The following is a 57,671-nucleotide window of genomic DNA, read 5'->3' on the forward strand; positions in this document are numbered from 1 at the left end:
GCTGGCGGACCTGTGGGCGGCGGCGCGCGACGCGGCGCTCGACATGGAGCGCGCGATCGAGGCGTCCCTGGAGGAGAGCTGCCCCGCGCTGCTGGCGATGTACGGGTGCGGGCCCGTGAGCGCGGCCAAGCTCGCGGTCGCGGCCGGGGACAACCCGGGCAGGCTGCGCTCCGAGGCGTCGTTCGCGGCGATATGCGGGGCCTGCCCCATCCCCGCCTCGAGCGGCAAGACCGTGAGGCACAGGCTCAACAGGGGCGACCGGCAGGCGAACAGCGCGCTGCACGAGATCGCGAGGCAGAGGGTCATGCGCGACCCCGAGACCGCCGAGTACGCCGAGAGGGCCAGGGGGCGGGGAAAGAGCGACAGGGAGGTCATGAGGTGCCTCAAGCGCTACGTGGCCAGGGAGGCGTACCGGGCGCTGATGCGCCCGCACGAGATCAGGAGGCCCGAGGACGCCTCGGGGCTCGTGGCGGCCAGGCGCGCGGCGAAGGTCAGCCAGGTGAGGGCGGCGTCCATACTGGGCACCAGCGAGAAGTACATCTCGATGCTGGAGAGGGGCCAAAGGGAGCTCAAGCCCATAAGGAGGGCCTACGAGACATGGGTCGAGGCCGGACTTCCGCTCGATTGGGACAGGCAGGCCTTCGAGGCCGAGCGCAAAACGGATTCTAAAAAACACCTTGCCAAATAGGAGCGTCAGGACGCAAAGGGCTCCGCCGCGCGAAGCGCGCAGCGGAGCCCTTTGCATGTCCGAGGACGTTTTGGAAAGTAACCCAAAGCGGCCCGGCGATCCTGCGGGAGTTAAACCCCTTTAGAACTTGTCGTGGAAGGTACGCGCAATGACCTCGTCCTGCTGCTCCTTGGTGAGCGTGTGGAAGTTCACGGCATAGCCGGAAACGCGGATGGTCAGCTGCGGGTACTTCTCGGGGTGAGCCTGAGCGTCGAGCAGCGTCTCACGGTTGAAGACGTTGATGTTCAGGTGGTGGCCACCCTTCTCGGCGTAAGCGTCGAGCATGTGGACCAGGTTATCGGCCTGGGTCTCGGAAACTTCAGAAACCTTCATAATGTGTCTCCTTCGATTAATAGGCGCCGGCCGAAACCGGCGCGCTAATCAGTAATCGTTATTGTTAGTATAGCACTAACAATAGTTACTCGCCCAGCTGATCAAGGTCGATATCGCCAAAGAACACCTGGTCCTCCTTGCCGAGCGCACTCGGGATGATGGAGAAGGTGTTGGAAATGCCGTCCTGAGCATCGCGGAACGGGAGCTTGGAAACCGAAGACAGCGAAGCGATGGCGCCGTGGCTATCGCGCTTGTGCATGGGGTTAGCACCCGGGGCGAACGGCTGGCCAGCCTTGCGGCCGTCGGGCGTGGAACCGGTCTTCTTACCGTACACGACGTTGGAGGTAATGGTCAGAACCGAGGTCGTGGGCACGGAGTTGCGGTAGGTGTCGTTCATGCGGATGTACTCCATGAACTGGTGCACAACGTCGTGAGCGATCTGGTCGACGCGGTCGTCGTCGTTACCGTACTTGGGGAACTCGCCCTCGGTCTCGAAGTCGACGATGATGCCATTCTCGTCGCGGACGGGGTGAACCTTGGCGTACTTGATGGCGGACAGGGAGTCAGCCACGACGGAAAGACCAGCGATGCCCGTAGCGAACCAGCGGTGCACGTGCTTGTCGTGCAGGGCCATCTGGATGCGCTCGTAGCAATACTTGTCGTGCATGTAGTGAATGATGTTCAGAGAGTTGACGTACACGCCAGCGAGCCACTTCATCATGTCGTTGTACTTGGCCACAACGTCGTCGTAATCGAGCGTATCGCCCTCGACGGCGCGATACTTGGGGCCGACCTGCTTCTTGGAGACCTCGTCAACACCGCCGTTGAGTGCATACAGCAGGCACTTGGCCAGGTTGGCACGGGCGCCGAAGAACTGCATCTCCTTGCCGATGCGCATGGAGGACACGCAGCAGGCGATGCCGTAGTCGTCGCCGTGGTAAACGCGCATGAGGTCGTCGTTCTCGTACTGGATCGAGGAGCTGGCGACAGAAGTCTTGGCGCAGAACTTCTTGAAGTTCTCGGGCAGACGGGTCGACCACAGAACGGTCATGTTGGGCTCGGGGCTGGTGCCCATGTTCTCGAGCGTGTGCAGGTAGCGGTAGCTCATCTTGGTAACGAGCGTACGGCCGTCAACACCCATGCCGCCGATGGACTCGGTGACCCACTGCGGATCGCCGGTAAACAGGGCCTGGTACTCGGGGGTACGGGCAAACTTGACCATGCGGAGCTTCATGATGAAGTGATCCACGAACTCCTGGATCTGCTCCTCAGTGAAGGTACCGTTGGCAAGGTCGCGCTCAGCGTAGATGTCGATGAACGTGGAGGTACGGCCGATGGACATAGCGGCGCCGTTCTGCTCCTTAACGGCAGCGAGGTAGGCGAAGTACATCCACTGGATGGCCTCCTGCGTGTTGGTAGCAGGGTTGGAAATATCGAAACCATAGGTCTCGGCCATCATCTTGAGCTCGCCGAGGGCGCGGATCTGCTCCTGCAGCTCCTCACGGTCGCGGATGTTGTCGGCGGTCATGACCGTCGGGGTGGAAGCCTTCTGGGCCTCCTTGTCCTTGATCAGGTAGTCGACGCCGTACAGGGCAACACGACGGTAGTCGCCGATGATGCGGCCGCGGCCATAGCCATCGGGCAGACCGGTGATGATGTGAGCCGAGCGGCAAGCACGCATCTCGGGGGTGTAAACATCGAAGACGCCGGCGTTGTGAGTCTTGCGCTCGAAGGTGTAGCGCTCGACAACGTTCTCGTCGACCTTGTAGCCGTGCTGGCTGGCAGCCTGGCAAGCGATGCGGATACCGCCGTTGACGTGCAGAGCGCGCTTGAGCGGCTTGTCAGTCTGGAGACCGACGATGGTCTCCTTCTCGCGGTGGGCGTTATCGATGTAGCCAGCGGGGTGGCTCACGATACCCGTAACGGTCTTGGTGTCCATATCGAGGACACCGCCCTGCTCGCGCTCCTTAAGCAGCAGGTCGAGAACCTCGCCCCACAGCTCCTTGGTACGCTCGGTCGGGCCGGCGAGGAACGACTCGTCGCCCTCGTAGGGGGTGTAGTTCTTCTGGATGAAGTCTCGGACGTCAACCTCTCCCGTCCAGATGCCTTCCTTGAAGCCTTCCCATGCCTCCTGCATTGTGTAACCACGCTCCTAGTTACGTGTAATGCGGCGCTCTCTCACACCGCTGCTTATTGAATTCTTGAGTTTTCGGCTTGCACTACCGGCTTCTTCCGTTCTTCACCACACGTTGGTACAGGGAAAAACGTTTGTCCACCTTGGAACTGCAACCCAAAACCCAAGATTTCACCCGTCTGAGAAGGATAACATAGCCACCCTCTCCATCTGGGCTGTTATATGTTTCTCTTTTTATATCATAAGGACGTTTTTAACAAATCCGCAGGAAATGCGAGCGCGAACAACTACCGTTCACCGATTTGTATGTTATTTTTCCTTGCCTTTGTACGACGTTCGCTCTAGCTGTTATGCCAGCTTTAGCAGGGTAAAGTGTCCCAGAGACCCTACAGAAACTGCAGGGCGGCCACGGTATCCCCCGTGGCCGCCCTGTGGCGTAGCTAGTTTTTAGCTTTGATTGCCGCTTGGCATTAGGCGGCTGCGGCGGCCTTGTCGGTCGTTGCCTTGCTGTTGCCCTGGCCCTCAAAATGCTTGTAGCACCAGCTGGTGACCAGCGGGGTCAAAATAGCCGTCACGATTGCGCAGGCAGCAACCTGTGCCGTGGCCGTTGCGAGCACCGCACCGCCGTACATGGCCCCGTTGACGCTTGCCATGGCAGCAGGCGTGGCCACATTGGCTCCGGCGCAGCTCGAAATGGCCGCACCTGCGACACCCGTACCGCCCGTGAGCTTATCGACCGCGATGACGGGAATTGCAAAGACCACCGAGCAGATCACGCCGAGCAGAATACCGGGAAGACCGCCATTAATGAGCTGGCCAAAGGTCATGGTCGAGCCCATGGCAAAGAAGACGAGCACGATGATGGCGGAAAGTGCCGGTGCCATCATCTTCTTAAAGCTGGGGAACAGGTTGCCCAGGATAATGCCGACGACGATCGGCAGGATGGCGCCCACGAGCGACCAACCGATCGGAGCCTGACCGGCAGCGCCGAGCACGATCATCGTGACCGGAGGGCCGACAACCAGCGTAGTGATGGCGACGGCGCCACGCTCGGCCTCGTTACCCATGGTGCCCATCAGACCAGCGTACATAGCATTGTTGGCGCCGGTGCAAGCGGCCAGCATCACCATGGCAGAGATGCCAAACAGGTTGTCGTTGAACACATACAGGATGAGCAGCGACACGGCAACGACCACGATTTGCTTGACGGCAATGATGATGGCACCGCGGGCAGCGGCGGCAGGAGCGCTCTTAAACGAAATCGTCGTGCCGACAATCAGCAAAAAGGCGCCCACGAGCGGGCCTGCACCCTGCTGGGTCATGCCAAGCGTAAAGCTGCCGAGCGTCTTAAACAGGTCGGGGAATAGCGTGTTGAGCAGGCAGCCCAGCAAAAGCGGCACCAAAATATTGGCACCCGGGATGGAGGACATCTTAAAAAACGGCTCCTTTGCCGCCGGCGCCTCCACCGCAGTCGATTCACTCATATATATCTCCTTTGGATGCATGCGAATCGAAGCCGCACGCGCCTATGTCAGAAAGAAGGCGACAACCCCGAGTCGCCAGGGTCGCCGCCAAACGATCACCGCGGGGTATTACCCGTCCAGGACGATGCCGCCGTCGCAGTCACCAATCTCGCCGTTCACGAAGCTGGCGAGGTCGGAAGCGAAGAACAGCACCATCTGCGCAGGCTCGCTGGCCTGGGCGGCGCGGCCCAGAGGGATACCGTTGATGATGCGCTGAGAGTTCTCGTCAGAGAGAATCGAGGTCATATCGGTCAACGTGAGCGACGGGCACACGGCGTTGCAGCGGACGCCGAACTTGCCGCCTTCCTTGGCGACTGCCTTGGTCAGACCGTTAACACCGGCCTTGGAGCTGGCGTAGGCGGCTGTGCCGAGCAGGCCGCCACCGATCTTGCCCGCAACGGAACTCACGTTGACGATAGTGCCGGCATGGGCCGCCTTAAAGTGCGGGTACACGGCGTTCATCATAGTGAAGGTACCGTTGAGGTTGATGTCGATGGTGCGACGCCACTCGGTGTCATCGATCTCGTCGAACTTCTTGGTGCTGATGACGCCAGCGCAGTTGATCAGGATGTTGGTTTGCGGCAGGTCCGTAAAAATCTGCTCGACGGTCTCGCGCGCCTTGGGCGCATCGGCAACATCGAGCTGATAGAACTTGTTGCCCTCGCCAAGCTCGGCCACAGCGGCCTCGCCCTTAGCAGCGTTCCTTGCGATGAGCGCGACGTGTCCGCCGCCCGCAACGATACCCTTGGCGATCTCGAGGCCAATGCCCTGAGTGCCACCGGTAACGATCGCGGTTTTACCCGTGAAGTCAAATGCCATGACTCCATCCCCCTTTATGTAAGGTGTCTCCTTGCGGGAAGTTGGAGCATCGCACGTGGCGATTATATGAGTCCCAGTCGTCATGGTGGTGACAACCCCTCGCCTAACCGCGTGCATAATAGTTCTTTGAAACGCTTCAGCAATTGAATGATTTTAAGTCTTAATGCACTCTTAATATTGCCTAGCGGCCAAGTAGATTTTTGGGACATGCCTAGAAATCCACCGAATAGGATGGTTGAGCGGGGGTATCATCTTTCACCGAAAATAGTTTCTAGTGTTAGGGGTTTTCGGTGGAAGATACCGATTTCCGTGAACTTGGGCGCCAGCTCCTTACCGAGTTCGGCAGCATGCATCAGCGCATTTCGCGCTTTGCGGACAAAGCCCTCGGCGGCGAGATGGCCGTCATGCGCGCCCTCATACTCGCCGGCGGTTCGCTCACGCCGAGCGAACTCGCTGATCGCGCCTGGGTCTCGAGTGCCCGCATCGCCAATATCCTACGCGCTCTCGAAGCCAAGGGCTGGGTCGAGCGCGAGCACTCAAAGACCGACCGTCGTCGCGTGCACGTCACGGTGACCGACAAAGGATTCCAGGATCTCGAAATCAAACGTCGGGAATTCGAGGACCGCACCACGGCTTTCCTCGAGCAGCTCGGCGAAACAGATACCCAAGAGATGGTGCGCCTTTTAAGACGTGCCAACGAAATTATCGACCGCAATCAAGAAAGGAGAGATGCCGAGTGAGGATTCTCAAGCTCTTTAAAAAGCATGTCCTGGCACTGTTCGCAGCTATCGTGCTTATCGTAATCAGCTGCAACGCCGATCTGGCGCTGCCTACCTATATGAGCGACATCGTCGACGTGGGCGTGCAACAAGGCGGCATCGCCTCGCCCGTACCCGACACCATCCGCGCCGAATCGCTCGACGACCTCGAACTCTTTATGAGCACCAAGGACGCCAAGACGGTAGAAGCTGCGTTTGGCAAGGCAGACAAAAACGGGATTCGCACGTACAAGGGAACCGAGGATGAGCGCGCCGACGGCAGCAAGCTCGCCGACATTATGAGCCTGCCCGAGACCGTCGTCCTTTCGCTCAACCAAGGCATCGACGCCGACTCCATGGGCGACATGACCGGCACGTCCAGCGAGAAAGACAACACCGCCGCTCAGGCCATGCCCACGCCCGAGCAAATGGCAGCGATGACGCCCGAGCAGCTCGCCGAGATGCAGCAGAAGGCCGCAGCGGCGCAGAACATGCAAAAGCAGATTGATGCCGACGGCGGCAAAATCACCATGAAGAGCCTGCGCCTGGGTGTCAAGGGCGGTCTGGTAGACCAAAGCAAGCTCGTCGAGGGCGCCAACCAAATGGCAGACAAAATGGGCTCCATGTCGGGCTCCATCGTCACCCAGCGCGCCGTGAGCTATGTGCAGGACGAGTACAAGGCACAGGGCATCGACCCCGCCGACGTGCAGAACGCCTACCTGGGCCGCATGGCGACCACGATGTTTGGTCTGTGTCTGGTGTCGCTCGTCGCCACCATCCTGACCGGCGCCGTGGCGTCGCGCACCGCCTGCTCCATCGCCCGCGACCTGCGCCGCGAGACCTTCAACAAGGTTATGCACTTCTCGCCGGCCGAGGTGGGCAAGTTTAGCCAGGCCTCGCTCATCACCCGCTGCACCAACGACATTCAGCAGATCCAGATGGCCGCAACCCTGTTTATCCGCATGTGCCTGATGGCTCCCGTCATGGGCATCGTCGCTGTCATGCGTGTCCTGGCCAACCACACCGGCCTGGAGTGGACCATCGCCGTGGCCATCATCGCGGTCTCGGCCGTCGTCGGCGTGCTCATGGGCCTCACCATGCCCAAGTTCAAAAAGATGCAGAGCTTCGTGGACCGCGTGAACCTTACCGCCCGCGAGCTGCTCGACGGCCTTATGCCCATCCGCTCGTTCAACCGCGAGGAACATGAGCTCGAGCGCTTTGACAAGGCATCGCTCGACCTGATGACCACGCAGCTCTACACCAACCGCGCCATGAGCTTTATGATGCCGCTCATGATGCTCGTCATGAACTGCATCACCGTGCTTATCGTCTGGTTTGGCGCCCAGGGCGTGTCCGACGGCGTGATGCAGGTCGGCAACATGATGGCGTTCATCTCCTACACCATGCAGATCGTCATGGCGTTTATGATCCTCACCATGGTTTCGGTCATCCTGCCCCGTGCCGAGGTCGCAGCCGAGCGCGTGGAAGAGGTCATCACCTGCCCCACGAGCATCAACGACCCCGTCTCACCCAAACTGCCCGCGGCCAGCGCGCCGCGCGGTGAGCTCACCTTCCGCGACGTGAGCTTCCAGTATCCCGATGCCCGCGCCGATGTCATCAGCGGCGTGAACTTCACCACACATGCCGGTCAGATGCTCGGCATCATTGGCTCCACGGGCTCGGGCAAGTCCACGCTCGTGCAGCTGATTCCGCGCCTGTACGACGTCACGGGCGGCAGCATTTCGCTCGACGGCATCGATGTGCGCGACATGACCCTCTCTGAGCTGCGCCGCCGCATCGGTTATATTCCGCAGCAGGGTCGTCTATTCTCGGGTACCGTCGAGAGCAACCTCAAGTTTGCCGGCGACATGGTGAGTGACGAGGATATGCGCCAGGCAGCACGCGTCGCCCAGGCGGAGGACTTTATCGCCGAGCGCGAGGACGGGTACGACTCCCCTATCAGCCAGGGCGGCTCCAATGTCTCGGGCGGTCAGCGCCAGCGCCTGGCCATCGCCCGCGCCCTGGCCAAGAAGCCCGAAGTCGTGGTGTTCGACGACTCGTTTAGCGCCCTCGACTACAAGACCGACGCGCGCCTGCGCGAGGAGCTCGCCAAAAACGTTACCGACGCCGCACTCGTGGTCGTGGCCCAGCGCATCGCGACCATCATGCACGCCGACCAGATCATCGTGCTCGACGACGGCCACGTAGTGGGCGCCGGCACGCACGAGGAGCTGCTGCGCAGCTGCCCGGCGTACCTGGAGATCGCACAGTCGCAGCTTTCCGCCGAGGAGCTGGGGCTTACCCAAGAAGAAATTGCAGCCGTCATGGAAGGAGGCGAGCGCTAATGGCAGACGAGACCAAGACTCAGATTCCCAAGCCCACCCGCCAGCGTGGTCCCATGGGCCGCATGGGTGGCATGCGCCGTGGCGAAAAGGCCAAGGACTTTAAGGGCACCATGAGGCAGCTGCTCGGCTATATCGGCCAGCACAAGATTGCCGTGTTTACCGCCGTCGCCTTTGCCGTGTGCTCGGTCATCTTTAACATTGTGGGGCCCAAGGTGCTCGGCCAGGTTACCACCAAACTGTTCGAGGGCTTGGTTGCCAAGGTCAACGGCACCGGCGATGTCGACTTTAACTGGATCGCCAAGACGCTCGGCTTTTTGCTCTGCCTGTATCTGGCGAGCTCTGCCTGCAGCCTGATCCAGGGCTGGCTCATGACCGGCGTCACGCAAAAGATCTGCTACCGCATGCGCAAGGAGATTGCCGCCAAGATCGCCGTCGTACCGATGAGCTACTTCAACGGCCACAGCAAGGGCGATGTGCTCAGCCGCATCACCAACGACGTCGATACGCTCGGCCAGTCGCTCAACCAGAGCGTGACACAGCTTATTACGTCCGTCACGCAGATTATCGGCGTCCTCGTCATGATGCTTTCGATCAGCCTGCCGCTCACCGGCGTCACCGTGCTCACGCTGCCGGCCGCCGCGATTATCTTGATGGTGATGATTCACTTCTCGCAGCCGTACTTCCGCGAGCAGCAGCAGGTCCTGGGCACCGTCAACGGCATTATCGAGGAGGACTTTGCCGGCCAGAACGTCATTCAGGTGTTCGACCGCGCCGAGGCCTCGATCGAGGAATTCGACCGCCAAAACGATCGCCTCTTTATTAGTGGCTGGCGCTCGCAGTTCCTGTCGGGCCTGATGATGCCGCTCATGAGTTTGGTGGGCAACATGGGCTACGTGGGCGTCGTCGTGGTGGGCGCGCAACTCGCGCTGACCGGCAATGCCACGCCCGGCGACATCCAGAGCTTTATCCAGTACGTTCGCAACTTTACGCAACCCGTGCAGCAGCTGGGCAATGTGAGCAACACGATGCAGTCGATGGCTGCCGCCACCGAGCGCGTCTTTGAGTTCCTGGCCGCGCCCGAGGAGGAGCAGAAGGCCGACGCGCAGATTCCCGAGAAGCGCCCCGGCCACGTGGAGTTTGACCATGTCAAGTTTGGCTACACGCCCGACAAGACCATCATCCACGACTTTAGCTGCGAGGCGCAGCCCGGCCAGACCATCGCCATCGTCGGTCCTACCGGCGCCGGCAAGACCACGCTCATTAAGCTGCTGCAGCGCTTCTACGATGTGGACGGCGGTTCGCTGCGCGTCGAGGGTGTCGACGTGCGCGACTGGGACCGCGCGGCGCTGCGCGGCGAGTTTGCCATGGTGCTGCAGGATACCTGGCTGTTTAACGGCACGATCCGCGAGAACATCCGCTACGGACGCCCCGATGCGAGCGATGCCGAGGTCGAAGCCGCCGCACGCGCCGCACGTTGCGACCACTTTATCCATACGCTTGCCGGTGGCTACGACTTTATGATCAACGAGGAGGGCACTAACCTGTCGCAGGGTCAGCGCCAGCTCGTGACCATCGCCCGTGCCATTTTGGCCGACCGCCCGGCACTGATTCTGGACGAGGCGACCTCCAACGTCGATACCCGCACCGAGGAACTCATTCAGCGCGCCATGGATGCGCTGATGCAGGGCCGTACAAGCTTTGTCATCGCGCACCGCCTGTCCACGATCCGCAACGCCGACGTGATCTTGGTAATTCGCGACGGCGACATCGTCGAGAAGGGCACGCACGACGAGTTACTCGCCCAAGGCGGCTTCTACGCCGACCTGTACAACTCGCAGTTCGACGAGGCGGCGTAACAACCGGCGGCAAACAACCGCAATGCCCAGAAAACGGGGGCGCAGGTTGACCTGCGCCCCCGTTTTTTTGCTCTGCGGCCCTCGAACCACCTCCCCTGGAACCTGATTGGCAGCCCCTTCGAGGCCCCGTGGGCAAAAAAGGGCAAATATGAGTACTGTTACCTTTTTAGTAACAGCCAAAACAGCCCCAAATGCCGTTTTCACGGCTTACACGCGTCCCTAAATTGATCAAACAGCCCTATAGCGGACTTATATGTGTTTGCGTTAATAAACATATTTTGCTGTTATGTCTATTATTTTGCGAAGGCAATATGATACTAAGATAGCAACCGTACTCATATTTGGCATTTTTTGCCCACATGGTATTTCCTGGGGAACTGACAACAGCCTTAGGGTCCCGCGCGGCGCCGCTCCCTCCCGGCATTCGCCAACGTTTACCCAGATAAAACCTGCCAAAATAAACCTGTCCCTTTTTGGCAGGTTTTGGGGTGACGAGGGCTTGCACTTTAGCGTGCGACAGCGGATAATGCCGTGCATTCGACAATACGCTTTTTGCTCTTTCTATAGATTGAGGAGACCCCTATGGCCATGGAATTCAAACGCAGGCTGCCGATCCCCATGGAGATCCGCGAGGAAATGCCGCTTTCTGCCGAGCTTACCGCCAAAAAGCAGGCATTTGACGCCGAGGTCGCCAAAGTCTTTACCGGCGAGGACGCACGTAAGGTGCTCATCATCGGCCCGTGCTCTGCCGACCGCGAGGATTCAGTGCTCGAGTACATGAACCGACTGGCCAAGACCGCCGAAGAGGTCAAGGACAAGCTCATCATCATTCCGCGCGTCTACACCAATAAGCCGCGCACCAAGGGCACCGGCTACAAAGGTCTTCTGCACAACCCCAACCCCGAGGCTCCCGACGACCTGCTCGAGGGCGTCAAGGCCATCCGCCATATGCACCTGCGCGTTATTGAGGAAACGGGCTTCTTCACCGCCGACGAGATGCTCTATCCGTCCAACTACCAATACCTCGTTGACCTGCTGAGCTATGTTGCCGTGGGCGCACGCTCGGTCGAAAACCAGGAGCATCGCCTGGTGTCGAGCGGCATTTCGGTACCCGTCGGCATGAAGAATCCCACTGCCGGCTCTACCACCGTTATGCTCAACTCCATTTACGCCGCCCAGGCGCACCAGAGCTTCATCTTCCGCAACTGGGAGGTCGAGTGCGACGGCAATCCGCTCGCGCACGCCGTTATGCGTGGCTACATCGGTCTCGATGGGCGCACCTACCCCAACTACCACTACGAACACCTGGAACGTCTGGCCGAGCGCTATACCGAGCACGCCGGCTATGCCAATCCGGCGACGGTCATCGACTGCAACCACGACAACTCGGGCAAGCGTCCGCTGGAGCAGTATCGCATTTGCAAGGAGGTACTCGACAGCTGCCGCCGCAACGAGTCCATCTCCAAGCTGGTCAAGGGCTTTATGATCGAGTCCTACCTGGAGGACGGCAACCAGCCGGTCGACGGCGGCGTCTTTGGCAAGTCGATCACCGACCCGTGCCTGGGCTGGGAAAAGACCGACTACCTCATCCACGAGATCGCGGAACGTATTTAGTTACGCGGTTTTACCAAACCGCGTAACGGCTCGACGCTGCAAACCCGCCAGGGCGGCAATCTGCCTTTCAACTTCGACGGCATGATCAAAAGATCAATGCCGCCTCGTTTCAAGGCACCTTGCTCGCTCTGGCGGGTTTTCGCTGACGTTTTTTCGACCTGCATTGTTGCCAAGGTTGGCACCAATGACTAATGCGGTAACTAGCTACGTCGGTCCGCTTGGCCGGCTGGCTTTCCGAGGTGCCCCAGGTCGCCGCGAGCGACGGCTTGAGCGGCGAGATGGGGTGCCTCGGAAAGCCAGACGATTAAGCGGACGGCTCCTGCTGCGTGATGCAGTGGATGTTGCCGCCGCCGTAGACGACCTGATCGGACTGGACGCCCACGCACTTGTAGACGCCCTCGCCCCAGACCTCGTCGTAGATCTCCTGGAGCGTGTCGACGGCCAGCTGGTCGTTCTCGTCGCCGTACTGCGGGACGATGACGCCGTGGTTGGTGACCAGGTAGTTCATGTAGGAGGCGATCAGCGGCTCGTCGGGGACGCGCGGCTCGGCGTTCTCGTCGGCGTCGATGGTGTCGCAGGAGGCCTGGTCCATGAACAGCGGGTTCACGGGCATGCAGAGCTTGTAGACCTTAATCTTGCGGCCCTTGGCGTCGACCGCGTTGGAGAGGGTCTCGTAGGCGGCGTGGCACTGGTCGTAGAACGGGTACTCGGGGTCGTCGGTCCAGATGCAGGCCATGACGCCCGGGGCGATGAAGGTGGCGACGTCGTCGATGTGGCCGTTGGTCTCCTCGGGGTCGATGCCCTCCTTGACCCAGATGACCTTCTCGACGCCCAGGTAGTCCTTGAGGTGCTCGTCCATGTAGGCGCGGAGCTCCTCGCTCCAGGGCTCGAACTTCTTGCGGTACTTGGGCCAGATGGACTCGGGGTCCTCTTCCTCCTCCAGAACCGCAGAGCAGGTGCGGCCCGGGGAAAGCAGGCACTGGTCGGTCACGACGAGGGTGCCCTCGCCGTCGACGGTGATGGAGCCGCCCTCGAGGATCATGTCGTCGGGACGGTAGCGGCGGCAGCCGGAGAGCTCGGCCATCTTGAGGGCGATCTGCTCGTCCTTGTCCCACGGGAAGTACAGGCCGTCGACCAGGCCGCCGTAGGCGTTGAAGTGCCAGTGGTTGGCGCGCTTCCCGCCCTTGCCGTCGATGACGTAGGTGGCGGCGGTGTCGCGGAACCAGGCGTCGTCGGTGGTCATCTCGATGACGGTGACGTTCTCGTCCTCCTCGAAGACGGCCTTGCAGTTGGCGTAGTCGACCTGGTTGGCGCACATGTAGACCGGGGTGAACTCGGCGATGGCGCGGGCGATGGCGGCATACTGCCTCTGGGCCGGCTTGGCGCCGTGGGCCCAGGTGTCGGTGCGGTGGGGCCAGCCCATCCACACGCGGTCCTGCGGGGCGAACTCGGCGGGCATGAAGAAGCCGTCGGCCCTGGGGGTGGACTCGGACTCGGTAATCGTGCGCATAAGGCTTCCTCCAAATCAAACGACCGATGTCTCGATCTGTAACATCTAGGGGCCGAATCCCCGTCTTGTTGTTACAGATCGAGATAAACCGTATGGCTCGAGATAAACAATCTCAATCTATAACAGATAGAGGCGATTTTGCCAGCCATATGTTACAGATTGAGATAGACGTAAAAACCACCACAAAGGTGCCTGTCCCCTTTGTGGTGGTTCTGGACTAGAAGGTTACTCGCTGTAGCGGATGGCTATGGCGGCTCGTACCATGCCGGTGCTCATGAGGTAGGTCACCAGGAAGTAGCCACCGCATGCTGCCAGGAAGATTGCACAGGTGAGGCTCACGGTGCCGCCGATGCTCATATTTCCGAATATGCTCACCAGCTCGATGATCACCTTAAGTGCCACAAAGGAGTGCGCCAGGCCCACTGCCAGCGGGAACAGGAAGAATACCGCTTGCTGCGCCATCACCGAATGGCGAATCTGGCGGTCGTCACAGCCGATCTGTGCCAGCACACGATAGCTGCGGCTGCCGTCGGCCACGTTGGAGAGTTGCTGGATCGACAGAATCGCCGCGCATGCAACGACCAATACAAAGCCGATGTAGATGGCTAGGTAGCTAATAAGACCGTTCATTTGCGCTGCTTGCGTGTACATCTCGGAGCGCGTGATGAAGGTTCCCCACGACCCCGGCTCCTTGCCGTCAACGAGCAGATTGTCAAGCACAGTGTATTTAATGCTCTCGTCTGCCTCGGTCGTATCCATCCCCTGTTTTAACGAGCAGGCTACTGGAATACGGCTGCAGATTAAGTTGGGACAACAGCTCGTCGGCAACGACGACGGTACCCGGATTACTGCCCATCGCCGAGTTGGCGATGGCCGCCGTATCTTCGTCCGACTTATCGGTTGCGGGCTTGAGCTCATGCCCGCCCAAGGTAAGGGCATGGCCGCCAGCCATATACTTGGTGTACATGTCGACCAGCTCGCCGCCCATATCACACGTGAGCAGATACTGGTCGTGACCGATGTGCACCGGCTCCTCGCCCATCATCTGGCGCAGTTTGTTGTACTGGCTCGCCGGCGTCACAAACAGACCCATCGCATCGGCATTGCTACCCCCGAACGCCTTGGGAAGCTTTTCGCCCATGGTCTTGCACATCTCACTTGGAGTCACCGAAGGATTCGAGCCGCCAAGCGGGTAACTCAGATACGAATCGATCTGCACATGCTCACCTGCAACATCGGCGATATTGACCTTCTTGCCGGTCTCGTCGTTGTTGTCCACCGACTTGCCCTTACCGTGCCATGCGGGGTACAAATCGACCGTTGTATCGGCCAGCACCATGCGATCGGCTTCAGGCGGATTGACGTACTCTTTGTAGTAGTCGAGCGTATCGGGCGTGTAATAGACATACGTCTGAGACACGTCAACAGGGTTATAGCGCTCCAGGTTTTCGTTCATCACGTTGGCAATCGACATGCCGCACGTCACCGAGGTGATGGCCAAAAACAGGAGCATCGCGATGACGCCCATCGAAAAGCACACCGTATTAACCTTGGCCGCAAGCTGGCGCACGGTAAACATATTGAGGCCGCGCCAATACACGCTGCGCAGGCTCTGCAGCAGCTTGATAAGCATGCCCGAGAGTCCCCAGAACAGGGCAAAGGTACCCACGGTAACCATAGCGGTTGTAATGCCAAACTGGCTCATGGCCTCTTGCAGCTTGCTGTCCGTCGCGGTTAGCGGGAACCCATCACGTAGCAGACGGTAATAGGCCACGCCCACAAGCACCACGCCCACGGCAAAGATGGCAATCGCGATCCAGGGGTTGCGTGTCTTGATGCTCTCGTTGCGACGCTCGGCACCCATAAGCTCGATGAGTTTGGTACGACGCACGGCACGAAGGTTCAGCAGTAGCGTGAGCACAAACATTACGAGCATGCAGACAAGGGTCAGGTTGAACGCATGCACCGAGAAAAAGAAGTGGAAATTGGCGATCTGTGTCTTAAAGAGCGAGGCCGTAAAGAATGTCATGAGCTGGGAGAGTCCCACACCCAGCACAATGCCGGCGACAAAGGCCACGACCGACACTATCACGGTCTCGAGCGCCATGATCGTGGCGACGCGCCCACGCCCCATGCCGAGCACCTGGTACAGGCCAAACTCCTTCTTGCGGCGTTTCATGATGAAGTTATTGGCATACACCATCAAAAAGGCCATGACACCGGCCAAAAAGTACGTCAGGTCGCCGAGCATGCTGCCCATTACCTGCGCCAAGCCCTCTTCATCGATTCCGGCAATGTCGACCTGCATCGAGATGGTGTTAAAGGCATAGAAGACCGTGACACCCAGGGTGAGCGTCAAAAGGTAGACGAGGTAGTCGCGGCCGGCGCGGCGGACGTTACCCCAAGCGAGTTTACAGAGCATCGGAGCCCTCACCGCCCATCATGGCAACGACCTCCATAATGCGGTCGAAGAACTCTCGGCGGTCGGTGTCGCCGCGGCGCAGCTCGGTGAAGATCTTGCCGTCTCGAATAAACAGCACACGGCTCGTGTAGCTGGCGGCAAAGCTGTCGTGCGTGACCATGAGCACGGTGGCTCGCAGGCGGCGGTTAAGGGCCTCTAGGCTCTCGAGCAGCAGGCGAGCGCTCTTGGAATCGAGGGCGCCGGTGGGCTCGTCGGCCATGATCATGGTGGGGTCGGTGACGAGTGCGCGAGCCGCGGCAACGCGCTGCTGCTGCCCGCCGGACATCTGGTAGGGATACTTGTCGAGCACCTGACTGATGGACAGGCGCGCTGCCACATCCTGCACGCGGGTCGAGATCTCTGCCGAGTTTGTGCGGGCAATGGTGAGCGGCAGGGCGATGTTCTCGCGTGCCGTGAGCGTATCGAGCAGGTTGGAGTCCTGGAAGATAAAGCCGAGCTCCTCGCGGCGAAACTGCGAGAGCTTGGCCTGCTTCATGCGCGTCACGTCCTGCCCGTTGATGCGGATGGTGCCGCTCGTGGCGCTATCGATGGTCGACACGCAGTTGAGCAACGTCGACTTGCCCGAACCCGAAGCGCCCATGATGCCAACAAATTCGCCGCGGTTGACGGTAAAGCTGACGTCGTTGAGCGCACGGGTCACGTTGCCCAGCGCTCCATATACCTTTTCGAGATGCGCGACCTCCAGTACCGGGGTCGCCATGTGCGTGGTTTGCATACCGAGTCCTTTCTTGCGATTAGTCTACGGCATCTATAGTCGCAAGAAGACGAGTCGGCTACCATCGATATGGCTTACGCTTGCCTTACCGTTGTGTAAGGTACGCGTAGCTACCCTGCCACGTGTTGATGTTGAGAGAGGACTCCTGTTGAAGACTGTTCATGTTGCCGCTGGGATCATTCGCAAGGAAGGATCTGATGAGCTGCTTGCCGTGCAGCGCGGCTACGGCGACATGCAGGGACTTTGGGAGTTTCCCGGTGGCAAGCTCATGCGCGGCGAGTCGCCCGAGGACGCCGTACGCCGCGAGCTTATGGAAGAGTTGCAGGTCAAAGTCACCAATCTGCGCGATTTCTATACCGTTGAGTACGACTACCCCGATTTTCATCTCTCCATGGAGTGCTACTACTGCTCGCTGGCTAAAGAGTCTGGCGAGCCCCAGAAGCACGACCGCCAGCTCGATATCCGCTGGATTCCGCGCACCTCGCTTGCCACGGTTGAGTGGATGCCCGCCGACAAAGGGCTTATCGATGCTCTGATTGAGTTGAAGGAAGATCGGCTTGAGGCCAACGGCACTGCCAACGACGCCGAGGCCACCACGAACGACGAGCCCGCTTCCAGGCCCAAGCGCGCACCTAAGCGCCGCAGCAAAAAGCGTCCCAAACCAGGTCTGCTCGACGGCATCGATACCTCGGACCTCTCCGCTGACGAGCGCGAACTCGTGCGCCGTCGCGCCGCTATAAAAAAGTCCATGAAGGGCAACAAGCGTGCAAACACCAAGCCCGAGCTGCTCGTTCGCCAGCGCTTGCGCGCAGCGGGCCTTACGGGTTATCGCTTGGAATGGAAGGTTCCTGGCAAGCCCGACATCGCCTTTCCCGGCCGCAAGATCGCCATCTTCGTCAACGGTTGCTTTTGGCACCGCTGCCCCAAGTGCAACCCGAGCCAGCCCAGGCGCAACGTTGAGTTTTGGGAGGCAAAGTTCCGTCGCAACGTCGAGCGCGATCGCGCCGCGGTGGCAGCGCTCACTCAAATGGGCTGGACACCCATAACCATCTGGGAATGCGAACTCAAAAAAGACCGCATCGACGCCACCATGGAAAAGGTCATCGAGCAGGTGCGCGCCGCAGAGCCGCAGCGCTAGGAACGAGCCATCCACACGCCCCACACAGGCGAGCCACATCCGCGCCACAAACCTTAGAAAGCCCTTAAGCCCAAAACCTTTCAAAAGTGTTATTCGATACCTCTGACCTGCAGCTTCATCGTAACACCAAACCAGGTTAAGCCTTTCTTTAGCGCTTCTTTGCAGCAGCCGCGGCATAATACTGCCAACGCACGGGACCTAGCAGCATACCCCGAGCGCAATCTATTGGTGGACATCGAGGAGGCCGCATAAGCATGCATTCTTCCAATGACGCAGCACAGCAGCCATCCCTAAAATATGCAAACCTTTTCTCCTTCCCCCCGACACAGAGAAACGGTCTCCTCGACTCCCCCACCACAAAAACCAAGCGCTCAGCCGATCAGAGCCTCAACTTACGAGCATCCTTCGAAAAGCTCCAAGCATCCCTAGACAAGGCGTTCCCCGAACAGGCAAGAGCAATCTAAGCCCATTGCGCTTTATACTGATGCCATGCGAAACATGGATCACATAGAATTGCACCGCGGAGGACGCGAGGAAGCGTTTCCCGAGACCGCCGAAGACTGGCCCTATATTGCCGAACGCGCAGAATTCGCTCGCTATCCGGGCAATTCCGTCCCCTGGCACTGGCATTCCGAAGTTGAGCTTTTCTACATGGAGCAGGGAGCGATTGGCTATCGAACGCGCGCGGCTCATGAACACGTGCGCTTTGAGGAAGGGTCCGCCGGCTTTATCAACGGCGGCGTTTTGCACAGCACGCTGCAATCACCCAATTCGGCACCAGCCATTCAAATGTTGCATATCTTTCAGCCGTCGATGCTCGGCGATCCCGCGGGACGCCTTCAAAAGCGCTATATCAATCCTTTGCTGCAATGTCGAGGCGTCGATGTGCTCAAATGGTCGCCCACCAACCCCGACGATATGCCCTTTATCGATTTGCTAAAGAGTTCCTTTAACCACGACCTTCAACGGCCGCAGAACGAGATGGCGCTTCGGAATAGCTTGTCAGAGCTCTGGATTCAGATTTACGCCAAGGCCGAACCGCTCTTTTCCTCCGACAACGCCTCTTGGATGACCAACCGCGACGTACAGTTCAAGGCAATCCTGGACTATATCCGCGCAAACTATGCAGCCGCTATAGATGTGCCCCAGATGGCATCTGCAGCCGGCGTAAGCGAAAGAGAGTGTTACCGCATTATCGAAGCTTGCGCAGGAACGACCCCGGCGGCATATCTGCGCGCATACCGCGTAAACCGTGCTTGCGAACTTTTGGCACACACCACGCGAACGGTCCAGACAGTCGCGCGCCAATGCGGCTTTGCGACAGCAAGCCATCTTGGCCAGGTATTTAAAGAACAAATGGGATGCACTCCTTCGAGCTATCGAGCAGCGAGGCAGAATCTCGATAGTACCAGGCAGAAATCCCGCTAGCCCTTCTTCTGTCACTGCATCAAACTTGCAGGCAAACAACGGATAGGAGCTACTATATGAAGTACTTTGACTATATCGTGTTTGACGTTGATGGGACATTGGCAGATACAGAAGAAAGCGTGCTGTCATCGCTTGGCCAGATTATCCAAGAAGAAACCGGCAAAACGCTCCCCCGACACGAGCTTGAATTTGCCCTCGGCATACCCGGCAAGAACGCCCTTGAGAAACTTGGGATCTACTCACAGGCAACGCTGGATCGCTGGTGCCAAGTTGCCGCCAGCTTTAAAAGCACCATCAGCGTGTTTCCCGGCTTGCACGAAGTTATCGCAACACTCTCCGACAACGGCTGCAAACTTGGCATCGTCTCCTCACGTGCGCGCAATGAATACGCAGAAGAAATTGCACCCCTTGGCTTCGATAAGTATTTTGAGCACATCATCCTTGTCGAAGACACAACCGAACATAAACCCGCACCCGCTCCCATGCTCGAATATCTCCGGCGTACGGGCGCGAATCCTGGCAACGTCGTCTACGTTGGCGACACCGTCTACGACGAACAATGCGCAACTTCGGCAGGGGTCAGTTTTGCCAGAGCGGCATGGGGATCACACCAAGACATCCCAAATGCCACCTACAACCTCGAAACCCCCAACGACCTGCTAACCCTAACAACCAAGTAACCCCCGCGCCCCACCCTTTCAGCCCCAACACCACAAGGGCGATTGAGCAGGACGGTTTGGGCGGGTCCCGTACTTGGTTTCCAAAATCATTCCGCAGCGCGAAGGCTTCTTATTATTTTCAGACCTAACGCCACAAGGGCGACGACCTCGAGTAGGTCAACCTGGGAGGGACGAGGGCTTAGTTCCCCAATCTTTCCGCAGGGGGCAAAAAGCAACGTCTTATTTTTCCGACACTAACGCCACAAGGGCGATTGAGCAGGACGGTTTGGGCGGGTCCCGTACTTAGTTTCCAAAATCATTCCGCAGCGCGAAGGCCCCCGTTGTCAACGCTTCGAAGAAGCGAGACAACGGGGGCCTTCATGCGCGAGGACGTTTTGGAAACTAAGTACGGGACCCGCCCAAACCGTCCGGTGGGATCAGAGTACCCTTGCTGTTACTCTGCTTTGCCCACAGAGTTGAGGTTGGTCATGCGGATCTTAACCAGCTCGGTGATCTCGCGCATGCCCTCCTTGGCCGGCTTCTTAGGATCGAAGCAGGCGGGGTTCTCGGCCATGTAGGCCATGAAGCCCTTGGTGTAAGCCTGACGCAGCTCGGTGGCGTAGTTAACCTTGCAGATGCCGTTCTTCACGGCCTCGGCGACCTGCTCATCGGGCACACCGGAAGTGCCGTGCAGAACCAGCGGCACGTCGACGGCGTCGCGGATGGCCTTGACCACGGACTGCTCGATGTGCGGATCGCTCGTGTACACACCGTGGCTGGTGCCAACGCCAATAGCGAGAGAGGTGCAGCCGGTGCGCTCGACGAACTCCTTGGCCTCGGCCGGATCGGTGTAGGGGCTCTCGCCCTCAACCGCGGGACCGTCGTCCTCCTTGCCGCCAACCTTGCCGAGCTCGGCCTCGACGGGCACGCCCATGGCGCGGCCAGCGTCGGCGACGGACTTGGTCAGGGCGATGTTGTCCTCGAAGGACTCGTGCGAGCCGTCGATCATGACAGAGGTGTAGCCCGTGCGGAAAGCCTGCATGCAGCGGTCATAGCCATCGCCGTGATCGAGGTGCAGAGCGACGGGCACGGAAGCGCGCTCGGCGGCAGCCTTGACCATGCCGTAGAAGTAGTCCAGACCAGCGGTCTTGATGGTGCCCGGGGTGGTCTGCATGATGACGGGGGACTTGGTCTCCTCGGCAGCGGCCAGAACGGCCATAACAAACTCGAGGTTCTCGACGTTGAAAGCGCCAACAGCGTAGTGGCCGGCCTGAGCGTCCTTGAGCATCTTTTCGGTGGTAACAAGTGCCATGAGCGTTTGCTCCTCTCCCTCGCCCGCATCTGGACATCGGGCGTAGTTGTTCGCAAGGCGTTTTACCTTGCGTTTTGCTGCGCTCATTGTATGAAATTCAGCAGCTTTGCACGTGCGAGATATTGAGCCCATGCAGGTCAATACAGTCGTTTTTGAAAAGCAAACGGAAGAAATTTGAGCCGAGTGAACATGTTCGATATTGAATTTTGGGCGTTCAGCGTCTTTCTTTTATAGAAAAGATAAGTAATCGAAAGGTGTTTTCTTACCCAAAAAGAAAATGAACGAAAATAGAGTCAACACAATTCCTGCAAATTTAGCCGAGAATGGAGCAAACATGGCCCAAGCCACCAACCGTGCCTTTGCCGACGAACGCCGTACCGCCATTTTGGAAATGCTCGATCATAATGCCTCGGTGCAGGTAGCAGAGATCGCCCAGACCTTTGGCGTGTCCTCCGTCACCGCCCGCGCCGACCTGGACGCGCTCGCCGAAGCAGGCAAGCTGCGCCGCACGCACGGCGGTGCCGTATCACTCCACAAACGTCTGACCGTCTCCACGCAGGATCGCCGCATCAATGTCAACGTCGCCGCCAAGCAGGCCATCGCGCAAAGCGCCATCGAGCTCGTCAACGACGGCGACACGTTGCTCGTCGACTCGGGCACCACGGCGCTCGAGTTCGTCCGGCTCCTCGATCAACGCGACGGTATCACCGTCATCACAGCAGACATTACCATTGCCGATTACATCGACGAGAGCATGCCCTCAGTCGATGTCGTCATGCTGGGCGGGGCGCTGCGCAAAGGCCATCGTTATTTGTACGGACCGCTCACTATGCAAGCGCTCCAAATGGTCCATGCCGATCTTGCCGTCATGTGCCCTGGCGCTTTTGTCCCCAGTTGCGGCTTTACGACCGACTTTCCGCAGATGGCCGAGACCAAAGCGGCTATGGTCGGTGCCGCCCGTCAAAGCGTCGCCCTCATGGACGCCAGCAAGGTTAACGGACGCGGCATGTACCGCTTTGCTGAGCTTGCCGATGTCGACTCCATCGTGATGGACCGTGACCCCGACCATGCCGTCGCCACCTCAATCGCCGAGGCCACTGACAGCTCACGCCCAGCCCTCGTCATCGCCCGCATCTAAAAACAAAAACCACCACAAAGGTGCCTGTCCCCTTTGTGGTGGTTTGAGCGTCAAAAGTGAAAGTGTCGCTACTTGGACAGCTCGTCGGCGAGAACCTCGATCTGAGCGCGCGAGGCGTCGTTGAGCGAGCCCAGCACGGTCACCTTGTTCTGCGCCAGGGTGATGTCCTTCATGCCCTCGAGCTCCTTGGTCATAACCTTGGCAGCGGTGGGCGCCCAGGAGCCGGCCTCAACGAGCGCCACCGTACGGTTCTGATAGGCGTGCTCGGCAAGCGTGTGGATAAAGGTGCTCATGAACGGGAAGATCTCGCCCTGATAGGTGATGGAGGCGAGCACCAGACGGTCATAGCGGAACGCATCCTCAACGGCCTCGGCCATGTCGTCGCGAGCCAAGTCAAAGACGGAAACCTTCTGGCCGCGGGCCTCGAGCGCAGATGCAAGCTCCTCAACGGCGGCCTTCAGATGGCCGTACACGCTCGCATAGGCAATCGTGATGCCCTCGTCCTCGGGCTGATAGCTCGACCAGGTGTTATAGGTGTCGAGGTAATAGCCCAGGTTCTCGGTCAGTACGGGGCCGTGGAGCGGACAGATGATCTGGATATCCAGATCGGCGGCCTTCTTGAGCACGGTCTGAACGAATTTGCCGAACTTACCGACGATGCCAAAGTAGTAGCGGCGAGCCTCACAAGCCCAGCCTTCCGGGTCCTCGATGTCGTTGGCGCCGAACTTGCCAAAGCCGTCGGCACTAAAGAGCACCTTGTCGGTGGACTCGTAGGAGAAGATCACCTCGGGCCAGTGCACGTTGGGGGCGCCGACAAACGTTAGGCTGTGGCCACCCAGGTCGAGCACGTCGCCCTCTTTGACGACCATCTTGCGATCGGGGTAGTCGGTGCCAAAGTAGTTGACCATCATGCGGAAGGCGCCCATGCTGGCCACAATCTGTGCCTGGGGATAGCGCTCCATAAAGGCGGCGATACCGGCGGAGTGATCGGGCTCCATGTGATGGACGACCAGGTAGTCGGGCGTACGGCCGTCGAGCGCGGCCTCGAGGTTGCCGAGCCATTCGTCGACAAAACCACCGTCGACCGAATCGGCGACAGCGATTTTATCGCCCAAGATAACATAGCTGTTGTATGCCATGCCGTTCTCGGACACGTCGTACTGGCCCTCGAACAGGTCAATGTCGTGATCGTCGACACCGATGTAGCGGATATCCTTGGTGATCTCCATCAGGCAAAGCCTCCTAGATAGACAAAAGAACCCGTCTATCATAGCACTCGCCTTCATAGCCACGGCTATCTGTCAGCATCCTTACCGATTGTTATTGAAATACGATAAATCGCCGTTTACCTGCGCAAACTATGAGCGTGGTATCGCCGTGCTATGTCGAATAATGAGCTGGCCGGGAATACGAATGGCAACGGTTTTGCCCGCCGTACCCGCCTCGGGAACCGCATGCTCGAATACCTCGCGTCCGCGCTGATGCAAATCGAATCGAACGGTCGTGAGCTCGTTATGCGCGACAAAATCATCGAGCGAATCGTCGACACCCACCACGCTCACGTCCTCGGGCACGCGCAGGCCGCTATCGCGCAGCGCTGCAATCGCGCCATTTGCCATCTGGTCGTTTGCCGCATAAATCGCCGTCATGGTGCGATCGTGCTCGGCCAGGTACCTGCCGGCCTCGTAACCGCTGTTGGCAGACCAGTCGCCCTCGAGCGGCTCTGCCGGCTCGATGTGTTTACGCTCGAGTGCATCCTGCCAACCGGCACGACGAAATTGCTCGTCGACCGAGAACGACGGGCCGCCAATATAGCGAATCTGCTCGTGCCCCAGCTCAAAAAGGTGATCCATAAGCAATAGCGAGCAGCCGTAATGGTCGGAATCGACCGTGGTCACCCGCGGATGCGCATACATGGTAACGATGACCGTGCCAATGCCCGGCAGTGGATCAAACGTCTCAAAATCGGGCGCCATGCGACTCATGCCGATGATGATGCCGTCCACGGGCAGTGCGGCCATGCGACGCGTTGCCTCGGCAAGCGAAAACTCCTCGGTCTTGGACATCTCGACCAGCGTGATGGCGCAATTATGCTCGCGAGCAGCGCTGGCGATGCCGTCGATCATTGAGAGGTTGCCAAACTTGGTGACATCGTTGACGCACAGGCCGACCGAATGGTAACGGCCGTCGCGCAGCGAGCGACCGGCATAACTCGGACGAAAGCCGAGCTCTTGCATGGCGGCCTGCACGCGCTGGCGCGTCTGCTCGTTAACGTTGGGCAAGCCGTTGGCGACGCGCGAAACCGTCTGCTGCGAAACGCCAGCAGCGCGGGCGACGTCGGCCATGGAGACCGGACGCGTACCTGTATCGTTGGACGGGCGCCTTGCCACAGGATCACCTTCACCCTTGCGAGATCTGAATAGCGTGAATGCCGGCCCGGGCAGAAATACATCCCGCGCCGAGGCCCGCTATCGTCGGACGCATGTTAACGTACTCTACTTTTTCTATCTGCATCTCTTCTGCTTTATAAGTCCATACGGCAGTACCGTTCACGGCTGTATTTCTACCGATTACCAGATTCTCAAAAAGTGACAAGCGATGTGTTATGAGTACGTTAACATAGCCCGTAACGTGCGGTATCGTGAACACTTGGTTCATGCCGCTTTAAGTTGTTAACGTACTCATAACGACGCAAAACCCACCCGGGCGCGCCAAGGAAAGGACTCCCATGACCACTCCCGACGAAAAGACACTCCCCACGCTCACCAAGCTATTTGAGGAGGAGTTTGGCCCCATCGGCGACCGCCAGGTGCTCTACGTGCACGCGCCCGGGCGTTCCGAGATCAGTGGTAATCACACCGATCACGAAGGCGGTCACGTTATCGCCGGCTCGCTCGATGTCGCTGTCGACGGCATCGCCGTGGCAACCGACTCCAACAAGATTCGCGTCGCCGACGAGGGCTATCCTACGTTTGAGATCACGCTCGACACGCTGGATGTTCAGGAGTCCGAGAAGGGCACGTCCGCAAGCCTCGTCCGCGGCATGGCGCACGAGATTGCAGCCCTTGGCGTTGAGCCCCACGGCTTCGACTTCGCCTTCACCTGCTCCGTCCCCTCGGGTGGCGGCCTTTCCAGCTCTGCCGCCGTCGAGGCCGCGTACGGTCGTGCCATGGAGACGCTCTGGGGCGCGCCCGCCATTGAGCCCGTCACGCTCGCTCAGATGAGCCAGCGCACCGAGAACAACTACTACGGCAAGCCCTGCGGTCTGATGGACCAGGCCGCTGTGTGCCTGGGCGGCCTTGCCTACATGGACTTTGAGGACCAGGCTCAGCCTAAAACCCAGAAGCTCGAACTCAACTTTGAGGATCACGGCTATGCGCTCGTGCTCGTTAAGGTTGGTGCCGACCACGTGGCCGCCACCGACGATTACGCTGCCGTTCCGCGCGAGATGCAAGACGTCGCCGCCGAGTTTGGCAAGGCACGCCTGTGCGAGGTCGATGTTGCCGATTTTGACGCCAAGCTCCCCGAGCTACGTGCCAAACTGGGCGACCGTGCCTGCCTGCGCGCCGTTCACTACTGGTACGAGAATGGCCTGGTCGATAAGCGCTGGGCGGCCCTGAACGCCGGCGACATCGATCAGTTCCTGGTCCTGACGCGCGAGTCCGGCGCCAGCTCTGCCATGTACCTGCAGAATGTCGTTGCCAAGCTGGGCTCCGAGCAGCCTTCCATGTATGCCCTGGCGCTGGCCGAGCACGTGCTCGACGGCCGCGGCGCCGTTCGTATCCACGGTGGCGGCTTCGGTGGCACCATCCAGGCCTTCGTGCCGCTCGATCTGGTCGACACCTTCATTGCCAAGATGAACGGCTGGCTGGGCGAGGGTTCTGCCCGCCACTACGCTATCTCTGACAAGGGGGCTTACGCGGCATGGCTGTAATGACTGACGTGCGCGAGGCCGCGCAGAACCTGATCGAGTACGCTATCCACCGATCGATGATCGGCCAGGACGATCGCATCTGGGCATACAACACCATTCTCGAGTGCATCGGTGCTACGGGCCCGGCGCTCGACATGGCCTGGGCGCTCCAGGTCGAGAAACTCTCGCTCTTGCACCCCGATACACTCCCCGACTTTGATCTTGAAGGCGCGCTTGCCGCGCTATCCGAGGCCGCCGTTGTCAACGGTGCCGCCGAGGACACGGCATCGGGCCGCGACCGCATCGCCATGCGCATCATGGGCGTGCTGATGCCGAGGCCTTCGGTTGTAAACGAAGAATTCAACGGACGTATGGGCGTCAACGAGCCCCGCGCCGCGACCGACTGGTTCTACGGCCTGTGCTGCGACGCCGGCTACGTGCGCCGTGCCGCCATCGCGCGCAACATCAAATGGAGCACTTCCACCAACTGGGGCGACCTGGAGATCACTATCAACCTGTCAAAGCCCGAGAAGGACCCGCGCGATATTGCCGCGGCCGGTGCCGCCAAAAACACGGGCGAGAAGTATCCCGCCTGCCAGCTCTGCATCGAAAACGAGGGGTATCCCGGACGCTCCGCCGCAGCCGACGGCGGCGCTCATCCCGCCCGTCAGAACCTACGCGTTATTCCCATTCAGCTTGATGGCGAGCGCTGGGGCTTCCAGTACAGCCCGTATGCGTATTATAACGAGCACTGCATTGCCATGAGCTCCGAGCATCGTCCGATGCACGTCGACCGCAAGGGGCTGACCTGCCTGCTCGACTTTGTCGACCTGTTCCCGCACTACTTTATTGGCTCCAACGCCGACCTGCCCATCGTGGGCGGCTCGATTCTGTCGCACGACCACTTCCAGGGCGGCGCGCACGAGTTCCCCATGATGCACGCCGCCGAGGTCTCGCAGTTTAGCGTGCCCGGCTTTGACCAGGTCAGCGGCGCCGTGCTGCAGTGGCCGCTTTCGGTGCTGCGACTGCGCTCGCACGACCGCGCCCAGTTGCTCGACGCCGCCGAGAAGGTTATCCTCGCCTGGCGCGAGTGGACCGATGAGTCGGTTGGCGTCATCGCGCACACAGCCGACAGCGTGGCGCACAACACTGTGACGCCCGTCATCCGCCGCGTCGACTCCCGCGGCAATGCCGGCGGCGAGATCTACGAGGCCTACCTGGCGCTTCGTTGCAACATCACAACCGACGAGCATCCGCTGGGCGTATTCCACCCGCATGCCGAGTACCACCACATCAAGAAAGAGAACATCGGCCTGATCGAGGTCATGGGCCTGGCTATTCTGCCGCCGCGCCTGGTTCCCGAGCTTGGCACTGTCCGCGAGCACTTGCTGGCAGCCAAGGCCGATGCCAGCTACGACCTTGCTGGCGCGCTCGAGGGCGACGACCTTTGCCGCAGCCACGCCGCATGGGCCGAGGACGTCTTTGCTCGCCGCGCCGCCGAGCTTACGGCCGACAACGCCATCGACATCCTGCACAAGGAGGTCGGCGTGGTGTTTGGCCACGTGCTCGACAACGCCGGCGTCTTTAAGTGGGACGAAGCCGGCCGCGCCGCCCAACAGCGCTTTATCGACTCACTGTAATGATCCCTTGGGGACGGAGGAAAACGGATCATTTCGTCCTCAAGGCAACGGCGCCCGCCGGCAACATCGCCGACGGGCGCCGTTTTTGAGTGTTCGGCGTCGCGACTCCTAGAGTTCAGTCACGACAACGCTGTTGTAGACCTCGTCCCAGCGGTCCATGACCAGGTGGCCGGTCTTGGGATCCATGGCGTTAAGCTTGCCGCAGGTATTGGCGGTCTTGAGCACCGTGACGTCGTCGGCATCAGCAGCAATCGCATGCGCAAAGCCGGCGATGGTCGAGTCGCCGGAACCCGTCGCGTTCACAGCCGCAATCGCGGGCGTCTTGGCGCGGAACGCACGACCCTCATGGAAGCCCACCGAACCGGCAGCACCCATCGAAACGACAACCCAGGGAATACCGGCAAAACGGTCATCGGCGGCAAGCGCCTCGCGCAGGGCATCGACATCATCGGTCGTAAAGGACGTACCCAGCAGTCCGTTAATCTCGGTCAGGTTGGGCTTTACGAGCTCAGGCTTAGCGTCGGACTCCAGCGCGGCCTCCAGCGATGCACCCGAGGTATCGAGCAGCACCTTGGCGCCCGCCTCCTCGGCGATCTTGACGAGCTCGGCATAGTAGCCGGCATCGACGCCGCGCGGCAGCGAGCCCGAAAGCGTCACAACGTCCGCCTTCGCTGCAAGCTCGGCGAACTTGGCCGTAAAGGCCTCGAGCTCGGCCGGGGCGATCTGCGGGCCGCTCTCCAAAAGCTCGGTCTGATTACCCTCGTGCAGAATATTCAGGCAAATGCGCGTCTCACCGGCGATGGGCACAAAGTCGTTCTTGACGCCATCGGCATCCATGAGCTCGGCCATATAGGCACCCATGTGGCCGCCGAGCAGACCGGTCGCGAGCACGTCGTCGCCCAGCTGCAGCAGCACGCGGCTCACGTTGAGGCCCTTGCCGCCAGCGGTCTTTTCGGGCGTCACACGGTTAACATCGTCGATGATCAACTTGTCGAGCTGATAGCGCGTATCAATCGACGGGTTCATGGTAACGGTCAGAATCATATTGAACTCCTGTTTCCGGGGCACGACACGCGCGACCCCAAACATACGATAGCTCGTTAAAGTATCTCGATCTCAAAGCCGCGGGTGACGGTCTCCCCCGGCTTGGCCATCAGGCAGCCGCGCTTGTGCTCCAGAATATCGTCCTCGTCGGAGCAGGTGGACAGGCCGCCCCACGGTTCCACGGCCACAAAGTCACCCTCGGGCTTGCTCCACACAATCAGGTACGGCATATCAGGGAACGTCAGGCGCACGCCCTTGTCCTCGGTCTTCTTGGTCAGCGTAACCACGCGGCTCTCGAGCACGTCAAAGATGGTCTCCGCGAAGTCGAAGAGTTCGTGGGTCAGCGGCAGGTCATGGCCAGCCATCGGGTTCTTGCTGCGATGCTCAACATCAATCAGGCCCGTCGAGGGAACGGCAGTACAGAGCTCGGCGGCCTCGCGCTGCTCAAAACGGAGCTCGTAGTCGTCATAGGACTCGCCCTCGTCAAGCGGGCACTTAAAGCCAGGGTGACCGCCCACAAAGAACGGCATGTCCTCGGTGCCCTCATTGGTCACCTCGTACGACACGGCCACCTTCTCCGCATCGATCGTGTAACGAGCAACGATCTTAAACGGATACGGGTACTGCTCGAGCAACTCGGCATGGTCGGCAGAGCTTAGGCTCAGCGCGACCATGTTGTCGCCCTGCTCCTCGAGCTTCCACTCCTGTTTGCGAGCAAAGCCGTGACGGGCAAGCTTGACCTCGCGGCCGCCCATGGTCATTGCGCGACCGTCACGAAGACCGCCGCAGATCGGGAAGCAAATAGGTGCCTGGCCCGACCACACCGCCGGATCGCCCTGCCACAGATACTCGCGACCGTCGGCCACAATTGAGGTGAATGAGCCGCCCGCCGTGCTCAGTGCTACGCGGATAGAACCGTTATCAAGAACAAACTCCATAGGAGCCTTCCCTTTCTTACGACAGCCCGCCAAATCAATAGGGCTGATAGAAAACCGGCCCGCGCCCCATCACAGAAACGCGAGCCGTCAACGGACTAGTTAATTACGCCGGATACCCGCTAATCGTGGTATTCGCCGCGGTCCCACTTCTCCAGGAACTCGTCAAAGAAGTGCGGGTCAGCCTGAGCCTCGGCGTCGGCCTTGTTGCAGGCATCGATCTTGGCGATCAGGGCATCGTGCTCGGGGGTCTTCTCGTAGGGCTCCTCCAGGAAGGCAAGCATGATGTCGGCCATCAGGAACTCACCGGTGATCTTGCCGCCAAAGCCCACGATGTTGGCGTTGAGCTCGCGACGGGCATACAGGGCAGAGGTCATGTCGCGGACCAGGGCGCAGCGGGCGCCGGGAACCTTGTTGACGGCGTTGGTGATGCCGATGCCGGTGCCGCACAGGGCCACGCCAAAGTCGGCCTTGCCGCTGGCAACAGCCTCGCCCACGGCCTTACCGTAGATGGGATAGTGCGTACGGGTGTGGCTGTAGGTGCCGCAGTCGAGCACCTTGTAGCCAGCCTGCTCCAGGCGGTCGGCCAGATAGATCTTCTCGTCCGTAACGATATGGTCGCAACCGATTGCGATGGTCTTCTTCATCAGAACGTCCTTTCGTCTGAATTCACAAGTTGAGGTAGAAGTTCGAGTTCTCGGTGGCTCTCGTTAGGCCATCTTGTTGAGCATGTCGACACGGATCTGGTGACGGCCGCCGGCGTACTGCGCGCGCAGGAACTCGCGGGCGATCTTCTTGGCGACCTCGGTGCCCACAACGCCCGGGCCCATGGTGACCATGCGCGAGCCGTTGTGCTCGCGGGTCATGTAAGCGGAACGCTCGTCGGAAATGTTGGCGACGACCATGCCCTTGATCTTGACGGCGGCCATATAGGAGCCGACGCCGTACTTATCGAATGCGAAGCCCTGGGAATCCTTGTGCTCCAGCAGGTCCTTGGCAACGGCGGTCGCGGAATCGACAAAGTCCGCGGCAGGGGTCTCGGAATAGTCGACGACCTCGTGACCGTCGGCGATGAGCATCTCCTTGATAGACTCCTTCATCGACATACCGTCGGCATCGGAAGCGATTACAACCCTCATGACATCCTCCTTGAGAGATACGCAGGTGCGTAGTTTCTGTTTGGAAGTGTTGAATCGCGTTCAGGTCCGGGCATCTGAATGTGCGGTTCTTCACTGTTCATGTTTATTTGAACACATTCGAACAGTAACTGCAACAACTATTTGTTTATCTTTGTTCTTTTTTGAACAAATATCGTTCACGGATGATTGCTGACCGTTTGAGCCGGGCGCGGACGTAGCGACCACGTGTTCAACAAACAAAAGAGCGGCCAAGAACGTGTCTCGGCCGCCCTTCGGCGGTATTCCCCGGTATATACAGCTGTTTTAGCTACTCGGACTGCCCACCCTATTTGGCGTGCTTGGACGGAGCACTCAGAAAGCGGCCCGTCAAATAGTTCGCCGGGCCGGAAATATCGATCCCTAGCAGTACGTGTCCCAGCCACAGGAACGCCACGAGCACCAGCAGCGGGATAACGCACGAAGTCACGATCATCACGATGACGCCTTCGATGAGGTCGGTCACCTGCTGCACGATCTCGTCGGTCATCTGCTTGGCACCGCTGGTCACCGACGTAACAAGGCTCGAGGCCCCATCAGTCAACTGCTCGAGCACGTTTTTGGACTCTGTGGCCTCGGATTTTTTCTTATTCGATTTTGAGCTGGTCTCGGCTGACTTGTCCGTGGTGTCGGCCGCGTCCGCAGCGTCCGCAGCCTTTTGCTCAGCTTGCTCAATACTTACGCGATACGTTTCATCGACCTTCTGCGACACCCAAACGCTTGCAGGCACCAACGCCATGCCGATCACGGCAACTACCAGCACGCGTGTCGCCACACGGCGCAGGACAGCGCTCGTGCTCCAGCGCCCGTGAATGCCGAGCGACACCGCAAAGAGCACCAACGCAAACGGGATTAAGATGCCCAAGCCAACCGACCACAAAATGGTTAGCAGGTATTTCTCGAGGTAGAGCACGGCAAGCACGATACCAAGGTTGCCTGAAAGCTGCGCGAGCTGCTCGGCAACCGGCGTTCCCGTATCACCCGGCAGCGCGGTAATGCCCGCAGACAGCGCCACGCACGAGGTCGTGAGCGCCAGTACGTTACCCTTCTTTTGGTCGATGACCTCGATGGTGGAGTCCCAAGTCTTGGTATCGGCGAAATGCGGACGAGCTACAAAGCCCGACAGCAGCGCCAGTACCACGAGCGCAACGATAAAGCCAATCTGCAGCTTTTTGTTTGCGCACACGACATCGGACAGACTGGGCTGCAGCTCGGTTACCGTCGTGTGCTCGGTTATCTGGACAGGACGCCCATGAGCCATCTCGTGCGCGTCTCTTTTTTGTATTGACCCGTTATCCGGCATTTGGATACCTCCTCAGTCCGGGGCTTAATGCGAAAGGAAGTATACCCACCGAGCAAAAAACGAACGGGAGGACCAACGGAGCGCAACAAGACTGTCCCCAATGACTAGTCGTTTAAGAACGTCCCCAATGACTATCTCCGGATGAGTTGCGGTGGAATAGGGATTGTTTTGTGCCCGCCGGCCCCTATTCAGTCCCTATTTCACCGCAACTTGAAGTAGAACAGGAAAAGCCCTGCCGCGGGTAGCAGCAGAGCTTTTGGAAGGGGACTTGGTTGTGAGGGCTCGTTAGGCGAGCTTGGCCTCGAGCTCGGCGATGCGCTTGTAGGCATCGATGGTAAAGCGGGCCTGCTTCTCCAGGATCATAGTGGTCATGAGGGTGTCCTGAGCGTGAGCCATGATGAAGGTCATCTCCATCTCGCCACCGCCGGCCTCCTGCGAAAGCAGCTTGGTCTGCGTGTCGTGGGCACCGATGAGCGCATCGCTGGCATCCTTGTGCAGCTGCTCGGCCTTCTCAAAGTCACCCTCGCGAGCAGCATCGAGCGCTGCAAGCAGATCGGTCTGGGCGTCACCTGCGTATGCGACAATCTCGAATCCAACCATCGAGATTTCTTCTTTGGTTGCCATATTGCGTTCCTTTCACATATGAACCAATGGAGAGCATCGCGGCCGGGCATACGCGCTGCGTTCTGTATGGCAGAAACATTAACATTCAAACAAAAAAGAACAGCGCAAAACGTAATTTCAAGCTATGAACGGTCACTTTTCGCCCGTGAACGGTTTTTAAACCAATTTAAACAATATCGAACACAATTAGCGGAAACCCAAACAGACCCGCGCCCTAGCGTACATCGCGTACCGTATCGCCCTCGACGAGCACGCCCGGAAACAGCATGTGCTCCACACCGGGTTCAACGCCCTCGGCGCCGGCAATCTTGTCAACCGCCCACATGCCGACGCGCTTGTTGTCAAAGCGCACGGTGGCCAGGCGACGATCGGGCACGATGTCGCCCAGACTGTCATCAACACCCACCACGCTCACGTCCTCGGGCACGTGCTTTCCGCGCGACTCGAGTCCGCGAATGCAGCCGTAGGCCATGGCGTCGTTGGAAGCATAAATGGCCGTACAGGTCGGATCTTCCGCCAGAGCCTGACCAGCAGCATATCCGCTCTGTGCCGTCCAATCCCCACGGACGAGTCGCGGCGGTTCAATACCATGCGCGCGCAATGTCTCGCGCCAGCCTTCCTCGCGCCGCATGCCCGAAAGCGAGCGCTCGGGACACGAAATAAAGTGCACGGTTTTGTGCCCCCGCCCCAGCAAGTACTCGACCACCTGGCGCGAGCAATCGAACTGGTCGTTATCGACCGTTGAACAGAGCGGGTGCTCCAGCATCGTAACGAGCACCGTCTGCATGCCGGGCAGCGGCTCGAAGGTGCCAAAGTCCGCCGGCATGCGATTCATGATCACGACCATGCCGTCTACCGGCAGCGCGCTCATACGCGACGATGCGCTCTCGAGGGTATAGGGATGTCCATCTACTTTAGTGAGGGTGATGGCATAGCCATGTTTGTCGGCCGCAGCGGCAAAGCCCTCCATACGGTCGAGGTTGCCGGTACCGGTAATGTTGAACATGGCAACGCCGACGGTCTTAAACTTGCCACGGCGCAGCGATCGACCGGCAAAATTGGGGCGATACCCCAGCTCGCGCATGGCGGCACGCACGCGCTCCTTGGTCTCGGGGCGCACACTGGGCGAATCGTGCACGGTGCGCGAGACCGTCTGCTCCGAGACGCCCGCGAGGCGCGCCACGTCTTTGACGGATACCGATTTTTTAACAGCGGCCATAGGTCGATCTTTCTATGTCAACGATGCCATTGGTGGCACCCTACGCAGTCAAATGAAACGTCTTCAAGTATATCTAACGCCTCCCCCACCATACGCTCACCACCCAAAACCTACCGTTCACCGACATTTTTGCTTCCCCGAACGGCTTTTGTCGCCCAAATGTTAACGTTGCCATTGTGCAAACACAGAGCCACCGGGCGGCTCAAACGTTTACGCGTAAGGAATCGACGGTTCGCAGGCACAGGAACCACCGGTTCGCGTCTTTTTTTGTGTCGCAAAATGGCAACGTCAACATTTTGGCAACCGAACGTCAAAAGCTACCATCGTTGCTAACCCACCGACTCTTAGGAGCATTGCATGGAGCAACTCATCGCCATCATCGAAAAGGGCCAGCCCTTTTTCAACGCGATCGCCCGCAACAAGTACCTCAAGGCGATCCGCGACGGCTTTATCTCCGTCATCCCCATCATCATCTTCTCGTCCATCTTCTGCCTGGTAGCCTCGGTCCCCAACATCTGGGGTTTCTACTGGCCCGATGACATCAACAACGCCCTGTGGAAGTGCTACAACTACTCCATGGGCATCCTGGCCATCGCCTGCGCCGCCACCACTGCCAAGCACTTCGCCGACGCCCAGAACCGCGATCTGCCCAAGAACAACCAGATCAACTTCATCTCGTGCATGTGCGCGGCCATCATCGGCTTCTTGCTCCTTTCGAGCGACACCATCGCCACGGACGCCGCCAGCGGCTTCAACACCACCTACCTTGGTTCCAAGGGCCTGCTGACCGCTTTCATCGCTGCGTTTGTGACTGGCATCATCTACAAGTTCTTCATTAAGCGCAACATCACCGTCAAGATGCCCGAGCAGGTTCCGCCCAACATCTCGCAGACCTTCAAGGACATCATCCCCTTCTCCGTCTGCATCACCGTCTTTTGGGCTTTTGACATCGTCTTCCGCGCTGCTTTTGGCTTCTGCTTTGCCCAAGGCGTCATCCAGGTGTTCCAGCCCCTGTTCACCGCTGCCGATGGCTACATCGGCCTCGCTGTGATCTACGGCGCCATGAGCCTGTTCTGGTTCGTGGGCGTCCACGGCCCCTCGATCGTCGAGCCCGCCATCGCCGCCGCCCTCGTTGCCAACATGACCGACAACCTGGCTGCGTTCCAGGCTGGCCAGCACGCTTCCGCTGTCCTGACCCAGGGTGCCCAGTACTTCGTCGTCTGCATGGGCGGCACCGGCGCCACGCTCGTCCTGGTCTTTATGTTCTGCTTCCTGGCCAAGTCTCAGGAGATGCGCGCCGTCGGTAAGGCCGCCATCGTCCCCGTCTGCTTTGCCGTCAACGAGCCGCTGCTGTTCGCCGCACCCATCGTGCTCAATCCCGTCTTCTTTGTCCCGTTTGTCTTTGCCCCGATCGCCAACATCTGGATCCTCAAGATCTTTATCGACTTCTTGGGCATGAACGGCTTTATGTACACCCTGCCCTGGACCGTCCCCGGCCCCATCGGCACCATCATGGGCCTGGGCTTCCAGCCGCTCGCCTTTGTGATGCTCGCCCTTATCCTGGTCGTCGACTTCGTTCTGTACTATCCGTTCTTCCGTGCCTATGACGCCCAGAAGTGCGCCGAGGAGGCCGAGATTTCCGAGGAGGAGCTCGCCGCCAAGAACGCCGAGAAGGCCGCCAAGCTCAACGATGCCTTCCAGGGCAAGGCTGACGCCAAGAGCGTTGCCGCCGGCGCTGCTGCCGAGGCCGTGAAGGCCGACGCCCCCGCCGCTGTCGCCACCGAGGCAACGACCGCCAGCGACCTCAACGGCAAGCGCGTGCTCGTGCTCTGCCAGGGCGGCGGTACCTCGGGCCTGCTCGCCAACGCGCTGGCCAAGGCTGCCAAAGAGCGCGGCATCAATCTTGAGACCGCTGCCGAGGCCTATGGCAACCACGTTGACATGCTCCCCGACTTTGACCTGGTCGTCCTGGCCCCGCAGGCCGCAAGCTACCTGACCGACCTGCAGAAGGACTGCGAGCGCGTGGGCAACAAATGCGTCGCCTGCCGCGGTAAGCAGTACATCGAGCTCTCCCAGAACGGCGACAAGTCTCTCGCCTTCGTAAGCGAGCAACTCTCGAAGTAAGTAACGCTCAGGGCCAGCCGACCATCCAAGACCGGCTGGCCCTTCGATTTAGACGATTGGATCATCATGTCCGTTAACCCCGCTAGCGTCACCAACCCGCCTGCGCAGTTTCCCGAGGACTTTGTCTTTGGCGGCGCCACCGCTGCCTACCAGGTAGAGGGCGAGACCCGCACCCACGGTAAGGGCAAGGTTGCCTGGGACGACTTCTTGGAGGCCCAGGGGCGCTTCTCCCCCGATCCCGCTTCGGACTTCTACAACCAGTACCCCGTCGACTTGGAGCTGTGCGAGGAGTTCGGTATCAACGGCATCCGCCTCTCCATCGCCTGGAGCCGCATCTTCCCCAACGGTACCGGCGAAATCAACCCCGAGGGTGTCCAGTTCTACCACGACCTCTTCGCCGAGTGCCACAAGCACCACGTTGAGCCGTTTGTCACGCTGCATCACTTCGATACGCCGCTGCCCCTCTTTGAGAAGGGCGACTTCCTCAACCGCGAGACCATCGACGCCTTTGTGGACTTTGCCACCTTCTGCTTTAAGGAGTACGCCGACCAGGTGACCTACTGGTTCACCTTTAACGAGATCTGGGCCGACGCCTCCAACACCTACATCGAGGGCACCTTCCCCGGCGGCGTCAAGGCGCATCTGGCCGAGGCCTTCCAGTGCGAGCACAACATGATGCTCGCCCACGCCAAGGCAGTACTGGCCTTCCACAACGGCGGTTTTAAGGGCAAGATCGGCGTCATCCAGTCGCTGGAGTTTAAGTATCCGCTCAACGAGAACGACCCCGCCGACATCAAAGCCGCCAACAACGAGCACGTGCTGCAAAACCAGTTTTTGCTCGACGCCACCTTCCGCGGCGACTACGCGCCCGACACCCTCGAGTGCGCCAACCGCCTGGCCGCCGTCTCGGGCGGCACCATCGAGATCCTAGACGAGGATCTGGAAATCATGCGCGAGGCCGCGCTCTACAACGACTACCTGGGCGTTAACAACTACCAGTGCCGCTTCTTGAAGGCTTACGACGGCGAGAACGACCTGCACCACAACGGTACGGGCGAGAAGGGCACTGGCCGCTGGCGCGTTAAGGGTATTGGCGAGCATGTGAACAAGCCTGGCATCCCCACCACCGACTGGGACTGGATCATCTATCCCGAGGGCCTGTTCGATCTGCTCGTCTACATTAAGCAGCGCTACCCCAACTACAAGCAGATCTTCATCACCGAAAACGGCATGGGCTACAAGGACCCCTACAAGGACGGTTTTGTGGACGACCAGCCGCGCATCGACTACATCGAGCAGCACCTGCGCTGGTTGCTCAAGGCCATGGAGGTGGGCGTCAACGTGGGCGGCTACTTCCTGTGGAGCCTGCAGGATCAGTTCTCCTGGACTAATGGCTACAACAAGCGTTACGGCTTCTTCTACGTTGACTTTGAAACCCAGAAGCGCACGCCCAAGGCAAGCGCATACTGGTATAAGCACGTGGCGCAGACCCGTCGTCTGGACTAGTGACTGGCGGGGTTGCCCGCCCACATAACCTGTCCCCATTTCTCAGCCGGGGGCGGCACGTCACACGGCGCGCCGCCCCCGGTCTTTTGTTTTTGTTCGGCCTGGGGGCCGTTTGTCTCGATCTGTAACATCTAGCCGAGTTTTTTGGTCCTAGCTGTTACAGATTGAGACGAACAGGATTGCTCTTTCCGAAGAAGCTAAATCTGTAACACGTAGCCCGCTTTTGACCGTCTACCTGTTACAAATCGAGACAAACGGAGTAGGACCTAACCCCGTATGTCCCTAACAGTCGAGCGTTCGACCAGCGTACTCGGCACATGAATCGCCTCGATAGACGAGCTCTCTCCAATCGCCGCCTCAAACGCAAGCTTACCGACACCGCGCAAATCAAATCGCAGCGTCGTCAGCCGATTGTGAGGAACAAGTCCCTCGAGTGCGTCGTCGATACCAACCACGCTCACGTCGTCGGGCACGGACAGGCCCGCGTTCTCGAGCGCGGCGATAACGCCCAGCGCCATCTGGTCATTTGCCGCAAGCACGGCAGTCGGCGCCTGCGACCCGCCGGCAAGCACCTCGGCCGCAATCCGCTCGCCCATGGCGTACCCACTGTCCGCACTCCAATCGCCACGCAGCATCGGAGCGGCATCGACATGAGCACGACCCAGCGTATCGCGCCAACCGGCCTCACGAAAACGCGAGGAAATCGAGTTTTCCGGACCCGCCACAAACCGCATATTCGAGTGACCATGTTCCAGCAGATAATTGGTCAACAGCTCGCACGAACCATACTGGTCGGAGTCGATCGTCGTGCAGCGCGGATGCGCATACATGGACAGGATGACCGTTCGCACTCCCGGCTGGGGAACAAACTCCTCAAAATCGGGAGCCATGCGGTTCATGTTGAGAATCATGCCGTCGACGGGTCGCTCGACCATGCGGCGCGAGGCATCGGCAAGTGTATAGGGCTTGTCGCCGCCCGTCTCGATCATAGTGACGGCAAAATCGTGCTCGCGCGCCGCTTGCATGATACCCTCGAGCGTCGCCAGGTTACCGACACGTGTGATGTTGTACATGCACAGGCCAATAGAACGATACGACCCGCCGCGCAACGCCGCTCCAGCAAAATTGGGACGAAAGCCCAGCTCTTCCATGGCGGCCAGCACACGCTTGCGCGTCTTTTCCGTCACGTTGGGCATACCGTTGACCACGCGAGACACAGTCTGGCGGCTCACGCCAGCGAGCGCCGCAACTTCTGCCGCGCTCGCCGAATGACCATTCCTTGTCTGCTGAGCCATGCCTTCCACGCTAACCTGCTTCCCAACTATTCCCCGCGCCCATGGCGCATCGTACATACATTGATAACGTGCTCATGATACCCGAGCCATATACCACAACATGAAAACTTCTGTCAATCAAAACCGCTTACCGAACAAATACAACCGTTCGCGGCTGTTTGAAGTTGTTTTGTTTCTATACATCCCAGCCGGATGTTAACGTGCTCATTGTCAAATGTTCACGTGCTCATTTTGGTTCTAATCATTTTAAGATAGTGTTTATCGGGCTTTTTCACCGCTGAACGCTAACCAGGGAGCCTCCTGAGCGCAAACGCACAATATCGAACAGCGAGACGAGAGGGTGTATGCATATGTCTTTGCTAAACCGCGTACAGCAGCTGCCGAAGGGCTTTGTTTGGGGCGCCGCAACCGCCGCGTACCAAACGGAAGGTTCCACGAAGGTGGCAGGCAAGGGTAAGACCATGTGGGACGATTACCTTGTCGCCCAGGGTCGCTTTTTGCCCGACCCGGCCAGTGATTTCTACAACCGCTACGAGGAGGATATCCGCCTTTCTGCCGAGCATGGACTCAACGCCATCCGTGTGTCCATCGCCTGGACCCGCATCTTCCCCAACGGCGACGATGCCGAGCCCCTCGCCGAGGGCGTTAAGCACTACCACGAGCTGTTCGCCTGCTGCAAAAAGTATGGCGTCGAGCCCTATGTGTCCCTGCATCACTTTGACTCCCCCGCCGCCCTGTTCAACCAGGGCGACTGGCTCAACCGCAAGACCGTCGACGCCTATGTGCGCTATGCCGAGTTCTGCTTCCGCGAGTTCCGCGAGGTCAAGAATTGGTTCACCATCAACGAGCTCATCAGCCTCTCGCACTCCCAATACATCCAAGGCAACTTCCCGCCCAACCATCACTTTGATGTGACGAGCGGCATCCAGAGCCAGCACAACGAGCTCGTTGCCCACGCCCGCGCCGTCAACCTGTATAAGGATCTTGACGAGACCGAGCACCTGGGCGGACGCATTGGCATGGTCAACGTCCTGACGCCGGCATATCCTGCCACAGACTCGCCCGCCGACCAGCACGCCGCCGACCTGTACAACGCCTTCTACACCGACTTCATCATGGACGGCGCCTTCCTGGGTCACTACTCCGCGCGCACCCTCTCACTCATCAACGAGATTCTGCGTGCCAACAACGCCACGCTTACGGTTGAGGACAGCGACATGGAGGAGCTCGCCAAGGCGGCACCCCGCAACGATATGTTCGGCCTCAACTACTATCAGTCGGCGTTTATCGCCGCCTACGATGGCGAGTCCACCAACAGCTTTAACGGCACCGGAGACAAGGGCACCTCGTGCTTTAAGTTTAAGGGCGTCGGGCAGCAGGTCGATATGCCGGGTATCCCCACCACCGACTGGGATTGGCTCATCTACCCGCAAGGCCTCTACGACACGCTCAAGCACATCAGCGCCACCTATCCCAACCTCCCCGTCATCTATATCACCGAAAACGGCCTGGGCCACAAGGACCCCGAGCCCGACGCAAACGGCATCGTCGCCGATCCCGAGCGCATCGACTTTGTCGACCAGCACATGGAGAAGGTGCTCCAGGCGCGTGCCGAGGGCGTCGACGTCCAGGGCTACTTTATCTGGAGCCTGCAGGACCAGTTCTCGTGGGCCAATGGCTATAACAAGCGCTACGGCCTGTTCTACATCGACTTCGACACGCAAAAACGCTACATCAAGCAGTCGGCACTCTGGTACAAGGAGCTCGCCGACACTATGGCGGACGCGCAGTAGCGCATCGCCTCGCTTTCCCCCGAGGGGGAGCGGCCCCATGCGATACAAACCCAGCCGCTCCCCTCTCTCCCCCTGGGACCGACCCCGCCTGCACCCGGGCTTTTAGCAAGCGGGAGACCATATAGGTTTTCAACGTCCATGCCATTAAGATTTCATGCAAAGAGGAGCGTGAACTATGGAATCGATCGTTAAGTTCTTGGAGAAAGGTCAGCCGTACTTCGACAAGGTCTCTAAGAACATCTACCTTCAGGCCATTAAAGACGGCTTTTTGGCAGCAATGCCCATCATCCTGTCTTCTTCTGTCTTCCTGCTTATTTCGACCCTGCCGGGCGTTGTCGCCACGGTCGGCGGCTTTACGCTGCCCGACTGGTGGAACGTCGACGTCGTGAACTTCTGCAACAAGGTTTACAACTTCACGATGGGCGTCGTGGGCATCATGGTCGCCGGCACCACCGCAAGCGCGCTGACCGGCTCCAAGAACCGCCGCATGCCTGCCGGCAAGGCCATCAACGCCACGAGCACCATGGTCGCCGCCATGTGCGCTATGCTCATCTTGGCCGTTACCCAGACGAGTGCCAAGATCGACGGCGCCGATGTCTCGGTGTTCTTTACCGACAACATGGGCACCAAGGGCCTGCTGAGCTCCTTTGTCGCCGCATTTGCCACGGTCAACATCTATGCCTTCTGCATTAAGCGAGACATCACCATCAAGCTGCCCAAAGAAGTCCCTGGCGCCATCGCCCAGAACTTCCGCGACATCTTCGCCTTCAGCTTCTCCATCCTGTTTGTCGCCGTCATCGACGTTATCTGCCGCACCTGCTTGGCCGTCCCGTTTGCCAACGTCATCTCCACGCTGGTGAGCCCGCTGTTCGCCGCTGCCGATTCCTACGCCGGCCTCGCCCTCATCTGGTTCATGATCCCGCTGTTCTGGTTCATGGGCATCCACGGCCCCTCGGTCGTTAAGCCTGCCCTCAACGCCGCGCTGTTTGGCAACATCACCACTAACCTCGCCACGCTGCAGGCCGGCGGTCACCCCGCCCTCGCCCTGACCGAGAACTTCGGTAACTACATCGGCGAACTCGGCGGCACCGGCGCCACGTTCATTGTCCCGATCATCTTCCTGCTCTTTATGCGCTCCAAGCAGCTCAAGGCCGTCGGCAAAGCCTCTGTCGTACCCGTGATGTTCGCCGTCAACGAGCCGCTGCTGTTCGCCGCGCCCATCATCCTCAACCCGTACTTCCTGATCCCGTTCCTGTTTGCCCCCGTGGCCAACGTCCTCATTGGTAAGTTCTTCATCGACTTTTTGGGCATGAACGGCTTTATCTATGCCATGCCGTGGGCACTCCCCGGACCGATCGGCACCTTCATCGACACCAACTTCCAGCCGATCTCTCTGGTCCTGGTTGTCGTCCTGCTGGTCGTTGACTTCTTGATCTACTACCCGTTCTGCAAGGCCTACGACAACGTCCTGTGCAAGCAGGAGGCCGAGACCCTGGCCGAAGAAGAGGCCGAGGAGACCAAGACCGTCAAGACCGCTGACGCCCCCGCCGTTGAGGCTCCTGTTGTCGAGACCGCTTCTGCCACTGAGGCCTCCGCAGCTCCGTCCGCCCTTAAGGGCAAGGATCTGAGGGTTCTGGTTCTGTGCGCTGGCGCCGGCACCTCTGCACTGCTCGCCAACGCGCTTAAGGAAGGCGCCGACGAGCTGGGCATCGACATTACCGCCAACGCCGGTGCCTACGGCAGTCACTACGCCATCATGGACCAGTACAACGTCATCGTCCTGGCTCCGCAGGTTCGCACCTATTACAACGAGATGAAGGCCGACACCGACCGCCTGGGCATCACGCTGCTGTCGCCCAAGGGCAAACAGTACATCGACCTCACTAAGGATCCCAAGGGTGCCGTCGCCTGGATCGAGGAAAACCTCGAGGCATAAGACGCTGACACCACCTGCCGCTCGCAGACAATAAATGGCCCGTGCATCGATGTGTGATGCGCGGGCCATTTTGTTTAGACCGCACCCGTCCTCCTGTTCATCTCAATCTGTAACATCTAGCCGAGTTTTCGGGTCCCACCTGTTACAGATTTAGACGAGCAGGCCGAGCACGTCTACGCCCGCAGGTCCTTCACGCTGGAACGCTCGACCAGCACGCCCGACACAAGCGTACGGCTTCTGGAGCTCGGGGCTTCCAGACCTGAAACGACCTCGTTAAGTGCACGGATGCCCAGCTCGCGGTGGCGAAACTTCACCGACGTCAGAATCGAGTTGGGAATCGTCTTGTAGAGCTCATCGTCGAAGCCGATCACGGACACGTCGTCGGGCACACTGAGCCCTTTGTCTCGTAGAGCCATCATCACGCCGTTTGCCATGCAGTCGTTAGCAGCGAGGACCGCCGTGCAATCGGGTTTATCGGCAAGCACAAGGCCCGCGGCATAGCCACTATCCGCATTCCAATCGCCTTGCAGAGGCTCGGGCGGCTCAATGCCACGCGCCTCGAGTGCCGCACGCCAACCTTTCATACGGCACTGGCTCGACAGCGACTCTTTCTTACCAGAGACGAAGTACACGTTTTTATGCCCGTGGTTCAAGAAGTACTCGCACGCCATGCGCGCGCCGCCCTCTTGGTCGTCACTGACGGTGGAGCAGGTAGGATGTTCCATCGGTGTGATAATCACCGTCTTGAGGTCTTTCGGCGCCTCAAAGGTATCAAAGTCATCGACCATCTGACGCAGGTTGAAAATCATTCCGTCGACGGGAAGCTGCGACATCCTACGCGCCGCTTCGGCAAGGGTCATCTTCTCCCCAGCCCGCTTTTTGATCATCGTGAGCGCAAAGCCGCGTTCTTCGGCGGCATCGGCGATACCGTCGATCATGTCCACGGCGCCGCCCGACAAGTGGAACATCACCACGCCGATGCACCCGTAACGGCCCAACTTGAGTGAACGCGCGGCAAAGTTCGCCCGGAACCCAAGCGCCTCCATGGCGGCATGGACCCTATCGCGCGTCGACTCGCGCACGCTATCGGGCTCGTTGATCACGCGCGACACCGTCTTGAGAGAAACGCCCGCGGCAACTGCCACATCATTCATTGAGACATTTTTCTTGTCCATCGTTGCCACTACTTCTCCAGTCGGTTTTGTATTGCTTGTTTTTTGCGTTCTAGCATACACTACCTGCCCGCTGACAAATCAGCCGTTTATCGGACAATATCGACCGTTCACCTGTAAATCCTTGTTGCTCTTCCAAAAATGTCTTACGTTGTCATTAACGAAATGTCCTACGTTGTCATTTCGCAATGCCTTCCTTAAGCAGGAAGGTTTCCGGGCAGTCCTGACCATCCATCGACGACCAGTTCCATCCACATGCATCGCGCATCAAGCAGCAAAGGAGCTCTATGGACGCCATCGTAAAGATGCTCGAAAAGCATCAACCGTTCTTTGAGAAGATCTCGAGGAACATCTACCTCCAGGCCATTAAGGACGGATTCCTTGGGTGCATGCCCATCGTCCTCACCTCTTCGATCTTTCTGTTGATCGCCACCCTTCCTGGCGTAGTTGGCATCACGCTGCCCCAGCCGCTCATCGACTGGTGCAATAAGCTGTACAACTTCACCATGGGCGTCATGGGCATCATGGTTGCCGGCACCACCGCCAAGAACTTCACGGCCTCCATGAACCGTCGCATGCCCGCCGGCAAGGTACTCAACGACGGCTCCACCATGGTGGCCGCTCAGTGCAGCATGCTGCTGCTCGCTGTTACGCAGTTCACCACCAAGTTCAACGGCTCCGAGCTTTCGGTCTTCGACTGCACCAGCATGGGCACGCGCGGTCTGTTCTCGGCCTATATCGCCGCGTTCATTACCGTGTGGGTCTATAAGTTCTGCGTCTCGCGCGATCTGACCATTAAGCTGCCCAAGGAGGTCCCGGGCGCCATCGCTCAGAACTTCCGCGACATCATCCCCTTTGGCGGCGCCGTCATCATCTGCGGCATCATCGATGTCGTCGTGCGCAACCTCATGGGCGTTCCGTTCTCCGAGCTGCTTATTAAACTGCTCTCCCCGCTCTTTACCGCTGCAGAAACCTATCCTGGCCTTATCCTTATCCAGGCAGCCACCGCGTTCTTCTGGTTCATCGGCGTCCACGGCCCCTCGATCGTCCAGCCGGGCATCGACCCCATCCGTCTTGCCAACCAGGCCGAGAACCTGCAGGTTCTGCTGGCCGGTGGTCACCCCGCCCACTCCCTCACCTTTAACATGTCGCTCGTGGGTGAGTTCGGCGGCACCGGCGCCACCTTCATCGTGCCGCTTCTGCTGATTCTCTTTATGAAGTCCAAGCAGCTCAAAGCCGTCGGTAAGGCCTCGATTGTTCCTGTTGCCTTCGCCGTCAACGAGCCGCTGCTCTTTGGCGCGCCGATGATCCTTAACCCCTACATGCTCATCCCCTTTGTTGCCGCCGGTTGCGTCAACGTGAGTGTTGCCAAGTTCTTTATCGATAACGTGGGCATGAACGGCTTCTCCTTCGTGGTGCCTTGGGCTACCCCCGCCCCCATCGGCATCTTCATCACCACAAACTTCCAGCTTATCGCCCTGGTATTTGTCGCGATTATCATCTTGCTGGACGCCATCATCTACCTGCCGTTCTTGAAGGCATACGATAAGCTGCTCTGCGACCAGGAGGCCGAGCGCGCCGCCGAGCTGGGTCTCGAGTCCAATGGTGCCGCTGTCATCGCCGCCAAGCCCTCTGCGCCCGCTGTCGAGCAGGCTACCGCTTCCGTCGAGACGACTGTTGCCGCCGCCGACAGCAAGCCTGTCGCCGATCAGCCCGAGCCCGAGCCCGCTGCCGATGCATCCGCCAAGAAGGATGTCGATGGCCTGAAGGTCCTCGTCCTGTGCGCCGGCGCCGGTACCTCTGCCATGCTCGCCAACGCCATCAAGGAAGGTGCTGCGCAGACCGGAGAGAACATCGCTTCCTCCGCAGGCGCCTATGGCCAGCACACTGCCATCATGGATCAGTACGACGTTATCGTGCTCGCCCCGCAGGTTCGTAGCTACTACAACGACATGAAGGCCGACACCGATCGCCTGGGTATTAAGCTGCTCGCTCCCCGCGGTAAGGAATATATCGACCTTACTCGCGACCCCGCTGGCGCCATCAAGTGGCTCCGCGAGAACCTCGACTAGTTCCTCCCTCTGTTGGTGCCCGGATTCCCGGTTCGGGCACCTCTCCCTATTCGTATCCCACAGAAAGGATGACTCATGAACAACCCCATGCAGTTCCCCGACGGCTTTGTGTTTGGCGGCGCCACCGCCGCTTACCAGGTTGAGGGCGAGACGCGCACGCACGGCAAGGGCAAAGTGCCCTGGGACGATTTCCTGGCTGCTCAGGGTCGCTTCTCCCCCGATCCTGCAAGCGACTTCTACAACAAATATCCGGTCGATATCGACCTGTGCCAGCACTTCGGCATCAACGGTATTCGCGTCTCCATCGCTTGGAGCCGTATCTTCCCCAGTGGCACCGGCGAGATTAACCCCGAGGGCGTCGCCTTCTATCACGAGCTCTTTGCCACCTGCAACAAAGCTGGCGTTATCCCCTATGTCACGCTCGATCACTTCGATACGCCCGAGGCCTTCTACCAGAACGGCGGCGAGGGATTCCTGACGCGCACGACGATCGACGCCTTTGTCGAGTACGCCAAGTTCTGCTTTGCCGAGTTCACCGAGGTCAAGCATTGGTTTACCTTTAACGAGATTCCCGCGACCGCCGAGGGCAGCTTTATCGTCGGCAACTGGCCGCACGGCGAGAAGTACCGCCTGGACAAGGCCTTCCAGCTCATGCACAACATGATGGTGGCCCACGCCAAGGCTGTCGTCGCCTTCCATGAGGGCGGCTTTGAGGGCGAGATCGGCATTGTCCAGAACCTGGAGCCCAAGTATCCCCTCGACCCCAACAATGCCGCCGACTGCGAGGCAGCTCGCATGGCCGACGTCATCAACAACCGCTGGGTACTCGACGCCACCTTCCGCGGCCACTATGCAGCCGACACCATGGAGGCCGCGACCAAGCTGGCCCATATCGCCGGCGGCGAGCTCGACGTTCGTGACGAGGACATCGTCGCGCTGACCGCCGCGCTCCCCTACAACGATTGCCTGGGCGTCAACACCTACAAGTGCCAGTTCCTGCGTGCCGCCGAGGGCGAAAACGACATCAACCACAATGGCACCGGCGACAAGGGATCCTCGCGCTGGTTCCTCAAGGGCGTTGGCGAGTCATGCGTGCGCGAAGGCGTTCCCACCACCGATTGGGACTGGATTATCTATCCCGAGGGCCTGTACGATCTGCTGCTGCGCATTAAGAACGATTACCCCAACTACAAGAAGATTTACATCACCGAGAACGGCATGGGTTATAAGGACGATTTCGAGGACGGCTTTATCGACGACGCCCCTCGCATCGACTATATGCGTCAGCATCTCGCGTGGATCCTCAAGGCAATCGACGGCGGCGTGAACGTCGACGGTTACTTTGTGTGGTCGCTGCAGGACCAGTTCTCCTGGACCAACGGCTACAACAAGCGCTATGGCCTGTTCTACATCGACTTTGAGACCCAGAAGCGCTATCCCAAGGCGAGCGCGTACTGGTACAAGAACATCGCGGAGACCGGTCTGCTCATGGCCTAGTTTCAGCCACATACCCCTTGTCGGCCGCATGCGAATCCCTCCACGGGTTCGCATGCGGCCTTTTTGTTTTTGGCGCGGCCGGAGTGGCTCGTTTATCACGATCTGTAACATCTAGCAGCGGTTTTCGGTCCTAACTGTTACAGATCAAGACAAACAGGACGCCCAGACCGAAAGATCTAAATCTGTAACATCTAGCCGAGCTTTTCGGTCCCAGTTGTTACAGATTGAGACAAACGGAATCGGCCAGGCAGAAAATCTCGATCTGTAACATCTGACGAGCATTTGACCGCCTAGTTGTTACAGATCGAGACAACCAGATGGTCAAATCCTCACTTTCCAGGCAGCTACGAAGCGCTCCTCTTTCCTTATTATTATCGGTATCACGAACACACTTTCGGTATCCTTTAATGCCGAAATGATACCGAAAGCGTGTTCGAAAATACGGTTAATTCCATGCGTTAGCCCAATCAAGCCCCAGACTTACAAACTCCGTTTTTTTAGAATGCCAATGCATTCGCGCTTGCGTGTCATTTCACGTCACTTTAACACGTAAAATGACACGCAATTTTTTTCGTGTCATAATTTTGACGCGTAAAATGACGTGTAAAGTTTTACGTGTCATATTTCATGTCAAGTTAAAGCGAAACGGAGCACTACGATGCAAGAGACAAAGGATCTTGAGTTCAAGGAAAGCGTCACCAATTCGTTCCTCAAAACCGTCTCCGCTTATGCAAACAACACGGGCGGGCGTGTCCTATTTGGAATTAACGACGCCGGAAAAATCGTTGGCCTCGATGACCCCAAGCAGACCTGCTTGGATATCGAAAACAAGATTAACGATTCGATCATCCCCCAGCCCGATTACTCCCTAAAAATCAACGAGCCCGATGCAACCGTTGAGCTTACGGTCTTTCCCGGCAGATCGAAGCCTTATCTATACCGCTCGAAGGCGTACAAGCGCAATGACACAGCGACTATACCAGTTGATACCCTAGGTCTTTCGCGCCTTGTGCTCGAGGGTCAGAATCTCTCCTTTGAACAGCTCCCGGCAAGCAAGCAAGATCTATCTTTCACCGTTTTAGAGAATCGTCTAACTGCAAAGTTAGCGCTTCAGTCGTTCACAACCGACACTCTCAAAACCCTCGGCCTGCTCGATGAGACCGGGACCTACAATAATGCAGCAGAGCTGCTCGCGGACGAGAACGGCTTCCCAGGCATCGACATTGCAGTGTTTGGTGACACTATCAACCTCATTAAGCAGCGCAAGACCCTTGAGCATGCATCAGTTTTAACTGAAATTGACAGTGCTCTTGAGCTATTCGAAGCTCAGTACTGCTACGAAGAGATCAAGGGAATGGAGCGAATCCGCAAGGAGCCCATTCCACTTGAGGCGTTCCGTGAGGCAATAACCAACGCAATCGTTCATAGGACCTGGGATGTACCAGCGCACATCCGCATCTCGATGTTCGACGACCGGGTAGAAGTCGCCTCACCCGGCGGATTACCGGCAAGCATGACTGTCGATGAGTACCTGTCCGATATGCTGTCCGTTAGGCGTAACCGCATTCTTGCCGAAGTCTTTTTGCGCCTGGGCCTTATCGAGGCATTCGGTACGGGCATTATGCGAATTCGAGACACCTATAAAGACAGCATCAAAAAGCCTCGTTTTCAAGTTTCGGACAACGCTATTGTGGTCACACTTCCCCTACTCATGGATAACCCCGGGCTCGAAGGCGACGATCTTACCGTATTTGAACTGCTGAGTGAAGTGCATCCCCAATCGACAAGTGCGCTTGCGGCCAAAGTTACCTTTAGCCGCTCGAAGCTACTTCGCATCCTCAAAAAACTCGTTGAGACGGGCCTGGCTACAGTTGAAGGCGCCGGCAGAGGGCAGAAGTATCTCCTGCTGCGCTAGCTAGCAAATGACCTGCGTGTGCTCCTCGATGGCAGTGCGGTCCTCGGCGGTAATACCCGGCTCGCACACCACGGCGTCCAGGCTGTCCAGGCGGCAGAAGGTGTAGAAGTCGCGCTTGCCGATCTTGCTGGAGTCGGCGATCAGATAGCGCGAGTCTGCTTTGCTAAAAGCGAGCTGCTGGATACGGCCCTCGTCCATGTTGGACGTAGATACGTCACCGTCCAAGATGCCGTTGGCGCCGATAAACGCCGCATCGATGCCCAGCGCACGCAGGGTATCCTCAGCCGTTGGCCCCACAAAAGCGGCGGTGCGGCGACGGTACATACCGCCCACGAGGCACAGGTCGCAATCTTCGCGCGCCTCGAGCAGGTTAAACACCGAAAGCGAATTAGTCACGATGCGCAGGCGAAACGCCGGCAGCATCGAGGCCATCTGCTCAACCGTGGTGCCCGTACCCAAAAAGATGGTCGAGCCCTCCTCGATAAGCTCCACAGCACGGCGCGCGATCTGCAGCTTTTCCTCGGCATGCTTGGTGCGCTTTTCGCTGTGCGAATACTCATGGCGCAGCATAGCGTGTGGACGGCCCTGCGCACTGCGGGCTCCGCCGTGCACGCGCTCGATCTCGCCCAGGCTCGCAAGCTCCTCAAGATCACGGCGGATCGTCATATCCGAGACACCTAACGCATCCGAAATCTCCTTGACCGAGACCGTTCCCTGTTCCTCGAGCAGCTGCCGAACCTTATCCTGTCGCTCCGCTTTAATCACGATGAGTCCTCGCTGTTCCACGCTCACGTCAATTCAAACAGTAACGAACAAATTGTATCAGACTCGTGCGCGTAAAAAATGAACGCCCGCACAGCTCCAATCATCACTTTTTTGAGAAAAATACCCCCTGCTTTAGTGGGGTGTAGTGATAATCTCGCGTGTTCGCGCTACAGTTTGTCGGAATACCTCGATGTTAGGAACCAAATGATCACTTCCGAGCTTTTCGGCACCGCGCCGTGCGGTACCCCCGTTCATCGCTACACCCTCAACGGGCCTGAGATCTGCGTTCGCATTATGGACTATGGCGCTACCGTGTTGGGCATCGACGTACCCGACATCCCTGGCAACGTGCGCGATGTGGTGCTGGGCTTCGATAAGCTCGAGGATTACTTTGACAACCCCGCCTGCTTTGGCGCGACCATCGGCCCCGTGGCAAACCGCACCGCGGGCGCCACGATCACCATCGCCGGCACGGACTGGCATATGCCAGCCAACGAAGGCGTCAACAACCTGCACAGCGATCTTGAGCATGGTCTGCACAAGCGCGTGTGGGATGTTGAGCTCGACGAGGTCCATAACGCCGTGCGCATGACCACCTCGCTTGAGGACGGTGAGCTGGGCCTGCCCGGCAACCGCACCTTTACGGCCGTGTTTACCGTGACACGCACCGGCCGCTTCCGTATCGAATACGGCTGCGAGAGCGACCGCGCCACCTACGTGTCCATGACCAACCACACGTACTTTAACCTTGCCGGCCATAACGCCGGCATGGACTGCGAGCACTTCTTTGTTGCCAACGCTGCCCACTACCTGCCCATCAACGAGCGGAACATCCCCACCGGCGAGATTGCTCCGGTCGAGGGCACGCCGTTTGACTTTCGCGAGCTGCGCCCCGTCGCGCCTGGCATGGAGACCGACGATCCGCAGATTAAGCAGGCCCGTGGCTACGATCACTGTCTGTGCATCGATGGCTATCAGTACGGCCGCAATCTGCGCCGCGCCCTGCACGTCGAGGAGATGTGGACCGGTCGTGAGCTGGACTACTACACCACCGCCCCGGGCGTGCAGCTCTACACCGGCAACTGGCTGGGCGACGAGCACGCCAAGGACGATGCTAACTATGGCTGGGGCGCCGGCTTTGCTCTCGAGGCCGAGATGTACCCCGACACGCCGCACCAGCCGTTGTTCCCGCAGGGCATTGTGGGCCCGGGTCACCCCTACAGCAATGTGATCGAATACCACTTTATGAGGCACTAAGCCCACAACGCAACATATCGTACAGCAGCGCCCGCCGGCACCACCGCCGACGGGCGCTTTTTCATCTTTTGGGCTTGTTTTCGCTGTGACTGTATGAGTGACATATCAAAACTATGCCCATTTACTACGTTTAGCCTGGGATGCTCGACCATGCACCCGTTTTTGTTAAACTCTCGAGCCGTCTACCTGCAGTTTTGTTTTTCTCAAATTCGACATGCTCGGCGATAGCCGATCAAACGTAGTAAATGGACATAGTTTTTGACAGACGGCATCGCTCGCATCCCTCGCAAGGGCAAAATGATCCGTTTTCCTCCGTCCCCAAGGGATCACTTGAACAGATTGCCGATGGGGTCGGGATTGGAGCTGGGGAGGGAGCGGATTTCAAGCTCTATGCCGAGTTCTTGCAGCTCTTTGAAGGCGGCGACGTCTGTGTCGTCTACGGCAACTGTGGGCGTCGCGGGACGCTTGCCCTCCCCTGCTTGCATGTGACCGATACTGATCTTGGTAATGGGCACACCGCCCTTGACCAGCGCGAGCGCATCCGCGGGCGACGCCACCATGATGAGAATCCATTGGCGCGGCGTTGCGGTATGAATGATGTCGATGGTCCTTTGCACCGAGAAAAACCGCGTCCAAACGCCTTCTGGCGCCGCCGCCCTCATGGGTGCCCATTGGCGCGAATCCGCCGCAATCTCGTCGTTGACGATTAGGACGAGGTTGGAACCCATAGCCTCGTTCCACAGCTCGACGTCTTGCCCGTAAATAAACCGGTCATCGATACGCGTGAGAAGGATCTTGGGTTGAGCCATGGCAGTCCCATTCTGTTTGAGACTCGTAAGAGCGAGACATCACGTCTCCAATATTAGTGCATTTAAAGTGAGAAAAGCCGTCAGAACACTTGCACGGATGTGCGATGTCCCGTATCATAGACAGCCGTTGACGCCTCAGTTGCGTCACCACATGGCCGCCAGCGTAGCTCAGTTGGTAGAGCACCGCTCTCGTAAAGCGGGGGTCACCGGTTCGAGCCCGGTCGCTGGCTCCATTGCACAAGATAGCCGCCTTCGGGCGGCTTTTTTGTTGCCGATTCGCCCACTCGGTGGACTTCGGATTTAATGCTTAGGGGGCGGGGATTTACCAAAGTGAAATTTTAATGAAAAGAAACCCAGCTGCAACAATTGCCATGGTGAGGGCTCGAATTGGTCATATAGATTTAAAATAGCCACGATACCTTCTCTTTTGCTGGAACGATATATCTATACAAGGTTGTGAGCGGAAAACAAAAATACGTCGATTGCTATCCGACAAACGGGCCTGGAATTGCATTCACCGGCATTTCGGGGCAGATTGATACACATGTACGAAAGGGAACCTATGTGGTGCGTTGGGTTGGAGCTGCTGCAGGCCCGATATGGATTGCGGTCTTGCGCCCCGATGTCCAAATAGGTTTCTCTCTAGACGGGAAGTTGCTCATGGACGTCATCTATGACGGAGATGACTGGGTCGATCATTATACTTGGCGCCTGGTCGGCTCGGATGACAATGGGGATGTGGTGTTTGATGGACTATGTCCAAAGCATCTCCATCCTTTTGTCTCGTCGTTAATTGAGAGTTCCGCTCGTGTTGCCCCCTACAGCTCGGCATCGCTTCATGATACGGACGTTTTGAAGACCATAAGGGAATCAATTGACGATGGCACGATGAGCGGCCCGCTGTTTTCTCGGCTTGTGGGGCTAGATGAGATTGGCTCGAAACGACTGCTTGCGGGCGAAAAAGTGGAACTCACTTATCGGTCGATGATTTCAATCCTGCGGCTAGCCGATGTTCTTCGCAAATAAATGAGGCTTCCCTATTCAAAAACAGAAAACCCCGCTAAACGTGATTCCCCTAGGGAAACACGTTTAGCGGGGTCCTAGCGTGATTTCCCTAGGGGAATCACGCCATCAGACGAATAGCTCTGCCAGGCAGTTCGCTACTCCTCCCAGTAAGCGTCTGCAAGCAGCTTAAAGCAGATCTTCTTGACCGGCTGCGCGCCATCGCCCGGGAACTCGAGCGTGGGCATATGAGGCTCGCCGGCAACGAACAGCGCAAACTTATCGTCGGCAAGATCGCCGGCGATCGAGGCGTCGGAATCGACCAGATCGTAGTCGTCCTTCTCGTCAAACTCCTGGACCAGCGTCAGGCTGCCCGTGGCGACCTTAAAGGCCTCGCGACCCTCGACGTCGATCTGCAGGTCGTGATAGCGCTGATGCGTCTCGTAGTGGGCCTCGGCCTCCGGACGCGTCGTGGGAGCCATGACGTTCGCAAAGACCTTGTCGCCCAGAATCGGATGGCTGCCGACCTCGAGCTGCGCCGGGTCGTTCTCCTCGAGCCAGTCGATCAGCACGTCGAGGCCCTTGAGCATTCCGCGGTACTCCTCGATATCGCCCAATGCACCGTAAATCATCTAAATCCCCTCTCGGATCGTTTCTTTGGCGGCTACTCGATAAACGCGTTACCGACGCTGTTGCCGCCCACATACGTCTCGACCAGGGTAAGGTCGGGACTGAACACGACAAAGCCAGCGTCGCGCCCCGGCATAATGCTACTGCACTTATCGTCGACATGAGCTAGCAAGCGATGCCGAGGCCGCAACCCAAACTCCTACAGCTCGGTCACGACAACGCCGTTGTAGACCTCGTCCCAACGATCCATGACCAGATGGCCGGTCATGGGATCCATGGCGTTGAGCTTGCCGCAGGTGTTGGCGGTACGCAGCACCGTCTCATCGTCGGCGCCGGCAGCAATCGCATGTGCGAAGCCGGCAATGGTCGAATCGCCAGAGCCCGTAGCGTTGACGGCGGGGATATCGGGGGTCTTGGCACGGAACGCACGGCCGTTATGGAAGCCCACGGAACCGGCGGCGCCCATGGACACGACGACCCAGGGGATATCGGAGAAGCGGGCGTCAGAGGCGAGCGCGGCGCGGAGCTCGTCCACATCGTCGGTGGTAAAGCTCGTGCCCAGAAGGCCGTTGATCTCGGTCAGGTTAGGCTTGACCAGCTCGGGCTTAATTTCGGACTTAAGGGCGGCCTCGAGCGAAGCACCCGAGGTATCGAGCAACACCTTGGCGCCGGCGTTCTCGGCAATGCCCGTAATCTTGGCATAGTAGTCTGCCTCGACACCGCGGGGCAGCGAACCCGAAATGGTGACGACGTCGGCCTTGCCTGCAAGCTCGGTAAACTTGGCAGTAAAGGCATCGAGCTCCTCGGGGGCAATTGTCGGGCCGCTCTCGAGCAGCTCGGTCTGGTTGCCGGCGTGGAGGATGTTGAGGCAAATGCGAGTCTCGCCCTTGATGGGCACAAAGTCGTTGTTAATGCCGTTGGCGTCCATGAGCTCAGCCATGTAGGCGCCCATGTGGCCGCCGAGCAGACCGGTTGCCACAACGTCGTCACCCAGCTGACCCAGCACACGGGCCACGTTGAGGCCCTTGCCGCCGGCGGTCTTTTCGGGCGTCACACGGTTGACGTCGTCGATAACGAGCTCATCGAGCTGATAGCGCGTATCGACAGACGGGTTCATCGTAACGGTGAGGATCATTTTTAGCTCCTTATCTCGCAGGCTCCTTGTGCCTCGCGATACGAGTCGACAAAACGGAATTACAGAATCTCAATCGTGAACGAGCGAACGATGGTCTCCTTGGGCTTGGCGACAAGGCAGCCGCGCTTATGCTCAAGTACGTCGTCCTCATCGGAGCAGGTCGAAAGGCCGCCCCAGGGCTCAACTGCCACAAAATCGCCCTCGGGCTTACTCCACACAATGAGATACGGGAAACCCTCAAAGCTCAGGCGAACGCCTTTGTCCTCGCCCTTCTTGGAAAGCGTGACCTGACGGCTCTCGAGCACATCAAAGATGGTCTCCGCAAAATCGAAGAGCTCGTGCGACAGGGGCAGCGTCTTTCCCACCATGGGGTTCTTGGAGCGGTTTGCCACGTCAATCAATCCAGTCGAGGGAACGGCGGTGCAGAGCTCCGCAGCCTCGTCTTTCTCAAAGCGCAACTCGTAGTCCGTATAGGCCTCGCCCTCATCGAGCGGACACCTAAAGCCGGGATGACCGCCAATAAAGAACGGCATGTCCTCGGTTCCCTCGTTGGTCACCTCATAGGAGACGCGCACGGCATCCCCCTCAAGCGTATAACGAGCGACAAGCTTAAACGGGTACGGATAATCGCTCAGCAGTGCGGCGTTATCCTCCGAAGCCAGGCACATCGCCAGCTCGTTCTCGCTCTGGCTCAACAGTTTCCACTCCTGCTTGCGCGCAAAGCCGTGGCGGGCGAGCTTCACGTGATGCCCGGCAAACGTCATGGCGCTACCATCGCGCAGGCCTCCGCAAATCGGAAAGCAGACCGGCGCCTGGCCGGACCACACTGCAGGATCGCCCTGCCACAAGTACTCTCGACCTCCGGCCTCAATCGAGGTAAACGAACCACCAGCCGTGGACACCTTAATAGAAATCGAATCGTTGGAGAGAGCGTATTCCATTGCCCATCCTTTCGAACAACTACTTTTTGCTCGCAAGAACCCGTCTCGGCCCTGACCAAAGGACAAACCCGCACGTTCATCGATGCGTCCGGTATCCCAGCCATGCAACGGGGTACCATACAGACATTGATGCAATTACAGCTGAAAGGCCTTCTTATGCGAACCATCATCCTCTACGCCTCGCGCCACCACGGCAACACGAAAAAGCTCGTGGACGCCATTGTCGAGGCACATCCCGAAATCGATACCCTCGACGTAAAGGCACTCGGTAAAAACGAGTACCCCGACCTGCACGAATACCATCTGATCGGCGTCGCCACGGGCATCTATTACTCCGAGATCGACAAGGACATGGCACGTGTGCTCACCAACGTGCTGCAACCGCAGGACAAGGTGTTTGGCCTGATGACCTACGGCGGCAAAAACAAGTGGTACGGCAAGGATATCGATGGCATCTGCCGCATGAGGCAGGCAATCTTTATGGGTGTCTACGGTTGCACCGGCTTTGATACGTGGGGCCCGTTCAAACTCACGGGCGGCGTTCAGAAGGGACACCCGACCGCCGAGGAAATTAAGGGCGCTGTCGATTTCTTCGATAAGATCGAAGATGAGTACGGCGACATCATCGTCGAAGAGTATGCCAAGCGCGAGAAGCGTCTGGCATACGAAAAAGAGCATCCTGCGGGAGGTCTGGTGGCCGGCGTTAAGCGCACGGCAAAGAAGATCGCTAACAAGCTGTAACTGTTAAGGTGCTTTTGAGCGTTTAACCCATACGGCGGGTCCGAGCAGATTCGGGCCCGCCGTCTTTTTCTATCGTTACTCGGTAAAGGCGTTGCCGACGCTCTGACCGCCAACATACGTCTCGACGAGGGTGAGCTCATGGTCGAACACGACAAAGTCGGCGTCGCGACCCGGCATGATGCTGCCGCACTTATCCTCGATGTGCGCAGAGCGTGCCGGCACCTCGGTTGCCATGCGAATGGCGATATCGGCGCTGGCGATGCCCCAGTCGACGATGTTCTTGACACCCTGGGCAAGCGTGAGCACCGAGCCGGCGATGCTCTTGCCGTCGGCGAGCCAGCACAGGTTGTCCTTCATGATGACGTCCATGCCACCACTGGTGTAGCTGCCCTCGGGCATGCCGCCGCAACCCAGGCAGTCAGTGATAAGCACCGTGTGCTGCCAGCCCTTTGCCTGCAGCAGCGCCTTGATGGCGGCAGGGTTTACGTGCTTGCCGTCACAGATGATCTCGGCGTAGGTCTCGGGCGTGGACATGGCAGCACCCACGACACCGGGCTCGCGGTGATGCAGCCCGCGCTGGCCGTTATAGGTATGCGTAAAGCAGCTGGCACCGGCGTTGATGGCGGCAATGCACTCATCGTAGGTGGCGTCGGAGTGACCGATGCTGGTCACCACACCCTTGGCGTTCAGAGCAGCCGCATAAGCAGCGGTTCCGTCGCGCTCGGCTGCCATGGCGC

At 58.9% G+C, this 57,671-nt stretch carries 47 protein-coding genes and 1 tRNA gene (1 of these 48 running past the window's edge); 22 read left to right on the top strand and 26 right to left on the bottom strand.

Translation table 11 applies throughout. The features are described 5' to 3' along the window. Positions 1 to 688: transposase (locus PMX60_RS03980; protein ID WP_271746976.1), on the top strand; the 688-nt coding region annotated here is incomplete at its 5' end. A 120-nt stretch (positions 689 to 808) separates the two neighbouring features. On the opposite strand, the gene grcA3 is transcribed toward PMX60_RS03980, so the two are convergent. The 4 genes from grcA3 to PMX60_RS04000 all read right to left on the bottom strand — a co-directional run bounded on the left by grcA3 (position 809) and on the right by PMX60_RS04000 (position 5,536). Further along, on the bottom strand, positions 809 to 1,060 hold the full coding sequence (gene grcA3, locus PMX60_RS03985) for an autonomous glycyl radical cofactor GrcA3 (protein WP_006234861.1): 252 nt from the start codon (positions 1,058 to 1,060) through the stop codon (positions 809 to 811). An 85-nt stretch (positions 1,061 to 1,145) separates the two neighbouring features. Further along, a complete protein-coding gene (gene pflB, locus PMX60_RS03990; RefSeq protein WP_055310750.1) occupies positions 1,146 to 3,197 on the bottom strand; it encodes a formate C-acetyltransferase in 2,052 nt (683 codons plus the stop codon). 467 nt (positions 3,198 to 3,664) lie between these two features. Then, entirely contained in the window at positions 3,665 to 4,678 is a 1,014-nt protein-coding gene (locus PMX60_RS03995; RefSeq protein ID WP_022093917.1) for a 2-keto-3-deoxygluconate permease, read from the bottom strand. 108 nt (positions 4,679 to 4,786) lie between these two features. Beyond that, positions 4,787 to 5,536 carry an SDR family NAD(P)-dependent oxidoreductase gene (locus PMX60_RS04000; protein ID WP_006234857.1) on the bottom strand — a complete coding sequence of 250 codons (750 nt, stop codon included), beginning with the start codon at positions 5,534 to 5,536 and terminating at the stop codon, positions 4,787 to 4,789. Positions 5,537 to 5,826: 290 nt separating this feature from the next. Between PMX60_RS04000 and PMX60_RS04005 the strand changes: the two genes are divergently transcribed. The 4 genes from PMX60_RS04005 to PMX60_RS04020 all read left to right on the top strand — a co-directional run bounded on the left by PMX60_RS04005 (position 5,827) and on the right by PMX60_RS04020 (position 12,109). Then, complete coding sequence (locus PMX60_RS04005) at positions 5,827 to 6,276, top strand: MarR family winged helix-turn-helix transcriptional regulator (RefSeq protein ID WP_271746977.1); 450 nt, start codon at positions 5,827 to 5,829, stop codon at positions 6,274 to 6,276. Then, positions 6,273 to 8,639 carry an ABC transporter ATP-binding protein gene (locus tag PMX60_RS04010; protein WP_271746978.1) on the top strand — a complete coding sequence of 789 codons (2,367 nt, stop codon included), beginning with the start codon at positions 6,273 to 6,275 and terminating at the stop codon, positions 8,637 to 8,639. Before PMX60_RS04005 ends, PMX60_RS04010 begins: the two co-directional genes overlap by 4 nt. Then, complete coding sequence (locus tag PMX60_RS04015; protein WP_271746979.1) at positions 8,639 to 10,495, top strand: ABC transporter ATP-binding protein; 1,857 nt, start codon at positions 8,639 to 8,641, stop codon at positions 10,493 to 10,495. The genes PMX60_RS04010 and PMX60_RS04015 overlap by 1 nt, the downstream gene beginning before the upstream one ends. A 582-nt stretch (positions 10,496 to 11,077) precedes the next feature. Then, entirely contained in the window at positions 11,078 to 12,109 is a 1,032-nt protein-coding gene (locus PMX60_RS04020) for a 3-deoxy-7-phosphoheptulonate synthase (RefSeq protein ID WP_271746980.1), read from the top strand. Between the two features lie 304 nt (positions 12,110 to 12,413). Here the strand turns inward: PMX60_RS04020 and PMX60_RS04025 are convergent, their stop codons facing one another. The 4 genes from PMX60_RS04025 to PMX60_RS04040 form a co-directional block, all read right to left on the bottom strand. Then, positions 12,414 to 13,619: an agmatine deiminase family protein gene (locus PMX60_RS04025; protein ID WP_271746981.1), complete on the bottom strand. Its 1,206-nt coding sequence runs from the start codon at positions 13,617 to 13,619 to the stop codon at positions 12,414 to 12,416. 225 nt (positions 13,620 to 13,844) lie between these two features. After that, a complete protein-coding gene (locus PMX60_RS04030) occupies positions 13,845 to 14,378 on the bottom strand; it encodes an ABC transporter permease family protein (protein ID WP_271746982.1) in 534 nt (177 codons plus the stop codon). Further along, a complete protein-coding gene (locus PMX60_RS04035; RefSeq protein WP_271746983.1) occupies positions 14,347 to 16,041 on the bottom strand; it encodes an ABC transporter permease in 1,695 nt (564 codons plus the stop codon). Before PMX60_RS04035 ends, PMX60_RS04030 begins: the two co-directional genes overlap by 32 nt. Then, positions 16,031 to 16,816, bottom strand: coding sequence for an ABC transporter ATP-binding protein (locus PMX60_RS04040; RefSeq protein ID WP_006234847.1), 786 nt, complete (start codon positions 16,814 to 16,816; stop codon positions 16,031 to 16,033). The genes PMX60_RS04035 and PMX60_RS04040 overlap by 11 nt, the downstream gene beginning before the upstream one ends. A 148-nt stretch (positions 16,817 to 16,964) precedes the next feature. Here PMX60_RS04040 and vsr point away from each other — a divergent pair, with 148 nt between their 5' ends. The 3 genes from vsr to PMX60_RS04055 all read left to right on the top strand — a co-directional run bounded on the left by vsr (position 16,965) and on the right by PMX60_RS04055 (position 20,062). Next, positions 16,965 to 17,954, top strand: a complete 990-nt coding sequence (gene vsr, locus PMX60_RS04045) for a DNA mismatch endonuclease Vsr (RefSeq protein WP_271746984.1) — start codon at positions 16,965 to 16,967, stop codon at positions 17,952 to 17,954. 498 nt (positions 17,955 to 18,452) lie between these two features. Next, entirely contained in the window at positions 18,453 to 19,382 is a 930-nt protein-coding gene (locus tag PMX60_RS04050; RefSeq protein WP_195543956.1) for an AraC family transcriptional regulator, read from the top strand. A gap of 56 nt (positions 19,383 to 19,438) precedes the next feature. Continuing rightward, complete coding sequence (locus tag PMX60_RS04055) at positions 19,439 to 20,062, top strand: HAD family hydrolase (RefSeq protein ID WP_271746985.1); 624 nt, start codon at positions 19,439 to 19,441, stop codon at positions 20,060 to 20,062. 433 nt (positions 20,063 to 20,495) lie between these two features. Here the strand turns inward: PMX60_RS04055 and PMX60_RS04060 are convergent, their stop codons facing one another. Continuing rightward, positions 20,496 to 21,353 (bottom strand): class II fructose-bisphosphate aldolase, encoded by an 858-nt coding sequence (locus PMX60_RS04060; protein ID WP_022095149.1) that lies wholly within the window; start codon positions 21,351 to 21,353, stop codon positions 20,496 to 20,498. A 334-nt stretch (positions 21,354 to 21,687) separates the two neighbouring features. Here PMX60_RS04060 and PMX60_RS04065 point away from each other — a divergent pair, with 334 nt between their 5' ends. After that, the gene (locus PMX60_RS04065) at positions 21,688 to 22,491 is read left to right on the top strand and encodes a DeoR/GlpR family DNA-binding transcription regulator (RefSeq protein WP_271746986.1); all 804 of its coding nucleotides are present in this window, start codon (positions 21,688 to 21,690) and stop codon (positions 22,489 to 22,491) included. A gap of 68 nt (positions 22,492 to 22,559) precedes the next feature. On the opposite strand, the gene PMX60_RS04070 is transcribed toward PMX60_RS04065, so the two are convergent. Next, positions 22,560 to 23,720: an FprA family A-type flavoprotein gene (locus PMX60_RS04070; RefSeq protein WP_271746987.1), complete on the bottom strand. Its 1,161-nt coding sequence runs from the start codon at positions 23,718 to 23,720 to the stop codon at positions 22,560 to 22,562. A gap of 129 nt (positions 23,721 to 23,849) precedes the next feature. After that, positions 23,850 to 24,836 carry a LacI family DNA-binding transcriptional regulator gene (locus tag PMX60_RS04075; protein WP_117640278.1) on the bottom strand — a complete coding sequence of 329 codons (987 nt, stop codon included), beginning with the start codon at positions 24,834 to 24,836 and terminating at the stop codon, positions 23,850 to 23,852. 383 nt (positions 24,837 to 25,219) lie between these two features. On the opposite strand from PMX60_RS04075, the gene PMX60_RS04080 reads away from it, so the two are divergent. Next, positions 25,220 to 26,425, top strand: coding sequence for a galactokinase (locus PMX60_RS04080; RefSeq protein ID WP_271746988.1), 1,206 nt, complete (start codon positions 25,220 to 25,222; stop codon positions 26,423 to 26,425). Beyond that, positions 26,416 to 28,044 carry a UDP-glucose--hexose-1-phosphate uridylyltransferase gene (locus tag PMX60_RS04085; protein ID WP_271746989.1) on the top strand — a complete coding sequence of 543 codons (1,629 nt, stop codon included), beginning with the start codon at positions 26,416 to 26,418 and terminating at the stop codon, positions 28,042 to 28,044. The genes PMX60_RS04080 and PMX60_RS04085 overlap by 10 nt, the downstream gene beginning before the upstream one ends. Positions 28,045 to 28,152: 108 nt before the next feature. Here PMX60_RS04085 and PMX60_RS04090 read toward each other — a convergent pair whose 3' ends face one another. From PMX60_RS04090 to PMX60_RS04120, 7 genes are all read right to left on the bottom strand, one after another. After that, complete coding sequence (locus PMX60_RS04090; RefSeq protein ID WP_271746990.1) at positions 28,153 to 29,088, bottom strand: hexose kinase; 936 nt, start codon at positions 29,086 to 29,088, stop codon at positions 28,153 to 28,155. A gap of 56 nt (positions 29,089 to 29,144) precedes the next feature. Beyond that, complete coding sequence (locus PMX60_RS04095; RefSeq protein WP_271746991.1) at positions 29,145 to 30,026, bottom strand: aldose 1-epimerase family protein; 882 nt, start codon at positions 30,024 to 30,026, stop codon at positions 29,145 to 29,147. Between the two features lie 119 nt (positions 30,027 to 30,145). Beyond that, positions 30,146 to 30,670 carry a galactose-6-phosphate isomerase subunit LacB gene (gene lacB / locus PMX60_RS04100; protein ID WP_006234831.1) on the bottom strand — a complete coding sequence of 175 codons (525 nt, stop codon included), beginning with the start codon at positions 30,668 to 30,670 and terminating at the stop codon, positions 30,146 to 30,148. Positions 30,671 to 30,733: 63 nt separating this feature from the next. Continuing rightward, complete coding sequence (lacA, locus tag PMX60_RS04105) at positions 30,734 to 31,162, bottom strand: galactose-6-phosphate isomerase subunit LacA (protein ID WP_006234830.1); 429 nt, start codon at positions 31,160 to 31,162, stop codon at positions 30,734 to 30,736. 325 nt (positions 31,163 to 31,487) lie between these two features. After that, positions 31,488 to 32,459 (bottom strand): hypothetical protein, encoded by a 972-nt coding sequence (locus PMX60_RS04110; protein WP_271746992.1) that lies wholly within the window; start codon positions 32,457 to 32,459, stop codon positions 31,488 to 31,490. A 327-nt stretch (positions 32,460 to 32,786) separates the two neighbouring features. Then, positions 32,787 to 33,125 carry a PTS lactose/cellobiose transporter subunit IIA gene (locus tag PMX60_RS04115; RefSeq protein WP_055252615.1) on the bottom strand — a complete coding sequence of 113 codons (339 nt, stop codon included), beginning with the start codon at positions 33,123 to 33,125 and terminating at the stop codon, positions 32,787 to 32,789. A 214-nt stretch (positions 33,126 to 33,339) separates the two neighbouring features. Then, positions 33,340 to 34,344 carry a LacI family DNA-binding transcriptional regulator gene (locus PMX60_RS04120; RefSeq protein ID WP_271746993.1) on the bottom strand — a complete coding sequence of 335 codons (1,005 nt, stop codon included), beginning with the start codon at positions 34,342 to 34,344 and terminating at the stop codon, positions 33,340 to 33,342. 357 nt (positions 34,345 to 34,701) lie between these two features. Here PMX60_RS04120 and PMX60_RS04125 point away from each other — a divergent pair, with 357 nt between their 5' ends. Next, on the top strand, positions 34,702 to 36,468 hold the full coding sequence (locus PMX60_RS04125; RefSeq protein ID WP_271746994.1) for a lactose/cellobiose PTS transporter subunit IIB: 1,767 nt from the start codon (positions 34,702 to 34,704) through the stop codon (positions 36,466 to 36,468). A 66-nt stretch (positions 36,469 to 36,534) separates the two neighbouring features. Next, positions 36,535 to 37,974 (top strand): 6-phospho-beta-galactosidase, encoded by a 1,440-nt coding sequence (gene lacG / locus PMX60_RS04130; protein ID WP_022094685.1) that lies wholly within the window; start codon positions 36,535 to 36,537, stop codon positions 37,972 to 37,974. Positions 37,975 to 38,240: 266 nt separating this feature from the next. Here lacG (PMX60_RS04130) and PMX60_RS04135 read toward each other — a convergent pair whose 3' ends face one another. After that, positions 38,241 to 39,269, bottom strand: a complete 1,029-nt coding sequence (locus PMX60_RS04135; RefSeq protein WP_271746995.1) for a LacI family DNA-binding transcriptional regulator — start codon at positions 39,267 to 39,269, stop codon at positions 38,241 to 38,243. A 350-nt stretch (positions 39,270 to 39,619) separates the two neighbouring features. Here PMX60_RS04135 and lacG (PMX60_RS04140) point away from each other — a divergent pair, with 350 nt between their 5' ends. Together lacG (PMX60_RS04140) and PMX60_RS04145 are read left to right on the top strand one after the other, a co-directional pair. After that, a complete protein-coding gene (gene lacG / locus PMX60_RS04140; protein WP_022094683.1) occupies positions 39,620 to 41,062 on the top strand; it encodes a 6-phospho-beta-galactosidase in 1,443 nt (480 codons plus the stop codon). 175 nt (positions 41,063 to 41,237) lie between these two features. Further along, positions 41,238 to 42,998, top strand: a complete 1,761-nt coding sequence (locus PMX60_RS04145) for a PTS lactose transporter subunit IIBC (RefSeq protein WP_117564764.1) — start codon at positions 41,238 to 41,240, stop codon at positions 42,996 to 42,998. A 173-nt stretch (positions 42,999 to 43,171) separates the two neighbouring features. Here PMX60_RS04145 and PMX60_RS04150 read toward each other — a convergent pair whose 3' ends face one another. Next, positions 43,172 to 44,173 carry a LacI family DNA-binding transcriptional regulator gene (locus PMX60_RS04150; protein WP_271746996.1) on the bottom strand — a complete coding sequence of 334 codons (1,002 nt, stop codon included), beginning with the start codon at positions 44,171 to 44,173 and terminating at the stop codon, positions 43,172 to 43,174. 284 nt (positions 44,174 to 44,457) lie between these two features. Between PMX60_RS04150 and PMX60_RS04155 the strand changes: the two genes are divergently transcribed. From PMX60_RS04155 to PMX60_RS04165, 3 genes are all read left to right on the top strand, one after another. Further along, positions 44,458 to 46,242, top strand: coding sequence for a PTS lactose transporter subunit IIBC (locus tag PMX60_RS04155; protein WP_271746997.1), 1,785 nt, complete (start codon positions 44,458 to 44,460; stop codon positions 46,240 to 46,242). 75 nt (positions 46,243 to 46,317) lie between these two features. Next, positions 46,318 to 47,739: a 6-phospho-beta-galactosidase gene (lacG, locus tag PMX60_RS04160; RefSeq protein WP_271746998.1), complete on the top strand. Its 1,422-nt coding sequence runs from the start codon at positions 46,318 to 46,320 to the stop codon at positions 47,737 to 47,739. Positions 47,740 to 48,397: 658 nt separating this feature from the next. Next, positions 48,398 to 49,654: an ATP-binding protein gene (locus PMX60_RS04165; RefSeq protein WP_271747000.1), complete on the top strand. Its 1,257-nt coding sequence runs from the start codon at positions 48,398 to 48,400 to the stop codon at positions 49,652 to 49,654. On the opposite strand, the gene PMX60_RS04170 is transcribed toward PMX60_RS04165, so the two are convergent. Continuing rightward, positions 49,655 to 50,419 (bottom strand): DeoR/GlpR family DNA-binding transcription regulator, encoded by a 765-nt coding sequence (locus PMX60_RS04170; RefSeq protein WP_271747001.1) that lies wholly within the window; start codon positions 50,417 to 50,419, stop codon positions 49,655 to 49,657. Between the two features lie 204 nt (positions 50,420 to 50,623). Here PMX60_RS04170 and PMX60_RS04175 point away from each other — a divergent pair, with 204 nt between their 5' ends. Further along, positions 50,624 to 51,676: an aldose epimerase family protein gene (locus PMX60_RS04175; protein WP_271747002.1), complete on the top strand. Its 1,053-nt coding sequence runs from the start codon at positions 50,624 to 50,626 to the stop codon at positions 51,674 to 51,676. Positions 51,677 to 52,002: 326 nt separating this feature from the next. Here the strand turns inward: PMX60_RS04175 and PMX60_RS04180 are convergent, their stop codons facing one another. Beyond that, positions 52,003 to 52,485 carry a PTS sugar transporter subunit IIB gene (locus tag PMX60_RS04180; protein WP_271747003.1) on the bottom strand — a complete coding sequence of 161 codons (483 nt, stop codon included), beginning with the start codon at positions 52,483 to 52,485 and terminating at the stop codon, positions 52,003 to 52,005. Between the two features lie 157 nt (positions 52,486 to 52,642). Between PMX60_RS04180 and PMX60_RS04185 the strand changes: the two genes are divergently transcribed. Both PMX60_RS04185 and PMX60_RS04190 read left to right on the top strand, forming a co-directional pair. Further along, positions 52,643 to 52,718, top strand: a tRNA-Thr gene (locus PMX60_RS04185). A gap of 427 nt (positions 52,719 to 53,145) precedes the next feature. Beyond that, positions 53,146 to 53,511: a hypothetical protein gene (locus PMX60_RS04190; protein ID WP_271747004.1), complete on the top strand. Its 366-nt coding sequence runs from the start codon at positions 53,146 to 53,148 to the stop codon at positions 53,509 to 53,511. Between the two features lie 134 nt (positions 53,512 to 53,645). Here the strand turns inward: PMX60_RS04190 and PMX60_RS04195 are convergent, their stop codons facing one another. The 3 genes from PMX60_RS04195 to PMX60_RS04205 form a co-directional block, all read right to left on the bottom strand. After that, positions 53,646 to 54,119: a NanQ anomerase/TabA/YiaL family protein gene (locus PMX60_RS04195; RefSeq protein ID WP_117654927.1), complete on the bottom strand. Its 474-nt coding sequence runs from the start codon at positions 54,117 to 54,119 to the stop codon at positions 53,646 to 53,648. A gap of 197 nt (positions 54,120 to 54,316) precedes the next feature. Continuing rightward, positions 54,317 to 55,252 carry a hexose kinase gene (locus tag PMX60_RS04200; protein ID WP_117756831.1) on the bottom strand — a complete coding sequence of 312 codons (936 nt, stop codon included), beginning with the start codon at positions 55,250 to 55,252 and terminating at the stop codon, positions 54,317 to 54,319. Between the two features lie 59 nt (positions 55,253 to 55,311). Beyond that, the gene (locus tag PMX60_RS04205) at positions 55,312 to 56,193 is read right to left on the bottom strand and encodes an aldose 1-epimerase family protein (RefSeq protein ID WP_271747005.1); all 882 of its coding nucleotides are present in this window, start codon (positions 56,191 to 56,193) and stop codon (positions 55,312 to 55,314) included. Positions 56,194 to 56,349: 156 nt separating this feature from the next. Here PMX60_RS04205 and PMX60_RS04210 point away from each other — a divergent pair, with 156 nt between their 5' ends. Continuing rightward, positions 56,350 to 56,934, top strand: coding sequence for a flavodoxin domain-containing protein (locus tag PMX60_RS04210; RefSeq protein ID WP_271747006.1), 585 nt, complete (start codon positions 56,350 to 56,352; stop codon positions 56,932 to 56,934). Positions 56,935 to 57,009: 75 nt separating this feature from the next. On the opposite strand, the gene nagA is transcribed toward PMX60_RS04210, so the two are convergent. Beyond that, positions 57,010 to 57,671: the 3' portion of an N-acetylglucosamine-6-phosphate deacetylase gene (gene nagA / locus PMX60_RS04215; RefSeq protein WP_271747007.1), read on the bottom strand. It continues 508 nt past the right edge of the window; 662 of the gene's 1,170 nt are visible here — the last part of the coding sequence; its start codon lies off the right edge, out of view — the gene reads right to left on this strand; the stop codon is at positions 57,010 to 57,012.

The sequence above is a fragment of the Collinsella aerofaciens genome (assembly GCF_028206995.1).
Lineage (GTDB): Bacteria > Actinomycetota > Coriobacteriia > Coriobacteriales > Coriobacteriaceae > Collinsella > Collinsella aerofaciens_AQ.

What these genes read in the sequence shown, in the direction of transcription:
- grcA3 (WP_006234861.1), bottom strand. Translation starts at nt 1,060, where the DNA reads ATGAAGGTTTCTGAAGTTTCCGAGACCCAGGCCGATAACCTGGTCCAC.
- pflB (WP_055310750.1), bottom strand. Translation starts at nt 3,197, where the DNA reads ATGCAGGAGGCATGGGAAGGCTTCAAGGAAGGCATCTGGACGGGAGAG.
- PMX60_RS03995 (WP_022093917.1), bottom strand. Translation starts at nt 4,678, where the DNA reads ATGAGTGAATCGACTGCGGTGGAGGCGCCGGCGGCAAAGGAGCCGTTT.
- PMX60_RS04000 (WP_006234857.1), bottom strand. Translation starts at nt 5,536, where the DNA reads ATGGCATTTGACTTCACGGGTAAAACCGCGATCGTTACCGGTGGCACT.
- PMX60_RS04015 (WP_271746979.1), top strand. Translation starts at nt 8,639, where the DNA reads ATGGCAGACGAGACCAAGACTCAGATTCCCAAGCCCACCCGCCAGCGT.
- PMX60_RS04020 (WP_271746980.1), top strand. Translation starts at nt 11,078, where the DNA reads ATGGCCATGGAATTCAAACGCAGGCTGCCGATCCCCATGGAGATCCGC.
- PMX60_RS04025 (WP_271746981.1), bottom strand. Translation starts at nt 13,619, where the DNA reads ATGCGCACGATTACCGAGTCCGAGTCCACCCCCAGGGCCGACGGCTTC.
- PMX60_RS04030 (WP_271746982.1), bottom strand. Translation starts at nt 14,378, where the DNA reads ATGGATACGACCGAGGCAGACGAGAGCATTAAATACACTGTGCTTGAC.
- PMX60_RS04035 (WP_271746983.1), bottom strand. Translation starts at nt 16,041, where the DNA reads ATGCTCTGTAAACTCGCTTGGGGTAACGTCCGCCGCGCCGGCCGCGAC.
- PMX60_RS04040 (WP_006234847.1), bottom strand. Translation starts at nt 16,816, where the DNA reads ATGCAAACCACGCACATGGCGACCCCGGTACTGGAGGTCGCGCATCTC.
- PMX60_RS04050 (WP_195543956.1), top strand. Translation starts at nt 18,453, where the DNA reads ATGGATCACATAGAATTGCACCGCGGAGGACGCGAGGAAGCGTTTCCC.
- PMX60_RS04055 (WP_271746985.1), top strand. Translation starts at nt 19,439, where the DNA reads ATGAAGTACTTTGACTATATCGTGTTTGACGTTGATGGGACATTGGCA.
- PMX60_RS04060 (WP_022095149.1), bottom strand. Translation starts at nt 21,353, where the DNA reads ATGGCACTTGTTACCACCGAAAAGATGCTCAAGGACGCTCAGGCCGGC.
- PMX60_RS04065 (WP_271746986.1), top strand. Translation starts at nt 21,688, where the DNA reads ATGGCCCAAGCCACCAACCGTGCCTTTGCCGACGAACGCCGTACCGCC.
- PMX60_RS04070 (WP_271746987.1), bottom strand. Translation starts at nt 23,720, where the DNA reads ATGGAGATCACCAAGGATATCCGCTACATCGGTGTCGACGATCACGAC.
- PMX60_RS04075 (WP_117640278.1), bottom strand. Translation starts at nt 24,836, where the DNA reads ATGGCCGACGTCGCCCGCGCTGCTGGCGTTTCGCAGCAGACGGTTTCG.
- PMX60_RS04080 (WP_271746988.1), top strand. Translation starts at nt 25,220, where the DNA reads ATGACCACTCCCGACGAAAAGACACTCCCCACGCTCACCAAGCTATTT.
- PMX60_RS04085 (WP_271746989.1), top strand. Translation starts at nt 26,416, where the DNA reads ATGGCTGTAATGACTGACGTGCGCGAGGCCGCGCAGAACCTGATCGAG.
- PMX60_RS04090 (WP_271746990.1), bottom strand. Translation starts at nt 29,088, where the DNA reads ATGATTCTGACCGTTACCATGAACCCGTCGATTGATACGCGCTATCAG.
- PMX60_RS04095 (WP_271746991.1), bottom strand. Translation starts at nt 30,026, where the DNA reads ATGGAGTTTGTTCTTGATAACGGTTCTATCCGCGTAGCACTGAGCACG.
- lacB (WP_006234831.1), bottom strand. Translation starts at nt 30,670, where the DNA reads ATGAAGAAGACCATCGCAATCGGTTGCGACCATATCGTTACGGACGAG.
- lacA (WP_006234830.1), bottom strand. Translation starts at nt 31,162, where the DNA reads ATGAGGGTTGTAATCGCTTCCGATGCCGACGGTATGTCGATGAAGGAG.
- PMX60_RS04110 (WP_271746992.1), bottom strand. Translation starts at nt 32,459, where the DNA reads ATGGCTCATGGGCGTCCTGTCCAGATAACCGAGCACACGACGGTAACC.
- PMX60_RS04115 (WP_055252615.1), bottom strand. Translation starts at nt 33,125, where the DNA reads ATGGCAACCAAAGAAGAAATCTCGATGGTTGGATTCGAGATTGTCGCA.
- PMX60_RS04120 (WP_271746993.1), bottom strand. Translation starts at nt 34,344, where the DNA reads ATGGCCGCTGTTAAAAAATCGGTATCCGTCAAAGACGTGGCGCGCCTC.
- PMX60_RS04125 (WP_271746994.1), top strand. Translation starts at nt 34,702, where the DNA reads ATGGAGCAACTCATCGCCATCATCGAAAAGGGCCAGCCCTTTTTCAAC.
- lacG (WP_022094685.1), top strand. Translation starts at nt 36,535, where the DNA reads ATGTCCGTTAACCCCGCTAGCGTCACCAACCCGCCTGCGCAGTTTCCC.
- PMX60_RS04135 (WP_271746995.1), bottom strand. Translation starts at nt 39,269, where the DNA reads ATGGCTCAGCAGACAAGGAATGGTCATTCGGCGAGCGCGGCAGAAGTT.
- lacG (WP_022094683.1), top strand. Translation starts at nt 39,620, where the DNA reads ATGTCTTTGCTAAACCGCGTACAGCAGCTGCCGAAGGGCTTTGTTTGG.
- PMX60_RS04145 (WP_117564764.1), top strand. Translation starts at nt 41,238, where the DNA reads ATGGAATCGATCGTTAAGTTCTTGGAGAAAGGTCAGCCGTACTTCGAC.
- PMX60_RS04150 (WP_271746996.1), bottom strand. Translation starts at nt 44,173, where the DNA reads ATGGACAAGAAAAATGTCTCAATGAATGATGTGGCAGTTGCCGCGGGC.
- PMX60_RS04155 (WP_271746997.1), top strand. Translation starts at nt 44,458, where the DNA reads ATGGACGCCATCGTAAAGATGCTCGAAAAGCATCAACCGTTCTTTGAG.
- lacG (WP_271746998.1), top strand. Translation starts at nt 46,318, where the DNA reads ATGAACAACCCCATGCAGTTCCCCGACGGCTTTGTGTTTGGCGGCGCC.
- PMX60_RS04165 (WP_271747000.1), top strand. Translation starts at nt 48,398, where the DNA reads ATGCAAGAGACAAAGGATCTTGAGTTCAAGGAAAGCGTCACCAATTCG.
- PMX60_RS04175 (WP_271747002.1), top strand. Translation starts at nt 50,624, where the DNA reads ATGATCACTTCCGAGCTTTTCGGCACCGCGCCGTGCGGTACCCCCGTT.
- PMX60_RS04180 (WP_271747003.1), bottom strand. Translation starts at nt 52,485, where the DNA reads ATGGCTCAACCCAAGATCCTTCTCACGCGTATCGATGACCGGTTTATT.
- PMX60_RS04190 (WP_271747004.1), top strand. Translation starts at nt 53,146, where the DNA reads ATGGACGTCATCTATGACGGAGATGACTGGGTCGATCATTATACTTGG.
- PMX60_RS04195 (WP_117654927.1), bottom strand. Translation starts at nt 54,119, where the DNA reads ATGATTTACGGTGCATTGGGCGATATCGAGGAGTACCGCGGAATGCTC.
- PMX60_RS04200 (WP_117756831.1), bottom strand. Translation starts at nt 55,252, where the DNA reads ATGATCCTCACCGTTACGATGAACCCGTCTGTCGATACGCGCTATCAG.
- PMX60_RS04205 (WP_271747005.1), bottom strand. Translation starts at nt 56,193, where the DNA reads ATGGAATACGCTCTCTCCAACGATTCGATTTCTATTAAGGTGTCCACG.
- PMX60_RS04210 (WP_271747006.1), top strand. Translation starts at nt 56,350, where the DNA reads ATGCGAACCATCATCCTCTACGCCTCGCGCCACCACGGCAACACGAAA.